This window comes from Brevibacillus reuszeri (assembly GCF_001187725.1).
In the GTDB taxonomy this organism is placed as follows: domain Bacteria; phylum Bacillota; class Bacilli; order Brevibacillales; family Brevibacillaceae; genus Brevibacillus; species Brevibacillus reuszeri.
The window spans coordinates 1,008,880-1,066,550 of the sequence record NZ_LGIQ01000011.1 but is presented as its reverse complement, the minus strand read 5'-3'; the positions used below and the strand labels follow the sequence as shown (position 1 = coordinate 1,066,550).

Below are 57,671 nucleotides of genomic sequence, written 5' to 3'. Positions count from 1 at the left end.
GAGGGTGCGAATATGGCAGCCAATATGGTATGCTATTGACAGAATCGTAGGAGGCGAGTTGCGTGACGGAATTGGGAAACGACAAGGCCATTAATCTCCTGATTATTACCGGAATGTCAGGTGCGGGTAAAACAGTTGCTGTACAAAGCTTGGAGGACTTAGGTTATTTTTGTGTGGATAACTTGCCGCCAGTGCTCATACCTAAATTTGCAGAGCTGGTACAACAATCTGGTGGGAGTATTGAACGAGTCGCATTGGTAATAGATTTGCGGGGGCGAGAGTTTTTTGAAAGTCTATCCGTAACAATCGAAAGCCTGAACCAGATGAATGGACTTTCCTTTCACATCTTGTATCTGGATGCGAGTGATCAAACCCTGGTTTCCCGATACAAAGAAACGCGTCGTCGCCATCCGCTCTCACCAAATGGTTCACCGCTTGAAGGGATTCATGCAGAGCGCCGCCTGTTGCAGGAAATGAAGGGTTGGGCGCACCAAATTATCGATACAAGTCAAATGAAGCCAATACAGCTCCGTGAAAAAATCATCAGCCAATACGGACAACATGGATCTCCACTTACGATTAATGTATTGTCCTTTGGTTTCAAGTACGGGGCGCCGATTGATGCTGATCTGATGTTTGATGTCCGCTTCTTACCAAACCCGCACTATATAGAGGAGCTGCGCCCAAGAACAGGGTGTGACCCGGAAGTGGCGGAATACGTGATGGAACATACAGAGACCAAAGAGTTCATAGAAAAGCTGACTGACTTTTTGGCGTATACCTTGCCTCATTATCAACGTGAGGGAAAAAGCCAGCTTGTGATTGGAATTGGCTGTACAGGGGGAAAACACCGTTCAGTTGCAATCGCAGAACACCTGGGACAAACGTTTGGAAAAGATTTTTCGGTACGTGTCAGTCATAGAGACATGGAAAAGACCAAGTAAGCATAGGATGGCAGGAAGAAAACGTACGTACTCACATCAGATCGGGCCACCTATTATGTGTATGAGGGGATAATGAGGTGACATATGCCGACTAAGGGAATGGGGAGGCTGCAGCCAAGGCAATTACGTATTGTCGTAATTGGGGGAGGAACAGGTCTGTCTGTCCTGCTCCGTGGACTCAAGCATGAGCCGGTGCACATAACCGCCATTGTGACTGTCGCGGATGACGGGGGAAGCTCCGGCCGTTTGCGTGAAGAGATGGATATGCTCCCGCCAGGCGACATACGAAATGTGTTGACTGCTTTGGCCGATACGGAGCCGATGATGGAAAAAGTGATGCAGTATCGTTTTTCCACGGGCACGGGATTAGCCGGGCATAATTTGGGAAATCTACTACTTGCAGCAATGAATGAAATTACAGGAGATTTTGTCACCGCAGTCAAAACGTTGAGTGGGGTGTTAGCTGTCCGGGGGGATGTACTGCCCGCATCGACACAATCCATTCGTTTGAAAGCGGAAATGACAGACGGATCTTTCGTTTTCGGAGAATCCCAAATACCGCTCACAGGTAAGGAAATCAAGCGTGTATTCCTCGATCCTGAGGATGCCGTACCACTGAGCGAAGCATTGCTGGCGATTGCAGATGCAGACGCCATACTGATTGGACCGGGCAGCTTGTATACGAGTATCCTGCCTAATCTGTTAGTGCGTGGCTTGTTTGCTGCAATCAAACGCTCAGCAGCACCAAAGATCTACATTTGCAATGTCATGACACAGCCAGGAGAAACGGATGGCTTTACTGCTTCCCGGCATGTGAATGTCATGTATGAACATGTGAATGAACCATTCTTGGATACGATCATTGTCAATTCAGCAGAGCTGCCGAATCACGTACTTGAGAAGTACGCAGAGAAGGGCGCGGCTCCTGTCCCGTGTGACCTGAAAAAGCTGCGCCAATTAGGACTACATGTTGTCGCGAAGCCGCTGGTCACATTTGAGGATGGTTACCTGAGGCACGATGCGCATGCTGTAAGCAAGCAGGTGGTTTCACTTGTCAAGCGCAGGCGGAAGGTGCTGAAGTTGGAGAAGGAGTGAAAGTCGATGTCATTCGCCGCGCATACCAAAAAAGAATTGACCATGCAGGAGGGCGGGGATTGCTGTAGCATGGCGGAGCTGTCATCTTTGATCCGCATGAATGGCAGTCTGCAGTTTGGAGCCGGACGACTGGTGTTGGATGTAACAACGGAGAACGCGGCGATTGCCAGACGCATTTACACATTGATCAAAAGAATGTTCCAAATCCACGCAGAACTGCTTGTTCGTAAAAAAATGCGTCTGAAGAAAAACAATGTATACATTGTGCGAATTCCACATAAGGCAAATGAAATTTTGCAAGAGCTGGGCATCATGGATAACAGCTTGTCCTTTATTCCAGGAATCGCACCTGAAATCGTGAAAAAGTCTTGCTGCAGAGCTGCTTATTTACGTGGTGCCTTTTTGGCGGGGGGCTCGGTCAATCACCCGGAGGCTTCCAGCTATCATCTGGAAATATTCACTTCCTATCAAGATTTTTGCGAAGCATTGACCAAGATCGCTAATCGGTATAAACTAAATGCCAAGTGCATCGAGCGGAAAAAAGGGTATGTTCTCTATATTAAAGAAGGCGAGAAAATTACAGAGTTTTTGAGCCTGATTGGGGCGCACCAGGCACTCCTGTATTTTGAGGATGTACGAATCGTCAAGGATATGCGTAACTCCGTAAACCGTTTACACAATTGTGAGATCGCTAACATTAATAAAACGGTAAACGCTGCCACGCGGCAAATGGAAAATATCCAGCTGATCGACAACGAGGTAGGACTTGAGAATTTACCGAAGCGTCTGCGTGAAGTAGCCGAATTACGACTAGCTCATCCCGATATCAATTTGAAAGAATTGGGAGAAATGGTGCCGAGTGGGGTAGTTAGCAAATCTGGGATTAACCACCGCTTGCGAAAAATAAACGAAATCGCTGACAAATTACGAGAAAAACAAAATATTTCGATCTAGATGCATGATATACTAATGGATAATAGTCTATGGCGTAGGGAGGTCCATTCATGGTTCAACAGCAAGTTGTGGTGGCATTAAAAACCGGTTTGCAAGCGCGTCCGGCAGCATTTTTTGTACAAGAGGCCAACCGTTTTGCATCGGAAGTATTCGTAGAAAAAGAAAACAAAAAGGTAAATGCGAAGAGTATCATGGGGATCATGAGCCTCGCAATCAGTTCGGGAACGGAAATTACCATTGCAGCAGAAGGGCCGGATGCCTCCCAGGCAGTTACGAGCCTCGTAAATTTGGTAAGCAAAGAAGAATAGGGAATAAGGATTCGCAGGACACTTTCTCTTACCGAAAGTGTCTTTTTTTGGTTATACACATTTTTTTCCTGTCGTCAGGGCATTGCTAATGATTGTAGTGCATACGAAAAGGAGGGGAATGAAGTGAGCAATCGTGATACCAGACATGAAGGTCGTGATGCTTATGATATGGACATCGACCGCATGATCAATGAAGGCTTGGGCGGAGGCATTGTCTCTGACCAGAATGGACTGATTGAAGAAACAAGCGTGGATACGATGTCGGGAGCCACTGCTGCCAAGCAAGCTCTGGACGACTAGGAGGGACAGCAAGTGGATGTGGCTAGAGTACAAGAGATTGTCCGTTCAAAAGAAAAGATTCAGGTGACGTACCAAGGGAAGTCTGTATGGATTGATGATGTCGACGAAAACACAGCGACTGCGCGTGTTCATACAGAAAGAAATCCCGCTCAGAGTGAATTTGTCGCCATCAGTCAGTTGGAAGAAGCGTAAAAAGAAACACCCGGCTAAGTATCAGTCGGGTGTTTCCTCCTATTCAAGCATCCTGGTTACTTTTTCGAAGAAGGCTCGGAAGTAATGACTTTGTCAATCAGTCCGTACTCTACGGCGTCAGCTGCGGAGAGGAAGTTGTCGCGGTCTGTATCCTTTTGAATGCGCTCCAATGGCTGCCCAGTGCGTTCTGACAGGATCGTATTCAAGTGATCACGCATCTTCAAAATACGTTTTGCTGCGATTTCAATATCGCTTGCTTGGCCTTGAGCACCGCCGAGTGGCTGGTGGATCATGACTTCGCTGTTAGGCAGTGCGAAACGCTTGCCTTTTGCTCCAGCAGCGAGCAAGAAAGCACCCATGGAAGCAGCCATTCCGATACAAATCGTGGAGACGTCTGGCTTAATGAAATGCATTGTATCGTAAATCGCCATACCGGCAGTAATCGAACCACCTGGGCTATTAATGTACAGATGAATGTCTTTCTCCGGATCTTCCGCCTGAAGGAACAACAACTGTGCCACAACAATATTGGCTACGGTGTCGTTGATTGGGGTTCCCAGAAAGATGATGCGGTCCTTGAGCAGACGGGAATAAATATCGTACGCACGTTCACCACGGTTCGTCTGTTCAATGACGGTTGGAATCAAGTTCATGTGCATCTAGTCTTCCTCCTCTCTTTGTAAGATTAATCATACACAAAAGGTCAATGAAGGTCAAACACTTAAGTGCACGTCCTCCCTACCATGTTTGCCAAATTGCCACTCTATAAACCTATTTCCCAAAGAAATGATTTATTCTTCATCCCAGTCGCTCAATTCAACGGCTAAACGCAAGGATGCCTTCATCTTTTTGCCGTGAATGATCGTATATTCCTCGATTTCCTTCGCTTGCAGCTGGTTGATGGCTTCGGCGAGGGCTTGTTCATCCTTGTACGGCTGGATGGTCAAAAGGCATTCCTCGTCACTTGCTTCCTGATAAATCAAGTAAAAGGCTGGTTCCGCCATGTATATACCTTCCCTCGTAGAGTTATCCACAGTTTTATCCACAGCTTGTGCACAAAAACATTTGTTCGCAGGATATTTTTATCGCCAGCGAATCTTTTTTACATAGTTTGGCATGATTGGCTCATCTCTTACATAGGAAAAGAATGGGATAAGGAAAGCAGGATATAGGGAATTCCTGTCGAAAATGACAAAATTGGAATTCATTACATTTTATTGAGGGGTGTTAGTTATGCTTCGCAAGGTTTCTGCAATGGTGCTGACGACAGCACTATTAACAGGGAGTGTAGCAGCTACTGCTGCTTTTGCTCAAACAGCACCAGTGCAACAACAAAAGCAAGTCAAGGTACAACTGAATGGCAAGGAGTTTCAATTCCCACAAGAGATCGTGGTAGATGAGGGCGTAGCCTACGTCAATGCGAGCACCTTGGCCATCGCTTTAGGTGGATCTGCTGCGTGGGATTCCATGACGAAATCGTTGCTCGTTTCCAAAGGTACGGACTACAGAATGCGTATGTATGAAAATACGACGTTCGCCTATAAAAACGGCAAAGAGGTCCAAGTGCCAAATGCTCCACGCCCCATTACCGGTGCCGTTCTCGTTCCACTCGTGTTTATCGCTCAAGAGCTGGGAGCAAAAGTGAGCTACGATGAAAAAACTCTCACCTACAGCCTTACCATTCCAATCAATTCATAAAAGTTTGGGAGGCTTCATCCATTGTGGCTGTTTCTGATTATTTCGTATAATAGGGAGCAGCAGCGATGGAGAGGGGAAACCAAAAGATGCAAGGAAGTACATTTGCCAATGTAGTCATGCTGGTTGGCTTTGTAGTGGTAGCGATATACGTTATATGCAAAGTGTATTCCCAAAAATACAGAAAATAGAGAAAAATTTCCAAAAGCAGTTACCCGATTCGATAAGGTAGCTGCTTTTTCACCCATTCCGCATCCGGATTCAGCAAGAATAGTTTTCCCTTAAAACATGGTTGATCTCTTCTGGAACAAGCAGCGCTAGAGTTTTTCTAATCATTCATATGGCATAAAATAATATTAATATTGAATACCGTTATTTCTATTGCAAATTTTCAAAAATATTTTACAATAAGATAGTAAATCATAGTTTGCTCGTAAATAAAGAGGGGGTTATATCACTATGAAAAAACAGAAAACACTGTCTATTCTGGCTGCTACGGTAGCACTGGGAACCGTGCTTGCAGGTTGTGGCGGAGGCCAGAGCTCTGCTCCACAGCAAAATAACGGCGGCGGAAGTGCAGCCCCAGCTCCTCAACAAAACAGCGGTGGAGCCGGCGGAGCAACTGAAAAGCTGGTAATTGCGGTAGTAGGACCGATGTCTGGTCAATACTCCGATTATGGTAGTACGGCAAAAGCGGGTGCAGAGTACGCCCTGAAAGAAAAACAGGAAGCATTCAAGCAGCTCGGCTTCGATATACAGCTCTTGGCCCAGGATGACCAGGCTGACCCGAAACAAGGGGTTGCTGTCGCACAAATGTTGATCTCCAACGCTGATGTAGTAGGGGTTGTTGGCCACGCTACGACTGGAGCCTCCATTACGGCAGCAGCGCAATACGATCAGGAAAAGCTCGTGATGGTCTCGCCTTCCGCAACGGGTTCTGATCTGACAGAGCAAGGTAAAAAAATTGTTCACCGTATTTGTGCGCGTGACGACCAACAAGGCTCCAAGGCCGCTGTTTACGCGAAAAACCAATTAGGCATCAAAACAGCATTCATCATGCATGACAAGGCTGCATATGGCCAAGGCTTGGCGGATGAGGTGAAAAAGCAATTTGAAAAAGACGGCGTACAAATTCTCGGCTATGAAGGGGTAACAGCTGGGGAAAAAGATTATAGCGCGATCATTAACCAAATTCTCGCTACGAAGCCGGAGATGATTTATTTCGGTGGATACTATTCCGACGCGGGGATCATTGTAAAGCAAGCGCGTGAAAAAGGCTTCAAGGGCGTATTCATGGGTGGAGACGGTTATGACTCCGCTGACCTCGTGAAAATTGCAGGTGCTGACAATGCCAATAACGTCGTATTTACTTCCACTGTTGGTGATGTAGGCGCTACAGAAGAAGGCAAGAAGTGGATCACTGACTTTGAATCGTCCACGGGCAATAAAGTAGGGATATTCACATCCTTCGGTTATGACTCCATGGGCGTTATGCTGAACGGTCTGGAAGAAGCCATCAAAGCAAACGGCGGCAAAAAGCCATCCCGCGAGCAAGTTCTGGACGCTGTTCATAAAACAAAAGATTTCAAGGGTAAATTCGTGAATGTAACGTTCAACGACAAAGGTGATAACGAGTTCGCATCCGTGTATGTGTACAAGTATGAAAATGGTCAAAAAGTATACATCGGGGAAGCGAAGTAATCAGGTTTCCTGATGGCCGTTTGGGACATACTACGTTTGGCGTGAAGACCAGCAAACAAAGGAAGGGATTCGCATGTCAAACAATCAAAATACAAAAAACGGCGGAAACAAGGGTCACAGTAGCAAGACACAAGGGAGCCAAAAGCAAAAATCAGAGCGCGACCGCAATTTGAACAAGCAAGATCCACAATAACGACGTAAAGCCCTGGGGAATGATTCTCCAGGGCATTCCTTTTAAGCAGCCAGTAAAAAAGCCCACCAGAGAGAGAGGCTCGCGGATGGGCTTACATGCATTAGCGAATGCCGTGCTTGGTAGGCAAGTTTTTCTCAGGATGTCCTAAGCCTTGATGCTGCTTGTTTTTGAGGTCCTTGGCTTGGGCTTCGTGGATCTTGGCGACGAACTCGCTCGTACTCATTTTCGTAAAATCCATCTGATACCTCCATTAGCATTTTGTCATCTCGCCCTTTTAGGATGGCCCATTTTACCGCCTGACAATCGGCAAGGTAATTTCAATGACAGTGCCTTCTTCTTTATGGCTGGAAATATGAAGGCTTCCATGGTGGTCTTTAATGATTTTGGAGCTGATCATGAGTCCTAACCCTGTTCCATTCTCCTTGGTTGTAAAGAATGGCTCGCCTAGCCTTGGCATAATGTCTTCGGAGATACCACAGCCGTTGTCGGCTAGTCGGACGATCACCTGATTGGAGGCCAGCAAGCGTGTGGAAACGTGAATCTCACCCTGCCCAGCAATTGCTTCGATGGAGTTTTTGATGATGTTCAGAAAAACCTGCTTGAGCTGAATCTCTTCCCCGGCGATTATCGGTGCCTCGGGGAAAGAGGTATGAAAATGTATATTTTTCAAATTTGCCTCGGAAGCCAAGAGTGCGAGGACATTTTCCAGCAAGCCTACCAAAGAAAGATGCCTGATTTGCACGTTCTGTGGCTTAGCCAGTACGAGAAGCTCGCTTACGATAAAATTGATGCGCTCCAGCTCGGATAGCATGATATCGGCATACATCTTTTTATCATTCAAAGTCGGGTATAGCAGCTGGACAAAGCCTTTTAAAGCAGTGAGCGGGTTGCGGATTTCATGGGCGATACCGGCAGCAAGCTCACCAATCATGGACAGCTTTTCCGTTTTGCGCAGCAAATCCTCGTTATTGCGTCTTTCCGTAATATCGCGAGAAACAATAATAAATCCATCACATTCGCCAGTTGGGGAGAAAATCGGGACACCTTTTGATTCAAGAACAATCATGCTTCCATCGACACAGTGGTAGCGGAACTCACATGTCTGAGGCTCTTTGGTAGCGAGAAGCTTTTTGAAATGCTCAACAACAAGAGGACGATCATCAGTATGAACATCGATAAGAGTAACGATGCCAGATTGCTTTCGATTCCCGTGAATCCGCTCATGGGAAGGAGAGAGATACACGACATCCCCATTGATATCGGTAATCATGATGAAGTCATCGGTATGCTCCGCGATGATACGGTGCTTTTCTTCACTTTTCAATAAGGCTGCTTCCGAATGCTTCCGTTCCATGACATTTCGTGAGACGAGCATAATATTCTGTACGGTACCGGAGTCGTTCACAAAAGGAATGCCACGGATTTCAAATGAAATCCACCTGCCGTCCTTGTCCTGGACTCTTGCTTCAAACTGAAGGGGCTGCTTGGTATCAAGAATTTCTTGTTGTTTGGCGAGAAGTAGGGGCTGGTCTTCTGGGTGCAAAATATCCAATCCTGTCAGCGAAGTGTACTCTTCAGGCAAATAGCCGAGTTGCTGCTCAATAGAAGGGGAGACATATATCAGCTTTAAGGTTTCATCGTAAATGGAAACGATGTCTTGGGTATGGTCAATCAAAAGCCGATATTTGGCTTCTGTTGCTTTGAGTGCTTCTTCTGTTTTCTTGCGGTCCGTAATATCGCGGGTGATGCAGGATGCTCCTATAATCGTACCTTCTTCGTTCACGATCGGCGTTGCTGATAATGTCACATCGATCAGAGTACCGTCTTTTCGCTTACGAATGGTTTCATAATTGGTGATGTGAACCCCCATACTCCTGACTGCCTCGAAAAGCTGCCTGGTCTCGATGATGAGATCATCGGGAATAAAGCAGGAGGGTGATTGGTGCACCTCTTCCATAGACCAGCCATAATAATTTTCGAATGCCTGATTGACGAGAATGATATCGCCATCCATATCACTAATGGAGATGGTATCTGTCGTGTAATGGAAAAAAGCTTTCAGGATTTGATCTGTGATGATGCGATTCATGCTTTTCTTTTTTGAACGCTTCTTTTTCCATGAGTAAGGGGTTTTGGGTTTGGCCATCGTGTGTCCCCTGCCTTGATAGTTTTGTGTAAACAAAGTAGTGTGACGCAATTCGTACTTATTCGCCAAAAGAAGGCAAATTCCTATCAGTTAGCCTAAAAAAGTAAATTATTGGGTATTGTTCGGAAGAATGGAAGTGGAAACAAGGTTTAAAATGATTGGGAGAATACGCTATAATGGGGAGAGTAAAGGAAGACGGAGGTACAAATCATGACAACAGGCTTTATTATCGCGGTGGTTATCATGTTCGTCTTAATTATCGGGATTACGATTGTAGTGACGAACAAAGCATATGGCCGAAAACCAGATGTTATTGATCCGATAAAGCCACTACCTGATCCAAACAAAAAAGAAACCGATCAATAAGCTTTGAAACGATAGCGCGATAACCGCCTGCGAAGAAGAAATGGCTTCGCAGGCTTTGTACTTTTCGAGTGAAAAGCTCATCCACGAAGAAATTCTCTCATGGAGCTTGTCAATTCGTAAGAAATCGTGCCCATTTCTTCTGGTGATTCTTGAAAAAAACGGATTGTCCATTCGATCAGTAGAACGTGCAGAGTGGACGCCAATGATCTCAGAGCATAATAGCGAAGTCTTGCCTGCTCTGCTCTCTCTTCCTCGTCAGATCCCCCATGGTAAAGCTTTTGAATGTAGTGCTCTACGCTTCTAAAAATGATTTGTCTGATTTTACGATCGCCATTCCATATATTTTCAAGCAAAGACGGGGGAGCTTGTTCCTTCCACATGTGAAAAAGCGAAATCAGCATCTCTTTGCCTAAAGCACTTTGCTCAGGAGATACATACCAGTACGTTTCATACTGATTACATAAATACTCAAACAAAACATCGTCTTTATCTTGGTAGTTGCGATAAAAGGTTTGGCGGGCGAGTCCGGCTTTTCGTGTAATTTCGGTGATAGAAATTAGCGAGTACGCTTTCTTTTCCATGAGCTGGATCAAGGCAAGAATGATCCATTCCCGTGACTGTAGCGAACGAGGGGCTAGAGTATGTTGCAAACGTGACACATCCTCGCATTTGTCTATTTTGGGCGTAGTTTTCCTGAATTCATTTGAAAAACAAAGAAATCTATATTAGTGTTACAATTGTAACATTTGATCTGCCAGATGCGCATCGGGAGAATAAGTGTAAGGAGAGGCAGATGTATAGACGAGTGTCTTTTCATCCCTCATTCATTGATAATGATATTCGTTATCGATAAAAAGTTCCGAAAAGGGGAGAAAATCGTTTGTTGAAAAAAGGAAAAATGTCTTTGTCTTTGCTTTTGTTGATGGTGGTATCACTTCTGGTGTCAGCATGCGGCAATGATGGAGCTGCCTCAAAGCCAGAGGCGAATCAACCGCAAGCAGAGCAGACAATGACGGTTACCCACGCAATGGGAGAGACGATCATAAAAGGTACGCCGCAAAGAATCGTTGTGTTGACCAATCAAGGAACAGAGAGCTTGCTAGCTCTGGGAATAAAGCCAGTAGGTGCAGTGAAGTCATGGATTGGCGAGCCGTGGTTTGATCATATCAAGGATCAAATGAGTGGTGTCGAGGTCGTCGGTGATGAAGTGCAGCCAAACATCGAGCTGATTGCCAGTCTGAAGCCCGATTTAATTCTTGGCACCAAAGTACGTCAAGAGAAGATTTATGCGCAGCTCTCATCCATCGCACCGACCGTTTTCACGGAAAATCTGGGTGACAGCATGATTGAGAACTTCGAATTGTATGCACGCGCAGTGAACAAGGAGGAAGAGGGAGCCAAGGTTATCGCCGATTTTAACAAGCTGATTGAGGATACAAAAGCGAAATTGGGCGATAAGACAAAAATGGAGATTTCCCTGGCACGCATTCAGCCAAATAAGGTTCGTGTATACTACAAGCAAAATTTCGCAGGTGTGATTTTGGACAAGCTCGGATTTGCTCGCCCGAAAGCACAGGATCAGGAAAAATTCTCTGAGGACATCGCGAAAGAACAAATGAACGTGTTGGATGGAGATGTATTTTTCTACTTCGCTTCAGATCGTGATGGTGATACCGGAGCAACGAAGACAGCCACGGAATGGTTGAGTGACCCGCTTGCTAAAAATCTGAAGGTGACGCAAAAAGGACATACCTATCAAGTAGATGAAGCCATTTGGAACACGGCGGGCGGTATTGAAGCGGCTAAATTGATGGTGAAGGATATCGAGAAGCGATTCGCGGACATTTCTTTGTAAACAGGGCAACAAAAAAGAACTGGCATCAACCAGTTCTCACGTGTCTGTTATATGGTACGCCTGAAGGGAATCGAACCCCCGCACATGGTTCCGGAGACCATTGCTCTATCCACTGAGCTACAGGCGTATGATGGGATACCAATTTATTATATGACAGGACAGAAGCATATGCAAATGAAAAAAGTGTAGAGTTTATAAGTTTTTTATGTTGTATGTGAAATCCTTCTCTAAAAAAGGAGGCGGTTGCAAGCTGCTGACCGTCTCCTTTTACCTGTGTCTGGGTCATGGGCAAGACGAACTAGACGATGTCTGCGAGAAGACCAATGCGATCACGGAAAGTAGGGAATTGGCGTGGAAGCTTTCTTGCTCAGCCGGAATCAAAAACTGGTGGTGCTGGTCGTTGGAGTCTGTATACTCGGACTCGCCATGATTGCGAGTGTTTTGTACGGCCTTCAAAATTTCAATCTAAAGACTGCTATTGAGGCGTATGTCAGCTTTAATGGCAGCACTGAGCATCTCATCATTCAAAATACACGCGTACCTCGGGCTATCACAGCTGCCATCGTGGGTGCAAGCCTAGCCGTTGCCGGGGTGCTTCTTCAAGCGCTTACACGCAATCCACTAGCTTCTCCCTCTGTTTTCGGGATCAATGCAGGGGCAGCGCTGTTTATTATTCTTGCTCTTTTTTTCTTTGGAGCGAATTTTACGTTTGCTGACCTGATGTGGGTGGGCTTTGTTGGTGCTGGCGTTACCGCGATGCTGGTATACGCTTTGGGCTCTGCTGGTCGAGGCGGGATGTCTCCGATAAAAGTAACACTGTCAGGGGCAGCAGTTGCGGCTTTTGCTTCATCTTTAACATCTCTTTTGATGCTGGTAGACAATAAGACTCTGGAGGAAGCTCTTTATTGGCTGATCGGCTCAGTATCGGGCAGGGATTTAAAGTATGCTGTCATGATCGTTCCATATTTGCTGTGTGGATGGATTTGCGCAGGCTTTATGGCAGGAACGCTCAATTTGATGGCATTGGGTGAAGATGTCGCCAAAAGCCTGGGCCAGAGAATTGTCTGGGTAAAGGCAGCGATAGTGGCAGTAGTGGTGCTTCTTGCTGGTGGTTCAGTCGCTTTGGCAGGACCGATCAGTTTTGTTGGCATCATTATTCCTCATATCGTCAGGTATTTTGTGGGCTTCGATCACCGCTGGATTATTCCTTACAGCATTGTGTTTGGGGCAATCTTTTTAGTAGTTGCTGATTTGATTTCACGCTTTTTGCTGATGCCCAAGGAAGTACCCGTAGGGGTGGCTACGGCTGTGATCGGGGTGCCGTTCGTCATTGCGATTGTGAGGAGGAAGACGAATGGATAGATATACCGTAATTCGCAGTCAAAAACCACGCTTTTCGTTTCGGGTAGATAAACGTTCTGTAACGGTGATCTGTATTTTGGCGCTCCTTTTGATAGTGGCGATTGTCGTGAGCATCGGTATGGGAAGCATTCGGATTCCCGTGTCGCAAGTATTAAAATCACTCGTTGGTTTAGGAGAAGGCTCGGATCAGCTAGTCATCCTGCAACTGCGCTTGCCGCGAATTGTTGTCGCTGTTTTGGTCGGAGCTTCCTTGGCTGTATCAGGTTCGATCCTTCAGGCACTTGTTCGCAATCCGCTGGCTTCGCCTGACTTGATAGGTACAACAAGCGGGGCAACGGCTGCGGCGGTCGCTTTTATTGCTTTTTCAAATGGGACATACAGTATTCACTGGCTTCCGCTTGTAGCATTGGTAGGTGGTTTCTTTGCTGCTTCCTTAACCTATGTCACGGCTTGGAAGCATGGGCTGTCACCATTTCGTTTTGCACTGATCGGTGTATCCATCTCGACGGCTATGGGAGCGTTAACGATCTATTTCATGATTTCAGGGCCGATGTATCTCGCATCGCAGGCTTTGGGCTGGATGTCCGGGACCGTTTACGGGAGCTCCTGGAATCATGTGCTTAGTTTACTTCCGTGGACCCTCATCTTTTTGGTGATGACCATGGTTCAAGCGAGGACCTTGAATGCTCAGGAGCTTGGAGATGATGTGGCAAAAGGAGTAGGGGTCCCGGTAGAAAGAAAGCGGCTCATGCTGATCGCGATCAGCGTAGCATTGGCAGCAGCGGCCGTAGGTATTGCAGGTGGAATCGGTTTTGTCGGGTTGATGGCCCCTCATATGGCCCGCAAGCTGGTCGGTTCCAGTTATGGCAGCTTGTTACCTGCGTCAGCGATCCTGGGGGCATTTTTTGTCCTGCTGGCTGATTTGGCAGCGCGCACGCTATTTGTTCCTTTGGATATTCCGGCAGGGGTTTTTACTGCAGCAGTGGGAGCTCCATTCTTTATGTTGCTCTTGTACAGAAGTCGTAGCGCTTAGGGGTTCACCTATCGAAGTGATCTTGCATGAGACGAGATCACTTTTTTTGTACCTGATTCAATAATTGGCAGGAAAATTGCAAGCAAGAACGAATATAATGAGAATATAGAAAGTAGAGCGAATTCAACCAGAGGTATTTAGGGAGAAGAGGGGGCGAGCTTCATGAACATGGGACTGGGATTATATCAAGAACAGACGCTGAAGTTAGTGATGACGCCAGAGTTACGTCAAGCAATTACCATATTGCAGTACTCTGCAGTAGACCTGATCTCTTACTTGCAGGAGCAGGCAAATGAAAATCCTGTTTTTGATCTGGAAGCTGCGGGAGAGGTAGCATCGACCAAAACAGAAAAGCCGGCACCAGAAATTGATTGGAAAGAAATCGTCGGAAATCGTGCTTCAGGTGAATATTCTGTGGCAAAAAATGAAAGCACTTACAATCCACTGGATTATGTGCAGCAAGGTTCTGATTCCTTGTATGAACACCTGGAGCGCCAGCTAGGGTACGTCAAAGGCTTTACACCCTTGCAAAAGCAAATCGCCCTCTTTCTGATCGGGAATCTGGATGAAAAGGGATATCTGGAAATTACGCTGGAGGAAGCGAGTACAACGCTGGGAGCTGAATTTCTTGAGATTGAGGATGTGCTCTCCGTTTTGCAGCATTTTGATCCAGTAGGTGTGGCTGCGCGCAGTCTGGAGGAATGTCTGCTTTTGCAATTGGAGCATCTTGCCCTCGATGATGAAAAGATTACCCAGGTCGTTCGATACCATTTGCAGGACCTCGCTGACAAACGCTACCAGCGGATTGCCGATAAGGTCGGTTGCACGCCACAGGATGTGCAAACGATGGCTGATTTGGTTCGCACGCTTAATCCACGTCCCGGCGCAGCGTTTTCCCAGTCTGAGACTCGATATGTCATCCCTGATGTGACGGTTGAAAAAGTGGGAACTGAATATGTAGTTCTCGTTAATGATGTTGCAACTCCTCGACTGAAAATTAACCATTTTTACGAAAAAATGTTGAACCAGCAAAAAAGCCAGGAAGAGGCAAAGCAGTTTATCCACGAAAAGCTGAATGCGGCGATGTGGCTAGCCAAAAGCCTGGAGCAACGCCGCATGACCCTGATGCGCGTAACACAGGCAATCGTAGAGATGCAGCAAGATTTCTTTGACCGCGGAGTACATTATTTGAAGCCGATGACGCAAAAGGAAATCGCTGAGCAGGTCAGCTTGCATGAATCAACGATTAGCCGTGCTACGAGCAACAAGTATGTGCAGACGCCACGGGGAATTTTTGAGCTGAAATACTTCTTCACTTCGGCGCTCTCTACATCAAGCGGGGCTGCAACTTCTTCGGAGAGCGTCAAGCGACGGATCAAGGCGCTCATTGAGCAGGAGGATCGGAAAAGTCCCTTGTCCGATCAAAAGCTCGGAGAAATGCTGCTTGAGGAAGGGATCGAAATTTCCCGCCGCACGGTTGCCAAATACCGGGAAGAAATGCTGATTCCTTCCTCTGCAAAAAGAAAGAGGTATTAATCGTTCATGAGTATGGCCAAGAACGGACTCGAGATCGTATTGTACGGACGAAAAAAATGTCACCTGTGTGATCAGGTTGAATTTGCGATACAAGCACTGGCTGAAGAAATCCCTCTCCGCCTGCAGGTGGTGGATATAGAGAGCGACCAGCAATTACATGAGGAAATGATGCTGGTCATCCCGGTAGTAGCGATTGATGGTGAGGTTGTGTTTCGCTCGATTACCCATGTCGTAACGATGGCAGAGCTGAGAGAAGAATTTTTGAAGCGCATGGCTGAGTAGAGAGATCCCCCGGGCAAGTTTAGGCTCGGGGGATCTTGCAAGTTTTCCACAGTTATGCTACATTCGAGGTGTAAGGTTTGTTCCTTTTTTTTGCATCAATTGGGACAAAAAATGTATGTATAGGGACAAAAAAAGTCCCAATAAAAACAGATACAACTAAGGAAGTTGTCACATGCGACATTTACTGGAGCTTCAACAAAAGCTTGTGCCAGACCTGATTCCGCTTTTGCGGGATCGATACATGCTGCTGCGCTCCATATATCATCTGCAACCAATCGGGCGTAGAGCTCTTGCTCAGACGATGAACACGACCGAGCGTATCCTGCGAGCAGAGGTAGATTTGCTCAAGGATACAGGGCTGCTTCACGTGAATGCCGCGGGCATGACTCTCAGTGAAGACGGGCAGCAAGTATTGGACGAAATGGAATCGTTGGTTGGCGAGCTATTCGGGTTGACGGACCTGGCTGAACAGCTGCAGCGAAGACTGGGGATTCCAGAAGTCATTGTCGTTCAAGGCGATGCGGATGAATCACCATGGGTCAAGGAAGAGCTGGGACGCGTAGGTGCGAGGGTACTGAAGCAGGTTGTACAGGAGGGAGATATCGTCGCTGTCACAGGAGGTTCCTCCATCGCCAGCATTGCGAGTCACCTGACGCCGTCAGCAACCTTTAAAACGGTCCAGTTTGTCCCTGCCAGAGGTGGACTCGGCGAGCGTGTGGAGCTGCAAGCCAATACACTGGCATCCACGATGGCGGCGCGCACAGGCGCAACGTACAGACTGCTTCATGTACCTGATCGCTTGCACCCGGAAGCCTTGCAGACATTACTGAAAGAGCCGCAGGTGCAGGATGTTCTCTCGCTCCTCGGCCAATCGCGAATCGTTCTGCATGGAATTGGCGACGCCATTACGATGGCTAAAAGAAGGAATTACTCAGACGAAGAGCTCAGCGAACTAGTAAACAGTGGGGCTGTTTCGGAAGCATTTGGGTATTACTTTAATGAAGCAGGCGAAACCGTACAGCGAATGCCTACGATCGGTTTACAGCTGGAAGAGGTACACAAAGCTGAGGCCGTGCTCTCTATTGCCGGGGGCAAAAGTAAGGCAAAAGCGATTCTTTCCTTTGCTAAGCAATCGTGTCAAAATGTACTCATTACAGACGAAGGGGCCGCAAAGTCCCTGCTGTCAACACGATTGTAACGGAAGGAAGCTGGTTTTATGTCTATGGCAGCGGTGCTACCCATCCTGTCGCTCATCACCGGGATTGTCCTGAGCCTGGTGATAGGCTTTCCACTCTATTTGGGAATTGTTTTTGCAATCCTGGTCACAATGGTTAGTGTGAAAAGAGTAGGCTTTGCCTGGAAAGAACAATTCGCATTTGGTTGGGAAGGCGTCAAGCAGGCAAAGCCTGTGCTGCTCATCCTGTTTTTTGTAGGACTTCTGATTCCGCTGTTAATGATGGCAGGAACGATTCCGGCAATTATCTACTATGGCTTGTCGATTGTGAATGTCAGTTACTTGCTGGTCCTTTCCTTTCTTCTGACGGCAGTGGTCAGCTATTTGCTCGGCACGTCCATCGGAACCTTGAGTACGATCGGACTTTCGTTGATGGGAATTGCTCATGCTGCAGGAATATCACCTGCAATGGTGGCAGGAGCACTTATCTCTGGTGCGATGGTAGGAGAACGTTTTTCCCCCATCTCCAGTTCTCGATTGCTCGTGTTATCTAATGTAGGAATGACCGAGGCACAGGACATTCAGATGAGACGTCCAGCCATGATAACGGTTGGGATTTGCGCGGTTCTGTTTCTGTTGTTTGACCTGATGCGCGGATCAGCGGGATCAAGCGATACCATTCCGATGTATCAGGACCTTTTGAGCCATTATTTTTCCATTAGCTGGTGGGTCATGCTTCCGCTGATTACGTTGCTTATATCCTTCGCCCTACGAGTAAAAGCGGTTACTGCTTTGCTGTACGGCATCATCGTCAGTGCGATTCTGGTTATCATGAATGGCCAGCAGGATATTCTGACGTTTGCCAAATCGATGCTGTATGGCTACGCGCTTCAATCAGGAACGCCGTTGGATGAGCTTTTACATGGAGGTGGGTTTGCTTCTATGTTCAACGTTCTCTTGTTGATCATCCTGGCTGGATTTTTAAATGGAATTTTGAACAAAGCTAATCTATTGACGCCTATTGTTGACAAAATGATGGGGGATACAAAAAGTCCTACTATCCTAGTCATAAAGCTGGCTATCCTGTCGCTTCTGGTTGTGATCATCAGCTGCAACCAAACGATCCCCATTCTAGTACTTGGCTCTACGCTACTCGGACGTTTTGCGAAAAGAGAAGGCGGACGTGAGCTATTGGGCAAGACTATGATGGACACGACTTTGGTAATGCCGGTGCTCATACCGTGGAACGGCTTGGCTATGATGATGGCAGTCACTCTGGGTGTATCCACAATCGATTCGCTGCCGTTCTTGTTCTTTTCATTACTATTGCCGATTGTCACGATTCTCTCTACCCGATGGAAGGCTCCTGAAGGTAGGGTGATCGCTACTAATAAAAATGCAAGCTAACGAGCAGGAGGGTTTTTCTATGGTAAAAGTAGGGATTAACGGTTTTGGTCGCATTGGTCGTAACGTTTTTCGCGCAGCACTCTCCAATCCAAATGTAGAAATCGTAGCCGTGAATGATTTAACCGACGCACATACACTGGCTCACCTTTTAAAATACGATACTGTTCACGGCGTTCTCGATCTGCCTGTAGAAGCAGGTGAAAATACGCTGATCGTTGGCGGTAAAGAAATCCGCGTTCTCGCTGAGCGTGATCCTGCGCAGCTCAAATGGGCAGAGTACGGTGTAGAAATCGTCGTAGAATCTACTGGACGTTTCACCAAGCGTGAAGATGCTGCGAAGCACCTGGAAGGCGGAGCGAAAAAAGTCATCATCTCTGCACCAGCTACAAACGAGGATATTACGATTGTACTTGGCGTGAACGAAGACAAATATGATCCAGCTCAGCATACCGTCATTTCCAATGCATCCTGCACAACGAACTGCCTGGCTCCATACGCCAAGGTCTTGAATGAAAAATTCGGTATCGTTCGCGGCTTGATGACGACTGTTCACTCTTACACAAACGATCAGCAAATCCTGGATTTGCCGCATAAAGACTTGCGCCGTGCCCGTGCAGCAGCGGAAAATATTATCCCGACCTCTACTGGTGCAGCTAAAGCGGTAGCGCTGGTACTACCTGAGCTGAAAGGCAAGCTGAACGGATTCGCGATGCGCGTCCCTACCCCGAACGTATCGGTGGTTGATTTGGTTGTTGAATTAAAAACAGATGCGACTGTGGAAGAAATCAACAACGCATTGAAAGAAGCAGCAGAAGGTCCGCTCAAAGGAATTCTCGGCTATTCGGAAGAGCCGTTGGTATCCTCCGACTATAACGGTAACCCAGCATCCTCGACGATTGATGCTTTGTCTACGATGGTACTCGAAGGCAACATGGCGAAGGTCGTTTCCTGGTACGATAATGAGTGGGGTTATTCAAATCGAGTGGTAGACTTGTGTCATTATGTTGCACAGCGCGGCTTGTAACACGTAAAATAGAACTGTTGTGGATAAAAAGGGAGAGCAATCTCCCTTTTCCCATATGTTTTTTTCGGAATACTAAGCCTAATGACTTGGAGGATCGTTCATGAACAAGAAATCTATCCGCGATGTTGAGCTGGCAGGCAAACGTGTTTTCTGCCGTGTCGACTTTAACGTACCGATGCAGGACGGGGTAATCACCGATGATACGCGCATTCGTGCTGCTGTTCCGACCATCCGTTTTCTGATGGATGCAGGAGCTAAGGTTATCCTGGCGAGCCACTTTGGCCGTCCAAAAGGACAAGTGGTGGAAGAGATGCGGCTGACACCTGTCGCTAGTCATCTATCGACGCTATTGGATAAACAAGTGCGCAAGCTAGATGATTCCATGGGGGCAGAAGTGGAAGCGGTAGTGGAACGGATGGAAAATGGTGACGTAATCCTGTTGGAAAACGTGCGCTTCCATGCCGGAGAAGAAAAGAACGATCCAGAATTGGCAAAAAGCTTTGCGTCCTTGGCTGATCTGTTTGTAAACGATGCTTTCGGTGCTGCTCATCGCGCGCATGCGTCTACAGCGGGGATTGCCCAGTACATACCTGCTGTTGCAGGACTTTTGATGGAAAAGGAAATTCGCTTCATGGGTGGAGCGCTCACAAGTCCAGAGCGTCCGTTTACGGCGATTGTCGGCGGAGCAAAGGTAAAAGATAAAATTGCAGTCATTGAAAATTTGTTGACCAAGGTCGATCATTTGATCATTGGCGGCGGAATGGCGAATACGTTCCTCAAGGCACAAGGCTTCGGTATTGGTGCCTCTTTGTGTGAGGATGACAAGCTCGACCTCGCACGCAGCTTGATGGAGCAAGCCAAAGAGCGCGGTGTTCAATTGCTGATGCCAGTCGACGTTGTCGTAGCAGACCGATTTGTGGCTGACGCAGAAAACAAAACGGTTGCCATCGATGCGATTCCGGATGGTTGGATGGCACTTGATATTGGACCAAAATCGGTGGAAGAATTCCAGCGTGTCATCGTAGCATCCAAAACGGTTGTCTGGAACGGACCGATGGGTGTTTTTGAAATGGACGCTTTTGCCCAAGGAACGATTGGTGTAGCCAAGGCAATGGCAGAATGTGCTGGTACGACCATCATTGGTGGCGGCGACTCTGTAGCGGCAGTTGAAAAAGCTGGCGTAGCGGAGCAAATGACGCATATCTCCACGGGTGGCGGAGCTTCACTCGAGTTTATGGAAGGCAAAGAGCTGCCAGGTGTGGCAGTGCTATCAGATAGCGAATAGGGGGAGATATCGTGAGAACACCAATTATCGCGGGAAATTGGAAGATGTTCAAGACGATTGTGGAGGCAAAGGAATTTGCGCAAAATGCCAAGGCAGGCAATACATCTACTGGAGTACAAAAAGTGATTTGTGCACCGTTTACTGCCCTGCCTGCACTTAGTGCTGAGCTGGCTGGCACGGATATCGCGCTCGGAGCACAAAACATGCACTTCGAGGAGCAAGGTGCGTTTACTGGTGAAATCAGTCCGTCCATGCTGAAAGAAATCGGTGTTTCGTATGTCATTATCGGACACTCCGAGCGCCGTCAGTATTTCAATGAAACAGATGAAACCGTCAATAAAAAAGTCGTAGCTGCGCTGAAAGCTGACTTGGTTCCGATTGTTTGTGTAGGGGAGAGCCTGGAGCAAAGAGAAGCAGGGGAGACGTCTGATATCGTTCGCACTCAGACAGAGGCTGCTTTTTCCGGACTTACGCCTGCACAGGTGGCTGGTTCCATCATCGCCTACGAACCGATTTGGGCGATTGGCACAGGCAGATCCTCTACAGCCGAGGATGCAAACGAGACGATTGCCATTATTCGCAGCGTGATTGCTGAGAAATTCGGTCAGGAAACAGCACAGCAGGTACGTATTCAGTACGGCGGCAGTGTGAAGCCGGAAAATATCGCAAGTTATATGGCTCAGCCAGATATCGATGGAGCTTTGGTTGGTGGAGCCAGCCTTGTCGCGGATAGTTATCTGCAGCTTGTAAACGGAGCATCGCAGCGATAGGAGGAGAAGAGAGATGGCACAAAGACCAAAACCGGTTGCCCTGCTCATTTTGGACGGCTTTGGCCTGCGTAGTGAAACGTACGGGAATGCTGTTGCGCAGGCGAGCAAGCCGAATTATGATCGCTACTGGAACCAATATCCACATGCCACACTGGAGGCGAGTGGACTTGCCGTAGGTTTGCCAGAGGGACAGATGGGCAACTCTGAGGTAGGGCATCTCAATATTGGCGCAGGGCGCGTTGTGTATCAGGATTTGACTCGAATCACCAAATCGATCAGGGAAGGCGCGTTTTTTGAAAACGAGACCTTGATCGAAGCGTTCCAGCATGCCAAGAAAAACGGCAAGCAGCTGCATCTTTTCGGGCTTTTGTCCGATGGAGGAGTACACAGCCATATCGATCACTTGTTTGCGATGCTGGAGCTTGCGAAGCAGCAGGATTTTGAGCAGGTCTTCATTCACGGCTTTTTGGACGGTCGTGACGTCTCGCCAGACAGCGCAGTGGGGTACGTGGAGCAGCTCCAAACAAAGATCGCTGAAATCGGTATAGGGCGTATTGCCACCGTACAGGGACGCTATTATGCGATGGACCGTGACAAGCGTTGGGAGCGTATCGAAAAGGCGTACCGGGCAATGGTGTACGGCGATGCCCCTCGCTATCAGGATCCGATCCAGGCGATCAAAGAATCGTATGAGAAGTCAGTCATGGACGAATTCGTTATGCCAACAGTGATCGTCGATGAAGCGGGAGAGCCAGTCTCCACAATTCATAGCGGGGACTCCATCATTTTCTACAACTTCCGTCCTGACCGTGCGATCCAAATCTCACAGGCGTTTACGAACGAGGATTTCCGTGGCTTCGACCGTGGAGAGAATCATCCGCGTGATTTGCATTTCGTTTGCTTGACGCATTTTTCGGAGACGGTCAATGGCTATGTAGCCTACAAGCCTTCCAACCTGGATAATACGCTGGGAGAGGTTTTGTCCCAACAAGGCTTGAAGCAGCTTCGAATAGCTGAAACAGAGAAATATCCGCATGTTACCTTCTTCTTCAGTGGAGGGCGTGAACAGGAGTTTCCGGGCGAAACCCGTATCCTGATTCCATCTCCCAAAGTAGCGACGTATGATTTGCAGCCGGAAATGAGTGCTCCAGAGCTCACAGATGCAGTGGTCAAAGAAATCGAAGCGGAAAACTTTGACGCAATCATTCTCAATTTCGCCAACTGCGACATGGTCGGTCACTCCGGAATGATGGAGCCTACGATCAAAGCAGTAGAAACAGTAGATGCCTGCCTGGGACGCGTGGTCGAAGCGATTCTCGCTAAAGGCGGAGTAGCGGTCATTACGGCAGACCATGGCAATGCCGATCTCATGCTGGATGAAGCGGGCCGTCCGATTACTTCACACAGCACGTATCCGGTGCCAGTGATTGTGACCAAAGCAGGTGTTCAGCTCCGGGAAGACGGTGTTTTGGCGGACCTTTCGCCGACGCTGCTTGATCTTTTGGGCGCAGAACAGCCAGTTGAAATGACAGGTAAATCGTTACTTGCAAAATAGTCCTCTCTAGCACACACTAAATAGAGGCTGTCTAATTGCGAGGACAAACAATAAAAATACGTGTGGGGTTGCCTACATAGATTAAAAGGAGATGGAAGAGAATGGCAATGATTACTGACATTTACGCACGTGAAATTATGGACTCTCGCGGTAATCCGACTGTGGAAGTTGAAGTGTACCTGGAAGATGGCTCTATGGGTCGCGCAGACGTTCCATCTGGTGCATCTACAGGGGCGTATGAAGCGGTTGAATTGCGTGATGGCGATAAATCCCGTTACCTTGGAAAAGGTGTGCTCAAAGCGGTAGAAAACGTAAATGAAATCATCGCTCCTGAGCTCATTGGCATGGATGCCTTGGATCAAGTAGGCATTGACATGGCGATGATTCAGCTCGATGGCACAGATAACAAAGGCAAGCTCGGTGCAAACGCGATTCTGGGTGTATCCATGGCAGTAGCGCGTGCAGCAGCAGATTCCTTGGGAGTACCACTGTATAACTACCTCGGTGGCTTCAATGCGAGAACATTGCCTGTACCGATGATGAACATCCTGAACGGCGGAAAGCATGCAGACAACACAGTAGACATTCAGGAATTCATGGTTATGCCAGTAGGCGCTGAGTCCTTCAAGGAAGCGCTGCGCACAGGTGCTGAAATCTTCCACTCCTTGAAAAAAGTGTTGGGCGAAAAAGGTTTGAGCACAGCCGTAGGTGATGAAGGCGGATTCGCACCAAACCTGAAATCCAACGAAGAGGCAATCACTACCATCCTGGATGCGATCAAGGCAGCTGGCTATGAGCCAGGCAAAGACGTATTCCTCGCTCTGGACGTAGCAGCAACCGAAATGTTCAAAGACGGCAAATACCACTTCGAAGGCGAAGGCGTTGTGAAAACAACAGAAGAAATGATCGCTTTCTACGAAGACTTGGTAAGCAAATATCCGATCATCTCCATTGAAGACGGCTTGTCCGAGGACGATTGGGATGGCTGGAAAGCACTGACTGACAAACTGGGCAGCAAAGTTCAGCTCGTTGGCGATGACTTGTTTGTAACCAACACAGAGCGTCTGTCACGTGGTATCGAAAGCTCTACAGCTAACTCCATTCTGGTGAAAGTAAACCAAATTGGTACCCTGACAGAGACTTTCGAAGCAATCGAAATGGCGAAGCTCGCTGGATATACAGCAGTTATCTCCCACCGTTCCGGTGAGACTGAGGATTCCACGATCTCTGATATCGCTGTGGCAACGAATGCTGGCCAAATCAAAACAGGTGCTCCATCCCGTACAGACCGCGTAGCGAAGTACAACCAATTGCTGCGTATTGAGGATGAACTGGGTGATACCGCTCGTTTTGGCGGACGTGCTGCTTTTTACAACCTCAAAAAGTAAGCGAATGCGAGCTGATTAACAAATAACCGGGTGGTGCCTATGTGCGAATGCTGTACATAGAGCACCGCCTTTTTTGTGCGAAAACGTATGGCGTTATGTTAGGAACTGCAGTCGAGGACAGTTTCATGGTGGCGAAGTGGGCATGCAATGGAGAGGCAACAATCGCGGAGGAGCGGGGAGAAAGTTAGGACGAGGCTTGCATGCTTGCGCCATGATTTCAATCACAGCCACAGCCTCAACCCGGATTTCATGACAGACGAATACATGCAATACGACTTTATCATCATATAAAAGGCCTGTTTGGGCAGTGCACTCAAAGTCTACGATTCGGCAAACGAGATTGTCCTGGTCTAGCGGCTCTGGTATGCATAGAACGATTTCATCCTCTAGCTCAAGCGGCAGCTCAAATTCGAATAATAGCTCACAATCTGCAAAAAAGAGAAGTGTAAGAGTGGTCTGGAACAATCGCTGGACAATACCCATGGGCACTGGATTTCCTGCATGATAAATGGTGGTGCGACGGATTGGACGACAAGTCCGGCATGTGATCTCCTTTGGAGAATACGGCTCATAACCCTGAATACATTGGACAGAAATACGCAGCCCTGCTTCTCTAGCCTCGTGGACCATGGCGCGGTAATGCAGCGGTACAGCGACAGGAATGCGAGCATAGCTGGTCGTGAGTACCCAATCGTACAGCTTGGGCACGCGTATATACGTTTCGCGAAGCTGGCTATTCAAGTGGGATTCACGTCCTTTCAGAGAAAAATACCTGTCGCTTTATCCTATGAGCAAAACAATAGATGGGCATCTGTCTAGGGAAATTTTCTAATGTGGCGGTGCACAGCTTCGAATTGCCAGCATACAAAAAGGACTGCAGCCGAATTTCGGGCAGTCCTCTTTCTGTTCGCTTATGACATAACGACTGTTTTTTGTTCTATGGGTTGGGGGGCAATACGGCTTTTGCTGTACGGGATACACATCGGTGTACCATATAGCGGATCTTGTGTGATTTGACAGTCCATATGAAAAACAGTGCGTACCAGATCGGTGGTCAGGACCTCGTCTGGAGTACCTTCCGCAACAACACTTTGACCGTGAACAGCCACAATATGATGGGCGTAGCGGCAAGCCAGATTCAGGTCATGGAGGACCATGACGATTGTGCGTTGCTCAGTTTCATTTAGCTCGAACAACAAATCCAGAATCTCAATCTGATGCGACATATCGAGGTAGGTTGTTGGTTCATCCAGCAGAATTGTTTCGGTTCCCTGAGCCAGTGTCATGGCGATCCAGGCGCGCTGTCGCTGTCCACCAGAGAGGGAATCAACGGGCCGGTCTGCAAGCGGCATGAGCTGGGTAGCTTCCAGAGCTTTTTTCACCATTTCCTCGTCTTCCTCGGACCATTGCTGGAGCCAGTTTTGGTACGGGTAACGTCCTTGCTTGGCTAGCTGCAGGACAGTGAGTCCTTCTGGTGCCGTAGGACCTTGCGGCAGGATAGCCAGCCGTTTTGCCACTTCCTTTGTGGAATGCTTGGCGATTGATTGACCATCGAGCAGGATGGAGCCATCCTTTGGCTTGAGCAGGCGAGCAAGAGAACGTAGCAAGGTGGACTTGCCGCTTCCATTACTTCCGATGAAGACCGTAATTTTTCCACGAGGAATGTGCAAGTCCAGGGCCTCGATGATATTGCGATCTCCATAGGACAACGTTAACTGACGTGTTTCCAGAGCTGACATGGTGGGCAGGTCTCCTTTCACTACCGATTTCGGTTTTTATACAACAGAAAGATGAAAAACGGAGCGCCGACAGCAGATGTGAAGACGCCAACGGGAACCTCGATCGGAGAAAAGGTCATTCGCGCGACCAGGTCAGCAAGCAGAACGATCAAGGCACCAATGAAAGCCGAGACGGGCAGAGCACCACCAAACGACGGACCGATCAATTGCTTTGCGATGTGTGGTGCCAGCAAAGCGACAAAGCTGATATCGCCTCCTACAGAAACAGCGGTACCGGTCAAGGCTGCACAAATCATGAGCAGGAAAAAGCGATCCCATTGAAGGATGCTGCCGAGGCTGGTTGCAACATCATCTCCGAGCTGCTGGATGTTCACTCGTCTGGTCAAAACAGCCGCTGCCAGGATCAAAATGATGACCCACGGCATAATCATCCAGACATCGTTCCATTCCACACCGTAGATGCTTCCAGACAGCCAAAGCAGTGCTTTGTTTTGCAGAAGAAACGGGCTGAAAATAATCAGGATCGTCACGACTGCACCAGCGGCAATTTTAATGCCGACCCCAATCATGACGAGTCGCAGCGGTGTTACGCCTTTTTTCCAGGCAAGAGCATACAACAAAAGGGTAGTCAAGGTTGCGCCGAGAAATGCGACAGGTGGTAGCCATTTGATGCTAACCGATGTGAACAGGAGCAAAAAGCTTACAGCTGCCACGGAAGCACCTCCCGCGACGCCAAGAATATCGGGAGAAGCGAGCGGATTGCGGACAATGCCTTGCATGATGGCACCTGCTACAGCCAGAGCCGCTCCCACTAAAATCGCGATAATGATGCGCGGCATGCGAAATTGCTCAACGATCAGTGCATGATCCTCGGCTCCGATTCCGAGTACGACCTTGAGTACGTCGAGCGGAGCAATTTTCATTTCCCCCATCCCGAGGCTGACAATAGCCACAAGGATCGTTAAAAGAAGACCGAGCGCAGAAAACAACAGTGTTTTCTTATGTAACTGAAAAGATGCAAAGCGGCCAAGTCGAACAGATACAAAATCCTTCATTATTTATCCAGCCCCTTTCGCGCGACATAGATGAAGAATGGAATGCCGATCAGGGCGGTCATGACACCAATAGGTACTTCAGCAGGCATGGCAATATAACGTGCGCCGATATCTGCGATGAGCAGGATAATCGATCCAAGCAACCCGCTGTACAGCATCACCCAGCGTGTATCGATGCCGACTAAAAAGCGAGCGAGATGCGGTGTAACCAAGCCGACGAAGCCGATAGGTCCTGCGACAGCTACAGAACACCCGGACAAAAGTACAATGACGATTCCGGTAGCCAGCTTTACGAGAAGTGTACGCTGCCCCAAGCCTTTTGCGACATCGTCACCCATGAGCAGGGTTTGAATGGGACGGGCCAGAACGAATGCTGCAAGCCATGCGATTACCATATAAGGAAAGACAGAGGCTAAATATTCGAGTTTTCTGCCTCCGACCGAGCCAGCGAGCCAAAAGAGGACTTCGTCTGCTGCCTTTTCATTTAAGACCATCATTCCGTGTCTGATCGATGCGGCAAGAGCCGTAATTGCTGCACCTGCAAGGACGAGTTTGACGGGAGTTAACCCGTCTCGGCCCAGAGAACCGAGCAGGTAGACGATAAATCCGGCGACAGCCGCGCCGAGAAAGGAAATCCAGGTAAACTGGGTTAAACTGCTGATGCCTACGAAAGTGACGGCAAACACGACAAAGAGAGAAGCACCTGCATTCAGTCCAAATAGCTCGACATCAGCAACCGGGTTTCTCGTCAACGATTGAAGCAGTGTGCCAGCAAGTCCGAGGCAAAAGCCAACGGTAAGTGCGTTTAAAACGCGGGGTACCCGCACTTCCTTAATGACGATGTGCTCATTGGTACCGTTAAAATTCGTATAGGCATCAATGGCGGTTTGCCAGCTGGTATCGATTACACCGAAAATCAGGCTGGCGTAGCTGAGATAAGTAAGAAGCAAAATAGCAATGATGACTCCCAGAATTTTACGAAAGTTGCTCGACAACAAAGCGCTCATGAGGCCTACATCCTTATCTATCTTTTAGCTTTGAGTGGATTTTATGTTATTTCATTTATTAAGTTTAGAGGTAGGAGCGAGATGTGTCAATGATCTTGAGAGTCATTATCATTTAATTGTTGACTTCTGACAGGCTTGAATGTAGGATATTCTTTGTCATTGATTTAGATTCTCACTATCAGAAAGATATTGAAAGGGGTCCTTTCACCATGTTTTCTCGTATATATCGGACCGCAGGCGGTAAAGCGTTTTTTGCTGTCTTGATGGCGCTTTTGCTGGTTGTCACTGGTTGTGGCGGCAATCAACAAGCAAGCGAACAAAAGCCCGCAGAACAAAAGCCTGCTGACCAAGCTACTGGCAATACAGGTGGTTCTGATCAATCTTACACTGTTAAACACGCGATGGGTGAAACAACTATTAAAGGTACGCCACAGCGTATCGTTATGCTGACCAACCAAGGTACTGAAACATTGATGGCTCTGGGTGTGAAGCCGGTAGGTGCTGTAGGCGCTGCCAATGATCCGACACAATTTTACGATTTCACAAAATCGTTTTTGGAAGGTACCAAGTCTGTTGGTACAGAAGGTCAACCAAACCTCGAAGCAATCGCTGCTTTGAAGCCAGACCTGATTCTCGGTATGAAATTCCGTCATGAAAAAATCTATCAACAGCTGACTGCAATCGCACCAACTGTTTTCGTAGAAGAGCCACGCGGTGACTGGAAAGCGAACTTCCAATTGTACGCGGAAGCGATCAATAAGAAGGCGGAAGGCGACAAGGTCGTTGCTGATTGGACCAAACGTATTGAAGACTTCAAAGCAAAAGCTGGTGACAAGCTGAAAACGCAAGTATCGGTAGTACGCTTCATGCCTGGTAAAGTTCGTATCTACTATAAAAACACGTTCACTGGCGCAATCTTCCAGGAACTCGGACTGGCACGTCCAGCTGCTCAGGATAAAGATGATTTCGCAGCAGAAGTAACGAAAGAGCGCATTCCAGAAATGGATGGCGACATCATGTTCTACTTTACTTACGAGACAGGAAAAGGAGAAGCGTCCAAGCTGGAGCAAGAATGGACCAATGATTCTCTCTGGAAAAACCTGAATGTAGTGAAAAACAACAAAGCATTCAAAGTGGATGACACCATCTGGAACACATCCGGTGGCGTAGTCGCAGCAAACAAAGTATTGGATGAGCTGGAAGGCTACATCATCGGTAAATAATATACATGAAAAAGAAGACGGAGCCGCAAATCCCGTCTTCTTTTTATTCGTCCCGAACCAGACAAAAGCCCGAGTCATTACACTCGGGCTTTTGTTCTTCGTATTTTTAGCCAGCCATATTGTTGATCGTACCGCGTGGGTAGTAAATATTGACGTGGTCGATGTAGAGTGTACTTTTCTTTTTGTCGATCACACCTGTGAAGATGATCTTCAGCTCGTATTTGTCATTTACTTTATAAGTGTAGATCGTTTCGCCGTTCAACGTTGTTTTGCTTTGTGGTTCACCAAGTGCTTGGTTGACTTCTGCGAGTGAGATGGCTTGCAGTCTTGGATCGTAGGAGCGAATATCGACAACCTGCATGCCTTTGTTAAAGGCGAAGACGAGACCGAGATCGCGATAAGTGTTGTAGGTGATTCCTTTGATGGTGGAGATGTTGTTCGGCTTACCCAATACCTTCTCCATTTCATCGAAAACATCTTTTTCTACACGATAGGAGCTGCCGAATGTTTGCCCGTTTTTAGCGAGCTCACGCAGGTCCTTCAACATATCTGTATTGCTGCCATAGAGCATCAGATTTTTGTTGCCTTCCGGGTAATAGAGGTTATAACGAACGAGAGTCAGCGCGTTATTGCTCGTGTTCTCGGTACCTTGAAAGATCATTTTCACTTGATATTTAGAGGTTACATCATACGTATAGATGGTCTGGTTCGCATACTCACTTACGCGATTTGGTTGTCCCCATCTTTTTACGACCTCAGACAGCGTAATTTTTTGCAGCTGTGGATCAGTGGAGCGGATGTCTACGATTTGCATCCCTTTGTTGTAGCCAAATGCAACTTGCTTTCCTTTATAAGTGGCGTAGGAGAGGCCATTCGCATTATCCTTCGTATCAGGATTCCCCAAATCCTTTTCCACTTGGTCAAACACGGTTTTTTCAATTGGATAAGGTGAGTTGATGATCAAGCCTTTTTCCGCTTGCTTGCGGATGTTTGCGAGGAGCTCCTCCGATTGTGTCACGATCGGTGCTGGATTACTTGTGCCCCCGTTGCTTGCTCCTGTTTCCAATGTTCCAGAGGCCCCTGGTGCTGTTGTTTGTGGGGGAGTTGGCGGCATGGCACTCGGTTGATTATTGCTGACGAGCGTAGCCCCCATCCAAAAAGCAGCAACAAGAACGGAGCAGATCGCGACGCCTTTTCCAAACGCAGAAAATCGGGAGCTGGCATTTACCCTTCTGCGACTATCATCTTGGCGAATCGCATTTACGATCTTTTGTTTGTTATCCGACTTCATTTTCATGTCAGGCAATCCTTTCAGTTCATTTAGAAGCTGATCGTCATTTTTAAATGGCATTCCCAATCATCTCCTTCTTATCCTGCTCCAGCTTTTCTCTGACGGCCTTCATAGCACGATGGAGAGTAACATTCACCTTGTTCTCTGACCAGTCCAAGATTTCAGCTGTTTCTTTGGAAGACAAGCCCTTGATTCCGCGTAAAATCAAGACTTCTCTATAAGCAGGCTTGACGTGCTGAATCGCTTGGTAAAGTGCTTGCTGCTCTTCCCGAAGATTCATGACTTCCTCAGGTGTGCGCTCATCCGATTTCAGGTGGGTGAGCCATTTGTCGGGTAGCCAATTTCGCAAGCGTTGTTTTCGCGCATAATCAATCGCGGTATGACGGGCAATCGTTAACAGCCATGTTTTCGGCTGGGATCTACCTTCGAACGAATCCAATGAGCGTAGCGCCTTGAGAAAGACATCCTGTACGAGATCATCTACATCTTTGTTTCCGGTGTAGTAGACGAGAAACTTGTAAATGTCGTCGCTATAGCGCATAAACCATTGTTCAATCATTTCGTTTTTGTCCATAGCTGAACCACCTTTGCTCTTTCTACTTGTAATTTGACGACTCACATATCGTTTCATTACAAAAATGCAAAAAAAACTGCCAGAGAACGAACGACAGTTTTTGGAAAAGGATTATAGGCGAAGTATGGAGTCTTTGGTAAACCAGAGCCGATAGCTAAGCAGACTGATCAGAACAGCAGAGATCGCCGCAGATGAAGAAAAGCTGAGCATGATGAGAATCTGATATCGGACTGCCTCGATTGGGCTGGCACCGGCGACAATCATGCCTGTCATCATGCCAGGAAGCTGTACGAGTCCGATGGTTTTCATTGTGTCAAAGGTAGGAATCATGCTAGCCTTTACCGCGCGCTTCAGAACACCCTGGACGGCCTGTCGCGTGGATGCTCCTAGGCTGAGGAGTGTTTCAATCTCGCCTTTTGCCGTGTCTACTTCACGATTCATATGCGTCAGAAAAAGGCTGGAGACGATCATTGAGCTGCCGATAATCATCCCGCTCATGGGAATGAGGTACTGTGGGGTAGGGGTAACCAGTCCCAGTATAACCATGAGTCCCATTGTAACTAGCTCAGTGATGGCTAGGGAGAACGCGATCCGCCAAAAAATCCCCGGTAGGTTCTTGCCTCTGCTGGCGGCATTCCAGGAAGCTACCGAAATCATCATGATAATCAGAATAACAATGAAAAAGACATTGTCTGAATGAAACACAAAATTCAAGACATATCCGATCAAAAGCAGTTGGATGGTCGAGCGAATGGTGCCGATGGCAATTTCCTTTTCTAAACCGAGCTTTTGCCAGAGGGAGAGCAGAAGTGCGATCAGTACGAAACCAAATGCAAACCACATCGATGTATAGGTCATCAGTGTCCCTCCTCAGCAGCCACCACCATCGTCTTCTGATTGTGCAGGAAGTCTTTGGCTGCTACCGTTTGCGGCGCATGGAAAAAAGCTTCACTCGGTGCATCTTCATGAAGCTCGTGGTTGGCCATGAACCAGATGCGTTTGCAGGCGATACGTGCTTCTTCGAGATCATGTGTGATCCAGATCAAAGTCGTGCCCGTTTGTGTATGCAAATCGATCAGAAGCCGCTCTGCCGCTTGCTTGCTCAGAGCATCGAGAGAAGCAGTTACTTCATCTAATAGTAAAATCTCGGGCTGGAGCAAAAGGGTTCGAGCGAGAGCGAGTCGCTGCTTCTCACCACCGGAGAGCTGCTGAGCAGGCTTGCTCCAATCCAGGTTTTCGAGGTAAAGCTGTTCGAGCAGGTCACGCGCATGCTTTTGGTCAAAAGGGCGCTGGTGCAGGGTACTGACCGTGCGTAAATTATCTTCGACACTACCTGGGAGCATGACGGCATGCTGCGCGACGTAGCTCATTTTCATCCGCCATTCTGCTGGGTCCCATTGTGAGATATCTTTCTGGTTCAGGCGAACGATACCACTGTCAGGTGGGATGAGGCGACCTAAAATCCGCAGCAGGGTGCTTTTTCCTTGTCCTGACTTGCCGAGTACCCCGATGGTGGTGGGCTCAGTGATTTGGGCGTCTACATTGCGAAATAGCCATTGGCCCGAGGGAGAATCAAATTGTTTGCCGAGTGATTCAATCTCAATTGTCGTGTGCATAAAATCACCCCTTATAACGTGGAAAACACCGAAGAGGACGAGTCTTCGGTGTTTCACTATAGCTATCTATGTACTTATTTGTGTTCAGACAGCCATTGTGCAACCGCTTGAATTTCTGGTTGCTTCTTCAGCATTCCTGGTGGCATGCCGCCTCTACCATCTTTAATGATCTTGGCGATATCTTCGGCGCTGAGACTCGCCCCAACTTTTGTCAAGTTAGGACCTGCGATTCCTTCCAGGTTTTGACCGTGACAGGATGCACAGTTTTGTTTGAAAATAGCAGCAGCGTCAATGTTTGCAGTAGGTGCTCCACCTTCGCCTTGTGCTTCACCGCCGTGTTGTGGTGGAAAAATAATCGATCCTACAAGTGCAATGAGAAAAACTAGAAACAAGATACCAAACGAAGTGAAAAAGGCCTTCGCGGAATCAATTACGTCGTTTTGATTCATGTCTTTTTTGTTGGACCCAGCCATCTGACAAAGACCTCCCAAAGCAGATAATTATAAAGGTTCAACTGCAATTTTACGGCAAAATCTTGACAGTTGCAAGGAGACTGCCAAACCGACAAAGAAAGTACACAATTTTCCTTTTTATACAGTCCTAACTTTCCTATATTCTCCCTAATCTAGGCGAATATTATTTAACAGATATTCTCTTATATTATGGAAGGGATAGCAGGTTGCTGTCGTCCACCAAGTATGATAAAGTGTTTATATTGGTTTTTACCGTGTATGCCTTGGAAATATGTTTTGAGGTGAATGAAGATGGCATTAGCTGCAAAAATTTTACTTGTGATCGCAAGTATTGGCTTAATTATCGTCGTATTGCTGCAATCTGGAAAAAGTGCCGGCCTCTCGGGTGCGATTGGTGGCGGTGCTGAGCAACTGATGGGCAAACAAAAAGCCCGCGGGATCGATGCGCTTTTAGGAAAACTGACAGTAGGATTCGCAATTGGATTCATGGTATTTGCGATTTTGCTCGGTTATTTCTTGAAAACCGGAGCGTAATAGACGTATGGCCGAAAGACAGCGAGTGCGACTTGCTGTCTTTTTCTCTATTCCGATTGCGACGGGTGCAAGCGGTGAATACTACATAGTAAAGGATAAATGGAATAGCGTGGCATGGCCGCGCACAAAGGAGGTTTGTGAATGAAAGATCAAGATATTCTTGCTTTTATGAGAGAGCAAGCATACCACCCAATGACGGTGAAAGAATTGGAAGCAGCTTTTGAGATTGCCGATTCGGCAGCATTTAAAGAATTGGTGAAGACGCTCAATGCACTGGAAGCAAGCGGAGAGGTTATTCGTACGAGAGCGAATCGCTACGGTGTACCTGAAAAAATGAATCTGGTACGCGGAAGATTGCAAAGCCATCCAAAAGGCTTTGGCTTCATCATACAAGAAACGCCTGGCCTGGAAGACATTTATGTCCATGCCAATGACATGAACGGGGCTATTCACGGTGATACGGTATATGTACGGGTAGAGAAGGAAGCAGGCGGAGATCGCCTGGAGGGACGTATTGTTCGCATTGTGGAACGCGGCATCAAGCAAGTGGTCGGAACATTCCAGGACGAAAAGCATTATGCCTTTGTCATTCCGGATGAAAAACGAATCGGCAAGGACATTTTTATCCCGAAGGAAGCTTATAATGGCGCGGTAGATGGTCACAAGGTAGTCGTCAACATCGTTCGTTATCCTGAAGGTCGAGTGAATCCTGAGGGAGAGGTCGTCGAGATTCTGGGGCACAAAAACGATCCGGGAGTCGACATTTTATCGATTATCCGCAAGTTTAACCTGCCAGAAGCGTTTCCCGAGGATGTATTGGCTGAAGCAGATGCAGCACCAGATGAGATTTCTGAGGATGAATTGAGCGGTCGTCGCGATTTGCGCGAGCGTATGATGGTTACGATTGACGGAGCAGATGCCAAGGACCTGGATGATGCGGTTTCTTTAGAAAAGCTGCCTAACGGAAATGTGCGTCTCGGCGTGCATATTGCGGACGTAAGCTACTATGTTCGCGAGAAATCTCAGCTGGATAATGAAGCATATCGTCGCGGTACGAGCGTTTACTTGGTTGACCGCGTGATCCCAATGCTGCCACATCGTTTGTCCAACGGGATTTGCAGTCTCAATCCGCAGGTAGACCGTCTGACGATCTCGTGCGATATGGAGATGGACCAAAGCGCGAACGTTGTGAAATACGATCTGTTCCTCAGTGTGATTCGGACAAATGAGCGAATGACGTATGCAGACGTACGCAGCATTTTGGTAGACAAGGACGAAGCGCTGATCGAAAAGTACAGCGAGCTGGTCCCGATGTTCCAGGAGATGGAGCAGCTGGCACTAAAACGACGGGCAAACCGGATGCAGCGCGGGGCAATCGACTTCGACTTCCGCGAAGCGAAAATTTTTGTGGACGAAGAGGGAACTCCGACAGATATTGGTTTCCGTACGCGCTCTATTGCTGAGCAAATGATCGAGGAATTCATGCTGGCGGCAAATGAAACAGTGGCTGAGCATTTCCACTGGATGAAGCAGCCGTTTATGTATCGAATTCACGAAGATCCAAACAGCGAAAAGCTCATGGCGTTTATGGAGTTTATTACGAACTTCGGCTACTCGATTCGTGGAAAAGGCAATTCGGTTCACCCACGTGCCTTGCAGCAATTGCTGGAAGAGGTAAAAGGAACGCCAGAGGAGATCATTATCAGCACAGTGATGCTGCGTTCGATGAAGCAAGCGCGTTATGACGCGGAAAGTCTCGGTCACTACGGCTTGTCTACAGAGTTTTACACGCATTTTACTTCTCCCATCCGCCGTTATCCGGACCTCATCGTTCACCGTCGTATTCGCGACTGGATCGAGCAAGGTGAGCAATTGTCGGAAAAACGTCTGGGCTATTGGGCAGAACAAATGCCTGTCATTGCCGAGCATGCTTCCCAGCGTGAAAGGCTCGCTGTAGATGCAGAGCGTGAGACCGATGATCTGAAAAAGGCCGAGTTCATGAAGGAGAGAGTCGGAGAAGAATTCGAAGGCGTCATCTCCAGCGTAACTTCGTTCGGGATTTTCGTCGAGCTGCCAAACACGATCGAGGGCTTGGTACACGTCAGCTATTTGACAGATGACTACTACCATTATCACGAGAAGATGTTTGCACTCGTTGGTGAGCGGACAGGCAAGCAGTATCGGATTGGGGACGTCGTGCAGGTTCGTGTCGCGAATGTCAACGTGGATGAGCGGACCATCGACTTCGAAATCGTTGGCATGACGAAAGCAGCAGGCTTCCGTGGCAGCCGCGAACGTACACCTCGTGTCATCGATGGACGCAGCGGAGATCGTAAGCCTACACGAGGCAAGCAGGATCGCTCTCGTACCGGACGTCCAGAACGTCCAGATCGACAAAAAGACAAGAAGCATCCGGCAGAAATCCGGCAAAAATATAAGGATCGTCGCAAGAGTGAAGGCAACAAGCCGCCTCGTCGGGCCGGTGCCAAGGCTGCTCCTGGCAGTGAGGCCGTTGTACCGCTTGGGAATGGGGAAGCAGCAGAAACGGCGACAAAACGTGAAAAAGGGTTCTGGGAGGATCTTGTAAAGTCCAAGAAAAAGAATCGTAAAAACGTCACCAGCCAAGCGAAGCGGAAGCGTCGTTAAACATTTGTGTAAGAGCAATTTTGGCGACTTTACCCGGTAAATGGCTTGCCACAGAGGGCAAAATTTGCTAGACTAACTGTTACCAAATGTAAGAAAAACGCAAGTGAGGTGATCTCCATGTCAAAAGATAAAGCCGGAACCAAGACAGTCGCCCAAAATCGAAAAGCACGCCATGATTACCATATCGAGCAAGTATTCGAAGCAGGGATTGCTCTGACCGGTACGGAGATCAAATCCGTGCGTGCCGCACGTGTGCAGCTCAAGGACAGCTTTGCCAGTGTTCAGGACGGCGAGCTGCTGTTGCACAAAGTACACATCAGCCCGTACGAGCAGGGGAATCGCTTTAATCATGAACCGGAGCGGACTCGCAAGCTTTTGATGGGACGTCTCGAAATCCTCAAGCTCAATGGCTTGATTCGCGAACGAGGATACTCGCTGGTTCCGCTCAGCATTTATTTGAAGGGCGGATGGGCCAAGGTCGAGCTGGCACTCGTCAAAGGGAAAAAGAACTACGACAAGCGCGAAGACCTCAAGAAAAAGGACGCAGCGCGAGAAGTGGAACGTGCCCTGCGCGAGCGGCAGAAGGTATAGGAGCGTTAGCCGCGATTTATCAGTGGCTTTGCGCTACTGGTGCACGCTGGCAGGCTTGGCAGCAATCAACGTTGAGTTTTGCATGACAAATGTGCTATATTAAATAGGCAGCAAGCAGTACACACTGTTAACAACTACTACAGTCTAGGTGTTGAACGGTTAGTCCTTTTCTTCACCTAGACTTTTTGTCACCTTTCCTTATAGAGCCAGTTTGAAAAGGCCAAACCGGACTTTTTAAACACTCCTCTTATACCATGGGGGCGTTCTGGATTCGACGGGGATGGTAGAGCATGAGAAGCGAGCCGGGGGGCTGCGGACCTCGTCAACAACGCGGAACGCCATTAACTGGCAACAAACAACTTTCTCTCGCTGCTTAATAACCAGTGAGGCGCTACCATTCCATCGCCCATGTGGCATGACTAGCGCTCAACTTTAGTGGGATACGCCGGAGGCTTCCGCCTGGAGCCGAAGGAAGAAGATCAATCAGGCTAGGTAACGGGTCAGCGCGTCACTCCGCGAATCCGGTGCCGAAATCTAAATGAGTGACTGCGCTCGGAGATGCTCATGTATCGCTGTTTTCGGACGGGGGTTCGAATCCCCCCGCCTCCACCAAATACATAAAACCAAAACCACCTGATGAAGGTGGTTTTTTTGTTGCTGTTTGCTATTTATTCTGGAAGCGCTCTCATTGTCATCCCGCAGGTTGAACACATATTCAAAGAAAAATGGGATCTGAATTATCAATCAATTCCAAAGTGTAAAAATAATAATAAAAAATGTACAATATTTTTACACAACTAGGAGGGATGTCGCTTGTATTATGAACAACTAAACCAGATGAAAGAGAATTTTAAACAAACAGATTTAATTTGTATTGTTGATAAAAAGGGAAATATATTATATTACAACAACTATAACGACGTTTGTAATAAATTGGGGAGCAATGATGTTATTGGCATGCCATTATTGGAGGTTTATCCGTGGCTTTCAAATGAAACAAGTACAGTGTTAAAAGTTATTGAAAAGGGAGAACCAATTGTGAATGAACTGCAATGCTATGAGGTTAATAAAAGCTTTACTGTTAACGCTATTAACTCCGCATTCCCGTTAAAAAATAAAAGTGATTTATTGGGAGCTGTTATAGTCTCGACAAACCTAGATGAAAAACCTCATAAAATGAAGAAAAATAGCAGGATACATAAAGAGGCTCTTGCAACGTTGCATGCAAAGTATACATTTAACGATATTGTAACAGTTAGCGAGGGGCTGAATTTAACGAAAATTCAACTAAAAAAAGCAGCTCTTAAGGATTCTAATATACTTATTTATGGTGAAACAGGAACGGGAAAAGAGTTGTTTGCGCATTCGATCCACAATGATAGTAGTAGGAGAAATTTCCCATTGGTTGCACAAAATTGTGCTGCCATTCCTAGTACTTTAATTGAAAGTATTTTGTTTGGAACAACAAAAGGAAGTTTTACAGGTGCTGAAGACAAGCAGGGAATATTTGAAATTGCTGATGGTGGGACCCTTTTTCTAGATGAGATTAACTCTATGCCTATAGAAATGCAGGTTAAGCTATTAAGGGTTATTGAGGAAAGAACAGTTAGAAGAATAGGAGATCATAGAGATATCCCAATAAACGTAAGAGTTATTGCTTCAACAAACGAAAATCCAATGAATTTGTTAAAGGAAAAAAGGTTTAGAGAAGATTTATTTTATCGTTTAAATGTTGTTAGTGTAGAAATTCCTCCATTGAGGAAGCGAAAAGAAGATATTGATTATTTATGCTCCTATTTTATTAATTATTATAATCAAGCTTTTGGTGAAAACATAACTGGTTTAGACTCAGAGGCAAGGAAAATACTAAATAATTATGGATGGCCAGGTAATGTTAGAGAGTTACGGAATTGTATTGAAGGTGCTTTTAATTTAGTGGATGGAAGTATAATAACCCCAAAAGAATTGCCCACATATATTTTAGCATCAGAGGAAGATGCACCAATAAAAAAGTTATCTGACGGAAATTCATTAATGGATTTAGTAGAGCAGTATGAAAAGGAAATTTTGAAGGATGCTTTAGTTAAAACTCATTTTAATATTGCAAAGGCTGCCAGACTATTAGCAATACCCCGGCAATCCTTTTATAACAAAATGAAAAAGTACAAGCTTCAGACGTAGAACATATGTCAAAGAATTTTACACTTCTAAACATGGAGTTAAAAATGATTAGCCCATTAATAATAAATTTATATGTGAATGGCTTAATATACTACCTTAAAATCCAGTGAAAACTACGTTGGCATAATTGTTGCTTTGATAGTTTGCGATCTCTGAATTTTTTATCAATTGGCTAGAAAATGAAGAGATGAAACGAAAGGAGGAAAATACTTGAACAGTAACAGCAAGGGAATGTCTACAAAAGATTACTTTGGTCTGGCATTCGGAAGTATGATTGGGATTGGCTGGGTTATTTCCGTTCCTGCTTGGATGGGAACTGCAGGCAGTGTTGGTGCTATCATCGCTGTCGCACTAACAATGCTCATGATCATCCCAATTGGCTTTGTTTATGGTGAACTTACATCAAGTTTAAAAGTCAGAGGAGGAGAGTTTGCTTATACATTCGTAGCTATAGGGAAAGTGCCAGCATTTATATGTGGATGGTTTCTTATTCTAGGTTATTTAATCATTTTACCATGGGTTGCTATATCTGTTTCATTACTGGCAAGTTATGTTTTCCCATGGTTAAACTCAATACCAATTTATTCAGTGTTTAACTATCAAGTGTATCTGCCACAATTGCTAGTAAGTTTATTAGTGGTCGGGATAATTGTTTATATGAACTGGAAAGGTACGAAGCAATCAACGATTTTTCAAAATACAGCCACCTTTATGATGATAGTTACTTTTATTCTCTTTATTATCGGGGGGATGTTCGTAGGAGATTCGGAAAATTTTAAACCATTATTCTCTTCCGAGGGAAAAGTAAATAGTATTGTTTTAGCGATGGCAGCTATTCTGTTTTTTATGAACGGGTTTGACACCATTCCAAAGACGGTCGAAGAGGCAGATAGCAAAATAAATTATTCTAATCTAGGAAAAGTTATAGTTGGAACTATCACTTTAGGTGGTCTACTCTATATTCTAATTATCATTTCATCCTCTTTTATAATGCCTGCAGATAAAATCGGAAATATGGGATCGTTGCCGTTAATCAATGCACTTGAAACAACTACGGGTTCAAAATTTCTTCCGTATATCGTTGCTTTTGGTGCACTTATGGGAGTTATTACAACATTTAATGGGTTTTTATTAGCAGGAAGCCGTTTAATTGTTTCATTTTCTAAAGCTGGTTTTTTACCTGAAGCATTTTCTAAAACCCATCCTAAATATAAATCCCCAACTGTTACCTTGATAGTTATGACAATTATTTCGGTCATCGGTATTTTATTAGGAAGTGGTGTCCTTCTTCCGTTTATTATCATGGGGGGAATTTCCTTCCTTATTGCATGGTTTTGTATGGCAATAAGCAGTGTGAAAATTCGTAAGGATCGTCCGAATCTGCACAGACCATATAAAATTCCAGGTGGACTTTCAATGGCATATATAGCGACCTTTTTCTCAGGACTCTTTCTTGTCTTGATGATAATTCCTGGTACTCCTATTTCAATGGGAAAAGTTGAATATATTTTATTTACCTGCTGGCTAGTTATTGGGTTTGTCGTATACGCATTCTTCTCAAAAGGTGACATAGCAATCGAAGATCATACATTAAAAAATGAGGGTGAGTATGTTGAGTAATCAAAAATTTGGTGTTGTCGGATTTCCATGGGACGGAGGAGCTTCTTTAGGACGACCAGGTTCTCGTTATGCTCCTAGTAAAATACGTGAGGCGTTTGTATGGTTTGTTAATCGCATTGAAAATAATCAAGTTTACAATGTTGAAAAGCGACAAACTTATCAGCTAGCTGATAATGGTATTAAAGATTTTGGGGATATAGATATTGCAGCGTATAGCACTGATGTTACTTTTAGAAATGCTGAAGAGAAAATACGTGGACTATTAGATGATAATGTATTTCCATTTGTATTAGGGGGAGACCATTCTATTTCATACCCTGTAATTAAAGCTCTTCATGATAAAACAGAGGGGAAAATTGGTATCATTCAATTTGATGCTCATTTAGATTTAGTTGATGAATCTCCAATTCAGGGGAAATTTTCCCAAAGTAGTCAAATGCGTAGAGCACTTGAACTTCCAAGAATTAATCCAGAGAATATTGTTCAAATTGGGGTGCGCAGTATTAATTATCCTTGGTATGAAAATTATTTAAAGGAAAGTGGAATTGTTCAAATTACAGCTAGAGAGGTACACAAGTCTACACCAGAGGAAGTCGTTGCTAAAACAATGGCGGCAATGAAAGATGTTGAGAAGATATATTTAACATTTGATATTGATGTATTAGATCCAGCTTATGCACCAGGCTCCGGGGCAAATGAACCAGGTGGATTAACTCCTGTACAATGTATGGAGATGCTAGATATGCTTTATTCTAAAGTAGACGCTTTTGATATTGCTGAAGTTAATCCACTTTACGATCATCAAGATATTACTACTACCTTTGCAGCCCGTATAATGTTTGACTGTGCGGTTGCAAGATTAAGTAAATAGTTACATGAAAACAAGAAAAGGAGGGCTTATATTACTGGCTCTCCTTTTCTTTGATTTTGGAGTTATTTTTTATTTACGATGAATAGTCAACCAACGCCGAACGTTTCCACTTGGAGCCGAAGGAAGAAGATCAATCACGCTAGGTAACGGGTCAGCGTGTCATTCCGTGAATCCGGTGCCGAATCTAAATGAGTGACTGCGCTCGGAAATGCTCATGTATCGCAGTTTCACCCTGCGCGTACAGGTCGGACGTGGGTTCGAATCCCCCGCTTTCACCATACATAAAAAAAATGCACCCTTTATGGGTGCTTTTACATTTATCAGCAGCTTGGCCTACTTCTCTTTATTCACTTTTAAGCGAATCTTCACCTCTTTATAGGATGGGTAGGGGAGTACACTAGGGACTTGAATAAGGATAAGCCGAGAATCTCCAAGGACACCTGCTCCAACTCTTAATAAACCAATTTCATCTCCCTCGCAAACCACAAACTCTTGTGGCTCCACCAATCTTGTTTCGTTATGAATTTGCCAATTGGATTGGCCCTCGATCCCGAGCCCAGCGATGGAATATCCATCGGGTACCATCATTTCGAAGGATTCTCCGGCAGATATTGTAACATCCCACATCTTTGCGTCTGCTACCAATTGCACGGGAGATGTGCCACCCACTATCGATTTGATGGTGCAGCCATCTTTTGTTTCAACAGGAAAGTCCTGTACCTGATAGTCAGAGTAGGTTGGAGTAGCGTAGTTGGCCTCACCCAGAAAGGGCTCAAACCAAATTTGAAAGCCGGAAGTACCTTTTTCATATTTTTCGGAGTGCTGAACCCCGCTGCCGGTTTGCATGACCTGTAAACTACCGGTACTGAGGGAGCGTTCATTACCGAGGGTATCCTGATGGTTTATGTGCCCGTTCAAGAGATAAGAAATGATCTCAAAACCACGATGAGGATGCGGAGGGAGAAAGGCATCTTCTTTCGCTTGGAACCACGCCCAATAAAATAAGGTTCCCACTCTTTCTACTGCAGACCCCTCACCCGGAAATCCGATAGGCTTTTGCTCTACAAGCCTGCCTTCGTCAAATTGGCCATATATTTGTTGATCAATGGAATAAATACGAATCGACATGCTATCATCCTTTCTTTCAAGGAAATAATCCTAAGTTTACCATTCCTTTTCGTGAATGACCTGATGCAAAATAGTGAAAAAATACTCACTCTTCTACTTGTGAGGGGATGTTATTATGGAAAAACAAAGGAACGAGGAGGTAGCTGAATGACCAAAACCATTGGCATCATTTGTGGCAGTTTACGAAAGAATTCTTATAATCGCATCATTGCTCAAGCATTGACTGAGATGGATGATTCGGTTGAGTTTCGTTGGATCGAGATTAACGATCTTCCTTTATTTAACGAAGACCTCGAAATTAGCGGTGACCCAGAAACGGTATCCTCGTTTAAATCGGCGATTCGCGATGTCGACGGTATTATGATCGTAAGCCCCGAATACAATTCCGGAATTCCGGGAGTTCTAAAGAACGCATTGGATTGGGCTTCAAGACCAGCGAAATCTTCGGTTCTCAGCAAAAAGCCAGTTGGCATAATCGGAGCAACCCCGGGGGGAATGGGCACCGCCTTTGCTCAAATACAAACCAGACAAATACTCGAAGCTATGCAAGCCCATGTGCTTCCGTTTCAAAAAGTACTCATTTCACAAGTACATGAAAAGATTGATTCCGAACAGCAGGTGCTTACGGATGAAAAAACCAAAAGGTATCTTCAGCGTTATTTGCAGCAATTTATGAACTGGATTGACCACATTCCTACGTTAGAGTAGGAAAAGAAACGAAATCTAAACTACGCCCGGGGATGCTTATGTATCGCTGTTTTACCCTGGGGTAGGCGTCGAACGGGGGGCGAATCACCTCCACCAACAAAACCCTGACCGCATTAGGTCAGGGTTTTGTTATGTTCAGTTTTGTAGACATCTTGATTGTTTGTATAAAAGATGGCAGGATTGATTCATATTCGAACTTAACAGGTGGGATAACATGGCTTCATTATACTTATCTGACATACTGAGACGGAATGGTCTGGAACCTAAGAGAGTTAAGCTGATAAGGCATTCATTAAGGGACAAAGTTATTTTGAAATGCTTTCAGAAGGGCTATATAAATGAATACCAAAAAATTCAAAAACATAATTTCTTTCAGGGATGCGATTACATCTTATCGTTTATAAGCGAGTCGGGAACGAGTGCGAAGTTCATGGGGTGTTATAAAGTTGGTTCAGGGGAAGCAGTCAAACCAAGTATGATGCCACTGAACTTCCCGGCCGTTGAAATGTTTAACGGTCCTTTATACTACTATGATTTGCAAAAAGTCGATATGATGAGCGACCTAGATGGCAGACTTATTATTGATTGGGGAAGAGCAGCGATTTCTTGGCAACAATGGGCTACGAATGATAAAGCAATCGTCTCCATTCAAGCAAGTCCAAGGTTGGCCTTCAACGGCTTTGAGAATGTCGTTATAAATTATGACGAGTTAAAAGATATCGTTACTGACCCAACGTTATATGAAAACTGGCATACGGCATTGTCTTCCATTTATGCCATCTACCTGATTACTGATCAAACTAATGGCAAATTGTATGTCGGTTCTGCTTATGGGACTGGTGGTTTATTAAGCAGATGGAAATATTATGTCCGTACACAACATGGTGACAACAAAGGTATAAAAGCAGTATTAGAGATTTCCCCAGATCGATATGAGAACTTTCAGTTTAGCATACTGCAGATTTTACCAAAAAACATTACGGCTGAAGAAGTAATAGAAATCGAGAACCTGTATAAGAAGAAGTTGATGAGTAATAGATATGGAATGAATGAAAATTGAGTACTTCGCTTATGTTGATTCGGTCATATTGATCGTTCAAAAATGAACTAGGCAAGGAAGCGGGTTCAGTGGCTTAGAAGCGAAAATAACCTTGTTCCATATTCTAGGACGAAGCCCCATCCTCCTATGCTAAAATATAGAAACACTTCCAAAGCAAAGGAGCACCACCACCATGTCTTTCTCTCTTCGTAACTTACTAATCATAATCCTTCTCGGAGTTGTAGGTGGCTTGACAATCTCCCTCCTAGACATAAAGCCTACCCCTATCGTATGGGTCACCTTTTTCATAATCGTTTTTGCCATTCTCGTCGGAAAAAACGTATACATCTTAAAATTAAGCACCAACATGAACACAGTTGAACGCTATGTAAAAAATTCAAAACATCCTTACTATCGCTTTTTGTATGCGTATCTGCATGACAACGATGCCGACGCTGAAAAAGAACTAGCAAAAATTACGTCAGATAAACTCCGCGCATACATCACCATATTGGTAGAACTGGGTCGCGGTAACTACGATTTGGTAGAAAAAAATCTCGATAAGATTCATTCAAAAGAGCATCGAGACTATTACTCCGCACATTTAGCACTGCTAAAAAATAACCAAGATGTATACAACGAACACCGATCCGGGGTCAAAAATCGTATCTACCAGTTGTCACTTGATGCTGAAATGGCATATCAACAAGGAAATACGGTAGAGGCAGAACGATTCGGTCAACAAGCCATCGCCGAATCCAAGGGTGTACAAAGATATTTGATGATCAAGACCCTTGAAAAAAACAAGCGCAACCCGAATCGGAACTCATATTTTTAGTTCTATTTCGTGGCGTCTTTTACTCCAAGAGGGACTGTCCCGATTTAACGATCGAGACAGTCCCTCTCCATGATTTTCATTCTTGGCTTTTGAGTTGATCGCGTTATGAACGGCCCATTTTTCAACTTGGTTAAGGGTGTCTCAAGATATTTTGTAAGACAGTGATGGAGAGTAAGTCCAGTCTGACAGGATATCTAAAAACACATCCATAATCTCATCAGTTCCACCATAAACGGGCCATAAAAAAAAGTTTGTTTTTGCGTGAATTTTCTTACATCCAATTACCCATTTTATGGTATTCTATTTTTTGCAACGGAAGTCATATACATGGGGTGCATTACATGAAAATGCATACGACAGAAAAGGAACAGACCATTTTTGATCACGCTGGAAATCGGATCAAGACAGACAATCGAGAAATTCGAATTCTTGCCAGGTATGAGGAACCGCTGGTTGTAGTATTAGGAAATGTGCTAAGCGATGACGAATGTGATGAGCTAATCGAACATTCTAGGGAACGATTACAACGCTCAAAAATAGGCGAAGATCGATCGCTCAATTCCATTCGAACGAGCAGCGGGGTGTTCTGCGAGCAGACAGAGACGATAACAAGGATCGAGAAGCGAATCTCACAAATCATGAATATTCCTATCGAGCACGGTGATGGCTTGCAAGTTTTGCGTTATACCCCGGGGCAAGAATATAAACCTCATTATGACTTCTTTGCAGAAACGAGTCGAGCAAGTATGAACAATCGAATTAGTACGCTCGTCATGTATTTGAATGATGTGGAGCAAGGCGGAGAAACGGTGTTTCCTTTGCTTAATTTATCTGTTTTTCCTGCCAAGGGCATGGCTGTCTACTTTGAATATTTTTACCAAAATCATGAGTTGAATAAGTCCACTTTGCATGCAGGGACACAAGTGATCCACGGAGAAAAGTGGGTTGCAACGATGTGGATGAGAAGACAAAACTTTCGGGTTTCCTAGGTCGTTTTAAAAGAAAGTAAGCCACCTGATGAGGGTGGTTTTTTATTAGTATGTAGAACTTTCAAGAAGTGCTGAAACACCCCATTCCCCATATTCCTCCTCAACATATCAATAACCAAACTAAACTAAAAATATCGAATATTAAATTGACAGACTATAAAAATATGAGTATAGTAAATTTACAAGTTATATAACGACGACTAAACGACAAATTAATAGTACAAGAGGGGGGCAAACAAAGAGCCTCATATTTTATCACCATTTAACGACTACTAAACGTCAATTTTTGTTTTCAACAATGCAAGCGTTTTCTTGAGCGAGGAGGATCAGCATGACACGAATGAACGCAACCGTAAAAGGGAAAGCAGATGAAAGCTACATCAAGGAGCTTCGCCGAGAATTTCATCGCAATCCTGAGTTAAGCGGGCAAGAACAGCGCACTTCCCAGCGTGTAATAGAAGAACTGAAGAAGCTCTCGATTCATGAGATCCGCCCCAATATGGCAGGCTATGGGGTGCTGGCTGTCATCGGTCAAAAGAAAGACGGGCCAACCGTAGCGCTTCGTGCCGACATGGATGCACTGCCCATTTTCGAACAATCGGGTGTACCCTTTGCTTCCCAGAATGAAGGTGTCATGCATGCATGTGGACACGATGCACATACCGCCATGCTGCTCGGCGCAGCCAAAATTCTCAAGAGTACGGAGCAGGAGCTGCCAGGCCGAGTTCTCCTGGTATTTCAGCCGGCGGAGGAGAACAGTCCGGTTGGGGGCGCAAAACCGCTCATCGAAGCAGGGGCCTTTCTCGATCCGAAGCCAGATGCGATCTTCGGACTGCATGTATGGCCGTCGTTGCCTGCGGGACAGGTTGGGGTACGAGAAGGAAACTTCATGGGCGCTTCCGACCGATTCCGGGTACGGATCATTGGAAAAGGCGGACATGCAAGCATGCCGCATGAAACGATTGATGCCGCTATCGTGGCTGTACAGGTGGCACAGGTTCTACAAACGATTGTCAGCCGCAATGTCAATCCACTCGATGCGGGAGTGATCACCCTGGGGAAAATCCAGGCGGGTACTGGCCACAATGTGATTGCGAGCGAAGCTTTGCTGGAGGGAACCGTCCGAACCTTCGCGCCCAAGACACGGGAAATGATAAAAGAACGTTTTTATTCGATTGTGCAAAGTGTGGTTGAGAGTATGGGCGCTACCGTAGAAATCGATTATCAGCTCGGTTATCCGGTTCTCTCCAATACACCGGAGATGGTCGATATCGTGCGTGAGGCAAGCACTGCAATGCTAGGAGAACGAGCGCTTCCTCAGGTAGAGCCTGCTATGGTGGCCGAAGACTTTGCTGTTTATTTGCAGCATTTCCCCGGAGCATTCTTCTGGTTGGGGTGCGGCTTTGAGGATACTTCGCTCAATGCACCACTGCATCATCCGAGGTTCATGCTTGATGAGGGCATGCTGACCACTGGTTCCGAGATGCTGGCAGAAACAGCACTGCGCTTTTTACGCTCACGTTAATCCATAAAAACAAGTCATCTAAGGAGGTATTGCCATGGTAACTGCTCCATCGCTTTGGGGACTCATTCCGTTGTTTCTGTTCATTGTTCTGATCTTTCTGAAGTGGAATCCGATCGCTGCGATTGGCGGCGCCATTATTGTCGGGGCTGTGATGAGCGGGGCGAGCTTGATGGATGTCGCTACGGTCATCGCGAAAAATGGGATGACGGACTTTGTCGCCTATATCGGGCTGGTCATTCTCGCAGGCGGCGGTTTAGGGAAAATCGCTGAGAAGACCGGGGTAGCCCGAAATATTGTGAGCTTTATTTTAAAGCGGGTAGGGATTAACTCCCCGAATAAAGCAATGATCAGTACCATGATTGCATCTTGTGTATTGTCTGCTTTGCTGGGGACACTCGCAGGCGCTAATGCGATTATCGCGCCTGTGCTGATCCCGGTCGTTGCCGCAGCAGGTCTTTCCTCCAGTGTCGTTGCCATTTTGTTTCACGGTGCGGCAGCCGCAGGATTGCTGCTAGGACCTTTCACTCCTCCGATGGTGACGTTGATGGAGCTAACGGGCCTGAGCTATCCACAAGTGCTGTTGAACGCAGGACTGCCTTATGCGATTGTGCTACTCATCGTTACTTTTGTCTACAGCAAGGTCATTTTGAAAAAAACCATCAAGGATTATGCGTATCCGAGTGAAGATGCCAACGTGCATGTAGAGGAACCAAACCACGACCCTCGACAAGCGATGATTTCCAAGCAAGCCACAGCAGCATTTCTGATTACGCTGATCGGTGCGATTATTTACGGAATCACGGTGAAGGGCGGAGCGAACTTTACTATCGTGGTGATCTTGCTTACAGCGATCGTTACAGGTCTTGCTGGTCGCATGAATCCCAACCAGATTTCCGAAACCTTCGTAGAAGGCGCGAAGCCGCTTTTGTGGATTTTCCTGCAATTTGTACTCTTTACGCCATTTATCTACTTCATCGAAAAAATGGGCGGATTCGAAGCGCTGAAGAACCTGCTGCTTCCTTTGGTAGAAAGCAGCGGTCAAACAGGAATGATCATCATCAGTACGCTGGTCAACGTCGCCGGTATTCCGGGCGCTGCGGTAGCGCACTCGATCCTGATGCACAAGATGTTCCTGCCGACCGTAACCAATCTGCATGTACCGATGTCGATTTGGGCGCTGGCGCTCTTGGTAGGCTCGCAAATGCCATCCTTCCTGTACCCAACGGGAGACGCAATCGGGGCCATGGGTCTTGCCAGATCCAATGACTTGAAAAACGTCATCATCTTCGGTGTCGTGGCGACAGTGGCAGTGATGCTTCTGGTGATTGTGTACGCGTTTCTTCTATAAATAAGGCAGGTGTAAAGACATGAAGAAGAGCAAGCTGGAAAAGACGATTCAGGAGCTGGCAGCTTCTGTTGACGGACGAGTGGCCGTATACATCGAGTGGGATGAGGGACGTATCGGCCTGAATGAGCAGGAAGCTTTTCCTTCTGCAAGTCTCATTAAAATACCGATCATGCTTGAGGCACTGAGACAGGAACAGGTGGGGCAAACAGATTTAAACACTAGCCTGGCAATTCCTGCTGAAGAACGAGTTGGGGGGATGGGCGTACTCGCCAACCTCTCGTCGGATATTCAGCTTCCCCTGCGGGATCTGGTCTCGCTGATGATTGCGATTTCCGATAATACGGCTACCAATCTGGTCATTCAAAAAGTAACGATGGAAGCGGTCAATCAATTGGCAGCGCGTCTCGGATGTCAGCAAACCGTACTGGCGAGAAAAATGATGGACACCGAGGCCGTGCGGCAGGGAAGGGACAATTACACCTCTGCGCAGGATATCGGTTTGTTCCTGAAAGAGATCATAGTAGGAAATGCGCTGGATTCATCCAGAAAAGAGGCAGCCTTTCAAATGATGCGACAACAGCAATTCCATACAAAGCTGCCCGCATATTTCCTTGGTGAGCTGCCTCTAGACGCATGCTTTGCCCATAAAACAGGGGAGCTGGCAGGAATTGAGCATGATGCTGGCATCCTGAAAATCGGAAAACAATACATTACGATGGCGGTTCTCACAAGAGATCTGGCAGATGAAGCAGCCGGGCGAGAGTTTATCGCCAAAGTGGGAAAAGCCGTGTTTGATACGTTTTGCCAGAGAGATTAACAGGGTGTAGGAGGAAACCAAGATGAAACACAATGAAGAAGGATTGAAAATTGTACTGACAGGAGACAGCATTATCGCACGACGCATCGGTGTCTATGAAGACGAACCGACGAAAGAGCTGGTGAAGCTAATCAAGGATGCAGATGTCTCCTTTACCAATCTGGAAGTACTGCCAAACGATTTTCAGGGTCATCCGGCAGCAAGAAGCGACGGAGCGCACTTCGCAGCTCACTCTTGGGTACTGGATGAACTGGTTGATATGGGATTTAACCTGTTCTCCGTCGCCAATAACCACGCGCTAGATTACGGTGTGGAAGGTTTGCTCGCTACTTTTAAAGAGCTGGAAGACAGAAAAATGTCCTATGCAGGGGCAGGGCGAAATCTCGCGGATTCCCGGATGCCGGTCTACTACGATACCGATGCTGGCAGCGTAGCGATGATTTCTTGCACGTCCACCTTCTTTGAGGAACAGTCAGCCGGAGACCAAAGCCCGGAGGCAAATGGACGACCAGGTGTAAATCCACTCCATTTTGATGTGGTCTATGAAGTAACGGAAGAGCAGCTGTCTGTTCTGCGTCAGGTCTCTGATGACCTGGGCCTGGAAACACAGCGCAAGGAGTGGGTCAGACTTGGCTTTGCTGCCGATCCTAAGGATGCCAGCTTGCTTCCATTGGTAGATTCCAATTTGCGTGTAGCGGGGACATTGAATGCCAACTTCCGTGCTGCTGAAAAAGCGGCGGTGCGCACAGTGCCAAATGCACAGGATTTAGAAGAAATTGTAAAATGGGTAAAAGAAGCGAAATCCCGCTCAGACATCGTTATTGTCAGTCTGCATGCTCATGAGCAAGGGGATACAAGAGAGCAGCCAGCCGAGTTCATTCAGATGTTTGCTCGAAGTGTCATCGATGCAGGAGCCGATATTGTCGTTGGACATGGACCGCATCTCTTGAGAGGGATGGAGTTGTACGAGGGGAAACCGATTTTTTACAGCATCGGCAACTTCATCGGACAAAACGAACTGATTTACAAGCTGCCAGCGGATTCGTATAAACGCTTCGGAATCGACAAAAACTTGGCACCAAGTGAAGTATTCCGCATTCGCAGTCAGGACGGGAAAAAAGGCTTCCCTGGTGATCCGCTGTACTGGCAGACAGTTGTTCCGGTGTGCCGCTTTCAAGACGGAAAGCTCGTCCAGCTTGAAATCGCACCTGTGGAAATAACCTACTCCCAAAAGCCACACAAGCGGGGCAGACCGTGCATGGCAAAAGGGCAGCGGGCTGAAGAGATTTTGCACAAGTTCCGTGAGCTCTCCAAAGAGTTCGGTACCAGCATCAATGAAAATGGACAGGTATTGCTGTAACTACGAATAGCTATAGGTGAGCCAGTGGTACGCTATGCACATGTATCACTGGCTTTTTCTGTCTTTCCACTGGATGGATCTGAATATTTCTTGCAAAAGTTGTTTTTCATTGGTAAATATGAAAGTACCATTATCATTGTGTTGGGTTCAGGAGGACAGAAATGGAAATACGCGTTGCAGTGATAGGGACCAAAAATATGGTTCAAAAAGTAATCAGTTCAAATACGCATGAGCAGGTACAAATTCGTCCCTACGTGTATGATCGTCCGGAATACAGTGAACAATTGATCGATGAAGCCATCAACAACGATGTTTTCTTGTTCACAGGACCCATCCCCTTCTTTTTGGGGAAGCAAAAAATAGAAGAACGCGGCTTGCTGGCTATGTATATTCCCACAGACGAGCTTGCTTTTAGCGTGTCGCTTAATTACGTGACGCACCATCGAAAAATTCCCCCGACCCGCTTGTCCATCGATATTCCCCGACGCGAAATCGTGACGAACATTCTAAGTGAACTGTCGATTGAGCCGGAGAACATTTTTATAAAAGAGTTCATCTACACGGACCATCACTTTATTACAAAGGAAATGGTCGCGTTTCATCAGCATAATTGGGAGTCAGGAAACGTGGATTTCGTGCTGACCAGCGTGCAGTCTGTTTTCGATGAGCTGCAAAAGAAAAATATTCCGAGCTTTCGGGTGATCATCCCACACAAAAATATTCTCGATACGCTGCAAAGAGCAGTGACAGAAGGGGAGCTATTGCTAAGTAAAAAATCGCAGATCGCGACCGGAATCATCGAGATTAATGCGGATCAACAAGGAAAAGAAGTTTTGGATGAGCAGGTATGGAATCAAATGCAGGGCCTCCTGATGGACTTTTCCCAAAAAATGAATGCCTCGCTCAAGATGATTGATCGACATACCTTCATTATGTATGGAACCAAGGGTGGAATTCAGCAAATTACTGAGGATTATCGAGTTTTTCCTTTGATCGATCAATTAGTGAGATTGCATCATACGCCGATTCATTTTGGATTTGGATTTGGGCTGACAGCAGTAGAGGCGGAGGAGCATGCCCATATCGGACTCTACCATGCGAAGAAAATGGGGGAGCATGCGGCGTTTATCGTGACAGAGGACAAGCAAGTGATCGGTCCGTTGAACAAGTCCGTAACGAAAACCTTTCAATTGCAGAGTCAAGATGATCAAACGCTGATGATCGCGAAAAAAACAGGTGTGAGTGTATCAGCCATTACGAAAATGATGAATTTTATTGATCTGAGGCAAAATCAAATCTTCTCTGCAAACGACCTGGCAAACTATCTTCAAGTAAGCAAACGAACTTCAGAGCGACTTCTGAAAAAGCTGGTGGACAGTCAATTTGCCGAAATTTCCGGTGAGGAGCAGCCTTACCACAAAGGCAGACCACGAGCGCTGTACAAGCTATTAATTTAATGGAGGAGCAACGTTAAAGACTCATTTCGCACCGCCAGAGAGCGGTGTTTTTTACGTTTAAAATGTCTATCTCCGTTTTTGAATTTCAGGATTTTTTCAGGATAGGCTCATTATAATGAGGGGGAAGAAACGGAGAAAGGACGGTAGCAAAAGCATGGGGAAGAAGTCGAAATGGCTTAAATGGAAAATTGGAGGCAGCCTCATTGTTTCATTGGCAGCTGTATTTCAGATAGCAAAAACAGACCCAGCATTCGGGCAGGCGGTACAAGCTGCACAGAAAACGGATGATTCGTTTGATAACGACGGGGATTCGCAGGGATATCTGCCTCAGCTGACAGACGAGGCAGAGGCTGCGAAGGAGCATAAAGACGAGGAACCTGAAAACGAGGAACCTGAAAATGAGATGTCACAAGCACCGGTCGAAACAGTCCTCGCCCCAGTCGTTACGCCTACACAGAAGACAGCCCAAACTCACGCCGAGGCATCTCGATCAGTCGAGACTACTCCGGCGAAGAAGTCAGTCACCGCGCAAAAGCAGCCGAGCAAAAATTCTGTACCCAAAGCTGCAAGCAACTCGAAGCCAGCGAAAAAGGAAGGCAAGCAGTCAGTTTCAGCGAAAACGGAGACAACTCCAAGCCCGATACAAAAGCCGCCAGCATCCGTAGACTTGCCGGCAGTACAGCAGCCACCAGCGGATATTCCGGTTGCACGACCTGTTGAAAGCGCAGCCGTAACACCCGTTGAAAACAACAGCCAAAAGGAGGTTCAAACAGAAGAGAGTAATACCACAACAGAGGAAGTAAAACCGAGTGAAAAGAAAAAATCACAAACCAGAAGCCGCCACTCCTAACTGAATCGTAGGACGGTACAGTAGGAAAGGAGATGCAACAAGAAGTGCAAATGCATTACTATCGCTGCCGCGCCATGAATACCGAGATGGAAACCATTTTGCTTAGTTCATCCGAGCAAATGAGTCAAGAGCTATCGAAAATCGTGGACAGATGGTTCTACCAAGTCGAGCATCGTTTTAGCCGGTTTTTGCCGGACAGCGAGTTGTCCTATCTCAATAACCATAGTGGTCGACTCACACTGGTATCGGAGTTAATGGCAGAGGTGCTTGAGCTAGCAGAGGCTTTTCGCATACAGACAGGAGGCATCTTTACACCTTTTGTCTACGATGCGCTCCATGCTGCTGGATACAGCCAATCCTTTGAAAAACTGGATAAGGAGAAGCCGACTTCCACCGAGGAGTTTTCTTTCCGCACAGCAGCCATGATGCTTCATCCTCAAATGAAAGCTGTACAGCTGCGAGCAGGCTCACATCTCGATCTGGGAGGAATCGCAAAAGGGTGGTCGGCTGAGAAGCTTGCTGGACGCCTGCGTCGTAAGTATAGGATCAAGAGAGGTTTAGTCAATGCTGGGGGAGACGTGCAGCTATGGGGAGGCAGCAGCGTGAATGAGCCATGGCATATTGGCATCGCAAGCCCGTGGAATCAGGATGAGGAGTTGACGATCGTCTCCAGGAGAGAAGGTGCAGTAGCGACTTCCAGCGTGTTGGGCCGAAGATGGAAGAACGGGCTGCACGAAGAACAGCATCATCTCATTGATCCCCGGACCATGAAGCCTGGGAATAGTGATGTCATCCAGTGCAGCGTTGCAGGGGACAGTGTGATCTCATGCGAAATCTGGGCAAAGGTAGTCTGCATAGTGGGATTGGAGTGCGGGATAGTCCTACTGCGAAAACATTGCCCGCGCATGGAAGCACTGATCGTGTCTGAGACAGGGGACCTCCATCTAGTCAGCCATTCACATCTTCGAAATGAGAGATGGGAGATCGAGCAAATCGATTTTTTTCATGATAGAGCGATATAGAAGAAAGGAAAGCGAAGGTTATGACCGAATGGATTTTACAAATGCCTACTTGGGAGCTGATCCGGTTTTTCGGACTGCTGTCCTATTTCATGCTTTTTACCGGAGTAAGTCTGGGAATCTGCTATAGTATGCCGGGATGGACTCCGAAAACAAAGGGAAAACTTTACAAGCTGCATTCAACAGCCTCTGTTTCGGGGATGTTTCTGGGAATTTTTCATGCGATGCTGCTTGTCATTGATACGTTTATGCCTTTTTACTGGACGGAGCTGCTGTTGCCGTTTTCGGCGGAGCATTCATCGCTCATGAATGGGCTTGGTACAATCACTGCGTATGGCATGATTGCTATTATTTTGACTACTGATCTGCGGCATAAACTGAACAAGAAAGCATGGAGAGCGATCCATCTGTGTTCCTATCCCACTTTTGTGATGGCTCTCATTCATGGGATGGGCGTTGGTTCCGATACGAATGTAGGATGGGTCTTTCTTTCTTATGTTCTCACATTTGCAATAGTGACGATGCTCTTGATCATCAGAGCCTTTTTAGGAGGGAAACGCGGCCTTGCACATTCTGCTGGTAGAAGATGACCCCAAGCTGGGACCATTGATTCAATACAAATTAAGTCAGGAATATCATACGGTCGAATGGGTTTCGGACCCGGAGCTTGCGATGGAGTATGTACAGCAGACCCACTATGATCTGTACATTCTGGACTGGATGATGCCGAAAAAAAGCGGGTTGCAGCTGTGTGAGGAAATACGTACAAGCAACGATCAGACCCCTATCCTGATGCTGACGGCACGAGATGCAATCGATGATCGAGTGACTGGATTAAACAGAGGGGCAGATGATTACTTAGTCAAGCCGTTTGCCTTTGAAGAGCTGTTCGCTAGAATTCATGCATTAACTAGGCGGATTCCGGTTTTTATGAACCAGGAACAGACCTGCGAATATGCGGGGATTACGCTGAATCGGCTGACTCACGAGGTTTATCGGGAGGGTCAATTACTCCCTTTGACCAAAAAGGAGTTCCAGCTGTTGGATTTTTTCCTCAGACATGCTGAAAAGGTGCTCAATCGCGATCAAATTGTTAACTACGTCTGGGGGGTGGATGCGACGATTACCCCCAATGCTGTGGATGCTGCGATCAAGCTACTACGCAAGAAAGTGGACGACGGGTTTCCTCACAAGCTGATTCACAACGTCAGGGGTGTCGGTTATCGCCTGTATGTAGCGGGGGAGAATGAATGTGTTTGAGCATACGAGGAAGAAACTGACGCTCATGTACAGCGGCATGCTTGCGCTGATTCTGTTGGTAGTGTTCGTCGGATCGTATTGGATAGTCTCTGCTATCATTCATCGCAATGAGCAGGCACAGCTGGAATCAATCGCGGAAAAAACCATTCACGAATGGAAGGAGTCGCAGATGAGAATGCTGCTGCCTAGACCATCTGAAGAGGGAGGCAGCCCTGCCAGAGGAAGAATGGACTTTGACTTTCTGCAACCAAATCAGCTATGCCTGATCGTCTCGAAAGGGCAACAGATGCTAAAGCAAAATCCTGCCCATCACAGTTCCCTTTCGTCTGTATTTCAACAGGCGATCATGCAACAGGCACCAGAAGCAGGGGAAACATTGCGCATTCCTCTGGATGTAGATGGGGAGAAGAAAATTTTTGTGGTTTATCGTCCTGTTTTCCCAAATGAGGATGTGCATGTATACCTCGCGGAGGATGTATCCCGGATGGAGCAGCTGCTGTACCAAATGAGATGGGCGTTCTTCGTGATTGGCATCCTTTTGCTTGCGTTGACTGCTCTAATCGGATACTGGTTTTCAGGGCGGGCGATGATACCTATCAATCAGTCCTATAAAAGACAAAAAGACTTTACTACAGACGCTTCACACGAATTGCGTACACCGCTCAGTGTCATTTTGTCTTCAGCAGAAATTCTGCAGGATAAGAAAGAATCTCTGCCTGCTTTTCACCAGTCTGTACTGCAGAGCATGGTAGATGAAATACACCGGATGCGCAGGCTGATTGATGATCTGCTCACATTGGCCCGAAGCGATGTCGAGACAAATCAAAAGCTTTCTTTTCAGCCTATCGCTCTTCAAAGTCTGATTGGGGAAGTAGCCGATCGGATGCAGATCAAAGCAGGAGCAAAAGAAGTAACGGTAATAAACCGTACAGAGCTCGATTCAATCATACTGATGGGACACAGCGATTCTATCCGACAGCTGTTCTACATTTTGCTCGACAACGCAGTGAAGTACAGTGAACAGGGGGGCAAGGTCGAAATAGAAGCGCTATTGGAAGGGACGAACAAAGTGGTTTGCTCTGTCCAAAATTACGGAAACGGAATCCCTGAAGAAGATTTGCCCTACGTGTTCGAGCGGTTCTATCGTGCTGACAAGGCACGATCTCGTGATGTCGAAGGGACAGGTCTGGGACTTGCGATTGCCAAGCAAATTGTGAAAATGCACAAAGGGCAGATCAGTGTCAAAAGCTCTAAGGAACAAGGAACTCGATTCATTGTTCTACTTCCCGTGATTCAACCAAGAGGTGATACTCGACTATGACACATAATAAGAAGCGACAATGGATA

General features: G+C 46.6%; 57 protein-coding genes, 1 tRNA gene and 1 other RNA gene. 43 read left to right on the top strand and 16 right to left on the bottom strand.

All coding sequences use genetic code 11. From position 1 onward, the window contains the following. Positions 1-62: 62 nt before the first annotated feature. The 6 genes from rapZ (at position 63) to ADS79_RS30060 (ending at position 3,793) form a co-directional block, all read left to right on the top strand. Complete coding sequence (gene rapZ, locus ADS79_RS30080) at positions 63-944, top strand: RNase adapter RapZ (RefSeq protein WP_049742118.1); 882 nt, start codon at positions 63-65, stop codon at positions 942-944. Between the two features lie 84 nt (positions 945-1,028). Continuing rightward, positions 1,029-2,039: a gluconeogenesis factor YvcK family protein gene (locus ADS79_RS30075; protein ID WP_049742117.1), complete on the top strand. Its 1,011-nt coding sequence runs from the start codon at positions 1,029-1,031 to the stop codon at positions 2,037-2,039. A gap of 6 nt (positions 2,040-2,045) precedes the next feature. Further along, positions 2,046-2,993 carry a DNA-binding protein WhiA gene (gene whiA / locus ADS79_RS30070; RefSeq protein WP_049742116.1) on the top strand — a complete coding sequence of 316 codons (948 nt, stop codon included), beginning with the start codon at positions 2,046-2,048 and terminating at the stop codon, positions 2,991-2,993. 50 nt (positions 2,994-3,043) lie between these two features. Next, positions 3,044-3,301: an HPr family phosphocarrier protein gene (locus tag ADS79_RS30065; protein WP_049742115.1), complete on the top strand. Its 258-nt coding sequence runs from the start codon at positions 3,044-3,046 to the stop codon at positions 3,299-3,301. Positions 3,302-3,424: 123 nt separating this feature from the next. Beyond that, positions 3,425-3,601 carry a hypothetical protein gene (locus ADS79_RS35775; RefSeq protein WP_162839557.1) on the top strand — a complete coding sequence of 59 codons (177 nt, stop codon included), beginning with the start codon at positions 3,425-3,427 and terminating at the stop codon, positions 3,599-3,601. Between the two features lie 12 nt (positions 3,602-3,613). Beyond that, entirely contained in the window at positions 3,614-3,793 is a 180-nt protein-coding gene (locus ADS79_RS30060; protein WP_049742114.1) for an H-type small acid-soluble spore protein, read from the top strand. A gap of 56 nt (positions 3,794-3,849) precedes the next feature. On the opposite strand, the gene clpP is transcribed toward ADS79_RS30060, so the two are convergent. Next, a complete protein-coding gene (gene clpP, locus ADS79_RS30055; RefSeq protein WP_049742113.1) occupies positions 3,850-4,452 on the bottom strand; it encodes an ATP-dependent Clp endopeptidase proteolytic subunit ClpP in 603 nt (200 codons plus the stop codon). Positions 4,453-4,584: 132 nt separating this feature from the next. Next, the gene (locus ADS79_RS30050; RefSeq protein ID WP_049742112.1) at positions 4,585-4,797 is read right to left on the bottom strand and encodes a hypothetical protein; all 213 of its coding nucleotides are present in this window, start codon (positions 4,795-4,797) and stop codon (positions 4,585-4,587) included. Between the two features lie 229 nt (positions 4,798-5,026). Here ADS79_RS30050 and ADS79_RS30045 point away from each other — a divergent pair, with 229 nt between their 5' ends. Next, the gene (locus tag ADS79_RS30045) at positions 5,027-5,491 is read left to right on the top strand and encodes a copper amine oxidase N-terminal domain-containing protein (protein WP_049742111.1); all 465 of its coding nucleotides are present in this window, start codon (positions 5,027-5,029) and stop codon (positions 5,489-5,491) included. Positions 5,492-5,947: 456 nt separating this feature from the next. After that, positions 5,948-7,189 carry a branched-chain amino acid ABC transporter substrate-binding protein gene (locus tag ADS79_RS30040; protein ID WP_049742110.1) on the top strand — a complete coding sequence of 414 codons (1,242 nt, stop codon included), beginning with the start codon at positions 5,948-5,950 and terminating at the stop codon, positions 7,187-7,189. Positions 7,190-7,482: 293 nt separating this feature from the next. Here ADS79_RS30040 and ADS79_RS34730 read toward each other — a convergent pair whose 3' ends face one another. Beyond that, positions 7,483-7,620 (bottom strand): DUF4023 domain-containing protein, encoded by a 138-nt coding sequence (locus tag ADS79_RS34730; RefSeq protein WP_084766116.1) that lies wholly within the window; start codon positions 7,618-7,620, stop codon positions 7,483-7,485. A 51-nt stretch (positions 7,621-7,671) separates the two neighbouring features. After that, positions 7,672-9,528, bottom strand: coding sequence for a PAS domain-containing sensor histidine kinase (locus ADS79_RS30035; protein ID WP_049742109.1), 1,857 nt, complete (start codon positions 9,526-9,528; stop codon positions 7,672-7,674). A gap of 210 nt (positions 9,529-9,738) precedes the next feature. Between ADS79_RS30035 and ADS79_RS35770 the strand changes: the two genes are divergently transcribed. Next, on the top strand, positions 9,739-9,894 hold the full coding sequence (locus tag ADS79_RS35770; protein ID WP_162839556.1) for a hypothetical protein: 156 nt from the start codon (positions 9,739-9,741) through the stop codon (positions 9,892-9,894). 77 nt (positions 9,895-9,971) lie between these two features. Here ADS79_RS35770 and ADS79_RS30030 read toward each other — a convergent pair whose 3' ends face one another. Beyond that, positions 9,972-10,544 carry a TetR/AcrR family transcriptional regulator gene (locus tag ADS79_RS30030; protein WP_049742108.1) on the bottom strand — a complete coding sequence of 191 codons (573 nt, stop codon included), beginning with the start codon at positions 10,542-10,544 and terminating at the stop codon, positions 9,972-9,974. A gap of 233 nt (positions 10,545-10,777) precedes the next feature. Here ADS79_RS30030 and ADS79_RS30025 point away from each other — a divergent pair, with 233 nt between their 5' ends. Further along, positions 10,778-11,749, top strand: coding sequence for an ABC transporter substrate-binding protein (locus ADS79_RS30025; RefSeq protein ID WP_084766143.1), 972 nt, complete (start codon positions 10,778-10,780; stop codon positions 11,747-11,749). Between the two features lie 52 nt (positions 11,750-11,801). Here ADS79_RS30025 and ADS79_RS30020 read toward each other — a convergent pair. Continuing rightward, positions 11,802-11,876: transfer RNA gene (locus tag ADS79_RS30020), tRNA-Arg, on the bottom strand. Between the two features lie 224 nt (positions 11,877-12,100). Between ADS79_RS30020 and ADS79_RS30015 the strand changes: the two genes are divergently transcribed. The 11 genes from ADS79_RS30015 to eno all read left to right on the top strand — a co-directional run bounded on the left by ADS79_RS30015 (position 12,101) and on the right by eno (position 24,565). After that, entirely contained in the window at positions 12,101-13,111 is a 1,011-nt protein-coding gene (locus ADS79_RS30015; protein WP_141261163.1) for a FecCD family ABC transporter permease, read from the top strand. Next, a complete protein-coding gene (locus tag ADS79_RS30010) occupies positions 13,104-14,144 on the top strand; it encodes a FecCD family ABC transporter permease (protein WP_049742107.1) in 1,041 nt (346 codons plus the stop codon). The genes ADS79_RS30015 and ADS79_RS30010 overlap by 8 nt, the downstream gene beginning before the upstream one ends. Positions 14,145-14,306: 162 nt before the next feature. After that, on the top strand, positions 14,307-15,680 hold the full coding sequence (rpoN, locus tag ADS79_RS30005) for an RNA polymerase factor sigma-54 (protein WP_049742106.1): 1,374 nt from the start codon (positions 14,307-14,309) through the stop codon (positions 15,678-15,680). Positions 15,681-15,692: 12 nt separating this feature from the next. Beyond that, on the top strand, positions 15,693-15,962 hold the full coding sequence (locus tag ADS79_RS30000) for a glutaredoxin family protein (RefSeq protein WP_049742188.1): 270 nt from the start codon (positions 15,693-15,695) through the stop codon (positions 15,960-15,962). A gap of 172 nt (positions 15,963-16,134) precedes the next feature. Further along, complete coding sequence (locus ADS79_RS29995) at positions 16,135-17,160, top strand: sugar-binding transcriptional regulator (protein WP_049742105.1); 1,026 nt, start codon at positions 16,135-16,137, stop codon at positions 17,158-17,160. An 18-nt stretch (positions 17,161-17,178) separates the two neighbouring features. Next, on the top strand, positions 17,179-18,543 hold the full coding sequence (locus tag ADS79_RS29990; RefSeq protein ID WP_049742104.1) for a Na+/H+ antiporter NhaC family protein: 1,365 nt from the start codon (positions 17,179-17,181) through the stop codon (positions 18,541-18,543). A gap of 19 nt (positions 18,544-18,562) precedes the next feature. Beyond that, positions 18,563-19,567 (top strand): type I glyceraldehyde-3-phosphate dehydrogenase, encoded by a 1,005-nt coding sequence (gene gap, locus ADS79_RS29985; RefSeq protein ID WP_049742103.1) that lies wholly within the window; start codon positions 18,563-18,565, stop codon positions 19,565-19,567. Between the two features lie 100 nt (positions 19,568-19,667). Next, complete coding sequence (locus ADS79_RS29980) at positions 19,668-20,852, top strand: phosphoglycerate kinase (RefSeq protein WP_049742102.1); 1,185 nt, start codon at positions 19,668-19,670, stop codon at positions 20,850-20,852. 11 nt (positions 20,853-20,863) lie between these two features. Then, a complete protein-coding gene (gene tpiA, locus ADS79_RS29975; RefSeq protein WP_049742101.1) occupies positions 20,864-21,622 on the top strand; it encodes a triose-phosphate isomerase in 759 nt (252 codons plus the stop codon). Positions 21,623-21,635: 13 nt separating this feature from the next. Continuing rightward, positions 21,636-23,177 carry a 2,3-bisphosphoglycerate-independent phosphoglycerate mutase gene (gene gpmI, locus ADS79_RS29970; protein ID WP_049742100.1) on the top strand — a complete coding sequence of 514 codons (1,542 nt, stop codon included), beginning with the start codon at positions 21,636-21,638 and terminating at the stop codon, positions 23,175-23,177. Positions 23,178-23,278: 101 nt separating this feature from the next. Beyond that, entirely contained in the window at positions 23,279-24,565 is a 1,287-nt protein-coding gene (gene eno / locus ADS79_RS29965) for a phosphopyruvate hydratase (RefSeq protein ID WP_049742099.1), read from the top strand. 123 nt (positions 24,566-24,688) lie between these two features. Here the strand turns inward: eno and ADS79_RS29960 are convergent, their stop codons facing one another. The 4 genes from ADS79_RS29960 to ADS79_RS29945 form a co-directional block, all read right to left on the bottom strand. Then, positions 24,689-25,306: a hypothetical protein gene (locus tag ADS79_RS29960; protein ID WP_049742098.1), complete on the bottom strand. Its 618-nt coding sequence runs from the start codon at positions 25,304-25,306 to the stop codon at positions 24,689-24,691. 170 nt (positions 25,307-25,476) lie between these two features. Beyond that, on the bottom strand, positions 25,477-26,304 hold the full coding sequence (locus ADS79_RS29955) for an ABC transporter ATP-binding protein (protein ID WP_049742097.1): 828 nt from the start codon (positions 26,302-26,304) through the stop codon (positions 25,477-25,479). Positions 26,305-26,324: 20 nt separating this feature from the next. Next, positions 26,325-27,359 (bottom strand): FecCD family ABC transporter permease, encoded by a 1,035-nt coding sequence (locus tag ADS79_RS29950; RefSeq protein ID WP_049742096.1) that lies wholly within the window; start codon positions 27,357-27,359, stop codon positions 26,325-26,327. Next, on the bottom strand, positions 27,359-28,366 hold the full coding sequence (locus tag ADS79_RS29945; protein ID WP_049742095.1) for a FecCD family ABC transporter permease: 1,008 nt from the start codon (positions 28,364-28,366) through the stop codon (positions 27,359-27,361). The genes ADS79_RS29950 and ADS79_RS29945 overlap by 1 nt, the downstream gene beginning before the upstream one ends. A gap of 209 nt (positions 28,367-28,575) precedes the next feature. Here ADS79_RS29945 and ADS79_RS29940 point away from each other — a divergent pair, with 209 nt between their 5' ends. Beyond that, on the top strand, positions 28,576-29,589 hold the full coding sequence (locus ADS79_RS29940) for an ABC transporter substrate-binding protein (RefSeq protein WP_049742094.1): 1,014 nt from the start codon (positions 28,576-28,578) through the stop codon (positions 29,587-29,589). A gap of 106 nt (positions 29,590-29,695) precedes the next feature. Here ADS79_RS29940 and ADS79_RS29935 read toward each other — a convergent pair whose 3' ends face one another. The 5 genes from ADS79_RS29935 to ADS79_RS29915 all read right to left on the bottom strand — a co-directional run bounded on the left by ADS79_RS29935 (position 29,696) and on the right by ADS79_RS29915 (position 33,543). Next, positions 29,696-30,940: a YjgB family protein gene (locus ADS79_RS29935; protein WP_049742093.1), complete on the bottom strand. Its 1,245-nt coding sequence runs from the start codon at positions 30,938-30,940 to the stop codon at positions 29,696-29,698. Continuing rightward, positions 30,930-31,454, bottom strand: a complete 525-nt coding sequence (locus tag ADS79_RS29930) for an RNA polymerase sigma factor (RefSeq protein WP_049742092.1) — start codon at positions 31,452-31,454, stop codon at positions 30,930-30,932. The genes ADS79_RS29935 and ADS79_RS29930 overlap by 11 nt, the downstream gene beginning before the upstream one ends. A gap of 111 nt (positions 31,455-31,565) precedes the next feature. Continuing rightward, positions 31,566-32,312, bottom strand: coding sequence for an ABC transporter permease (locus ADS79_RS29925; protein WP_049742091.1), 747 nt, complete (start codon positions 32,310-32,312; stop codon positions 31,566-31,568). Next, positions 32,312-33,070: an ABC transporter ATP-binding protein gene (locus tag ADS79_RS29920; protein ID WP_049742090.1), complete on the bottom strand. Its 759-nt coding sequence runs from the start codon at positions 33,068-33,070 to the stop codon at positions 32,312-32,314. Before ADS79_RS29920 ends, ADS79_RS29925 begins: the two co-directional genes overlap by 1 nt. A gap of 74 nt (positions 33,071-33,144) precedes the next feature. Then, complete coding sequence (locus ADS79_RS29915; RefSeq protein ID WP_049742089.1) at positions 33,145-33,543, bottom strand: YqzM family protein; 399 nt, start codon at positions 33,541-33,543, stop codon at positions 33,145-33,147. A 291-nt stretch (positions 33,544-33,834) separates the two neighbouring features. Here ADS79_RS29915 and secG point away from each other — a divergent pair, with 291 nt between their 5' ends. The 7 genes from secG (at position 33,835) to ADS79_RS29885 (ending at position 41,986) form a co-directional block, all read left to right on the top strand. Next, on the top strand, positions 33,835-34,077 hold the full coding sequence (secG, locus tag ADS79_RS29910) for a preprotein translocase subunit SecG (RefSeq protein ID WP_049742088.1): 243 nt from the start codon (positions 33,835-33,837) through the stop codon (positions 34,075-34,077). A gap of 141 nt (positions 34,078-34,218) precedes the next feature. After that, positions 34,219-36,723: a ribonuclease R gene (rnr, locus tag ADS79_RS29905; protein WP_049742087.1), complete on the top strand. Its 2,505-nt coding sequence runs from the start codon at positions 34,219-34,221 to the stop codon at positions 36,721-36,723. A 117-nt stretch (positions 36,724-36,840) separates the two neighbouring features. Further along, entirely contained in the window at positions 36,841-37,314 is a 474-nt protein-coding gene (gene smpB, locus ADS79_RS29900) for an SsrA-binding protein SmpB (protein ID WP_049742086.1), read from the top strand. A gap of 256 nt (positions 37,315-37,570) precedes the next feature. After that, positions 37,571-37,926: a transfer-messenger RNA gene (gene ssrA / locus ADS79_RS34725) on the top strand. A gap of 201 nt (positions 37,927-38,127) precedes the next feature. Further along, positions 38,128-39,495 (top strand): sigma-54 interaction domain-containing protein, encoded by a 1,368-nt coding sequence (locus ADS79_RS29895; protein WP_201783432.1) that lies wholly within the window; start codon positions 38,128-38,130, stop codon positions 39,493-39,495. A gap of 210 nt (positions 39,496-39,705) precedes the next feature. Continuing rightward, positions 39,706-41,115, top strand: coding sequence for an APC family permease (locus ADS79_RS29890; protein ID WP_049742085.1), 1,410 nt, complete (start codon positions 39,706-39,708; stop codon positions 41,113-41,115). Beyond that, entirely contained in the window at positions 41,105-41,986 is an 882-nt protein-coding gene (locus ADS79_RS29885) for an agmatinase family protein (RefSeq protein ID WP_049742084.1), read from the top strand. The genes ADS79_RS29890 and ADS79_RS29885 overlap by 11 nt, the downstream gene beginning before the upstream one ends. Before the next feature lie 333 nt (positions 41,987-42,319). Here the strand turns inward: ADS79_RS29885 and ADS79_RS29880 are convergent, their stop codons facing one another. Then, positions 42,320-43,114, bottom strand: a complete 795-nt coding sequence (locus tag ADS79_RS29880; RefSeq protein WP_049742083.1) for a pirin family protein — start codon at positions 43,112-43,114, stop codon at positions 42,320-42,322. A gap of 147 nt (positions 43,115-43,261) precedes the next feature. Between ADS79_RS29880 and ADS79_RS29875 the strand changes: the two genes are divergently transcribed. The 14 genes from ADS79_RS29875 (at position 43,262) to ADS79_RS29810 (ending at position 57,645) form a co-directional block, all read left to right on the top strand. After that, positions 43,262-43,822 (top strand): NADPH-dependent FMN reductase, encoded by a 561-nt coding sequence (locus tag ADS79_RS29875; protein ID WP_049742082.1) that lies wholly within the window; start codon positions 43,262-43,264, stop codon positions 43,820-43,822. A 214-nt stretch (positions 43,823-44,036) separates the two neighbouring features. Beyond that, positions 44,037-44,882 carry a GIY-YIG nuclease family protein gene (locus ADS79_RS29870; protein ID WP_049742081.1) on the top strand — a complete coding sequence of 282 codons (846 nt, stop codon included), beginning with the start codon at positions 44,037-44,039 and terminating at the stop codon, positions 44,880-44,882. A 172-nt stretch (positions 44,883-45,054) separates the two neighbouring features. Then, positions 45,055-45,699 (top strand): hypothetical protein, encoded by a 645-nt coding sequence (locus ADS79_RS29865; RefSeq protein ID WP_049742080.1) that lies wholly within the window; start codon positions 45,055-45,057, stop codon positions 45,697-45,699. Between the two features lie 341 nt (positions 45,700-46,040). Then, the gene (locus ADS79_RS29860; RefSeq protein ID WP_049742079.1) at positions 46,041-46,688 is read left to right on the top strand and encodes a 2OG-Fe(II) oxygenase; all 648 of its coding nucleotides are present in this window, start codon (positions 46,041-46,043) and stop codon (positions 46,686-46,688) included. 331 nt (positions 46,689-47,019) lie between these two features. Further along, complete coding sequence (locus tag ADS79_RS29855) at positions 47,020-48,213, top strand: M20 metallopeptidase family protein (RefSeq protein ID WP_236700141.1); 1,194 nt, start codon at positions 47,020-47,022, stop codon at positions 48,211-48,213. Between the two features lie 34 nt (positions 48,214-48,247). Beyond that, the gene (locus ADS79_RS29850; RefSeq protein ID WP_049742078.1) at positions 48,248-49,561 is read left to right on the top strand and encodes an SLC13 family permease; all 1,314 of its coding nucleotides are present in this window, start codon (positions 48,248-48,250) and stop codon (positions 49,559-49,561) included. 19 nt (positions 49,562-49,580) lie between these two features. Further along, positions 49,581-50,378: a serine hydrolase gene (locus ADS79_RS29845; protein WP_049742077.1), complete on the top strand. Its 798-nt coding sequence runs from the start codon at positions 49,581-49,583 to the stop codon at positions 50,376-50,378. Positions 50,379-50,400: 22 nt separating this feature from the next. After that, positions 50,401-51,738: a CapA family protein gene (locus tag ADS79_RS29840; protein WP_049742076.1), complete on the top strand. Its 1,338-nt coding sequence runs from the start codon at positions 50,401-50,403 to the stop codon at positions 51,736-51,738. Positions 51,739-51,899: 161 nt separating this feature from the next. Then, the gene (locus ADS79_RS29835) at positions 51,900-53,195 is read left to right on the top strand and encodes a hypothetical protein (protein ID WP_049742075.1); all 1,296 of its coding nucleotides are present in this window, start codon (positions 51,900-51,902) and stop codon (positions 53,193-53,195) included. A gap of 154 nt (positions 53,196-53,349) precedes the next feature. Further along, positions 53,350-54,045, top strand: a complete 696-nt coding sequence (locus tag ADS79_RS29830) for a hypothetical protein (RefSeq protein ID WP_049742074.1) — start codon at positions 53,350-53,352, stop codon at positions 54,043-54,045. 32 nt (positions 54,046-54,077) lie between these two features. Beyond that, positions 54,078-55,067 (top strand): FAD:protein FMN transferase, encoded by a 990-nt coding sequence (locus tag ADS79_RS29825; protein WP_084766115.1) that lies wholly within the window; start codon positions 54,078-54,080, stop codon positions 55,065-55,067. 20 nt (positions 55,068-55,087) lie between these two features. After that, the gene (locus ADS79_RS29820) at positions 55,088-55,654 is read left to right on the top strand and encodes a ferric reductase (RefSeq protein ID WP_236700140.1); all 567 of its coding nucleotides are present in this window, start codon (positions 55,088-55,090) and stop codon (positions 55,652-55,654) included. Continuing rightward, the gene (locus ADS79_RS29815) at positions 55,629-56,324 is read left to right on the top strand and encodes a response regulator transcription factor (protein WP_049742072.1); all 696 of its coding nucleotides are present in this window, start codon (positions 55,629-55,631) and stop codon (positions 56,322-56,324) included. Before ADS79_RS29820 ends, ADS79_RS29815 begins: the two co-directional genes overlap by 26 nt. After that, positions 56,317-57,645 carry a sensor histidine kinase gene (locus ADS79_RS29810; protein ID WP_049742071.1) on the top strand — a complete coding sequence of 443 codons (1,329 nt, stop codon included), beginning with the start codon at positions 56,317-56,319 and terminating at the stop codon, positions 57,643-57,645. Before ADS79_RS29815 ends, ADS79_RS29810 begins: the two co-directional genes overlap by 8 nt. Positions 57,646-57,671 lie beyond the last annotated feature (26 nt).

Excerpts from the sequence above, each read along its gene's own strand:
- rnr (WP_049742087.1), top strand. The coding sequence starts at position 34,219 with ATGAAAGATCAAGATATTCTTGCTTTTATGAGAGAGCAAGCATACCAC.
- whiA (WP_049742116.1), top strand. The coding sequence starts at position 2,046 with ATGTCATTCGCCGCGCATACCAAAAAAGAATTGACCATGCAGGAGGGC.
- ADS79_RS30010 (WP_049742107.1), top strand. The coding sequence starts at position 13,104 with ATGGATAGATATACCGTAATTCGCAGTCAAAAACCACGCTTTTCGTTT.
- ADS79_RS29995 (WP_049742105.1), top strand. The coding sequence starts at position 16,135 with ATGCGACATTTACTGGAGCTTCAACAAAAGCTTGTGCCAGACCTGATT.
- clpP (WP_049742113.1), bottom strand. The coding sequence starts at position 4,452 with ATGCACATGAACTTGATTCCAACCGTCATTGAACAGACGAACCGTGGT.
- ADS79_RS30000 (WP_049742188.1), top strand. The coding sequence starts at position 15,693 with ATGGCCAAGAACGGACTCGAGATCGTATTGTACGGACGAAAAAAATGT.
- ADS79_RS29835 (WP_049742075.1), top strand. The coding sequence starts at position 51,900 with ATGGAAATACGCGTTGCAGTGATAGGGACCAAAAATATGGTTCAAAAA.
- ADS79_RS30035 (WP_049742109.1), bottom strand. The coding sequence starts at position 9,528 with ATGGCCAAACCCAAAACCCCTTACTCATGGAAAAAGAAGCGTTCAAAA.
- gap (WP_049742103.1), top strand. The coding sequence starts at position 18,563 with ATGGTAAAAGTAGGGATTAACGGTTTTGGTCGCATTGGTCGTAACGTT.
- ADS79_RS29920 (WP_049742090.1), bottom strand. The coding sequence starts at position 33,070 with ATGCACACGACAATTGAGATTGAATCACTCGGCAAACAATTTGATTCT.
- secG (WP_049742088.1), top strand. The coding sequence starts at position 33,835 with ATGGCATTAGCTGCAAAAATTTTACTTGTGATCGCAAGTATTGGCTTA.
- ADS79_RS30065 (WP_049742115.1), top strand. The coding sequence starts at position 3,044 with ATGGTTCAACAGCAAGTTGTGGTGGCATTAAAAACCGGTTTGCAAGCG.
- ADS79_RS30075 (WP_049742117.1), top strand. The coding sequence starts at position 1,029 with ATGCCGACTAAGGGAATGGGGAGGCTGCAGCCAAGGCAATTACGTATT.
- ADS79_RS29850 (WP_049742078.1), top strand. The coding sequence starts at position 48,248 with ATGGTAACTGCTCCATCGCTTTGGGGACTCATTCCGTTGTTTCTGTTC.
- ADS79_RS29830 (WP_049742074.1), top strand. The coding sequence starts at position 53,350 with ATGGGGAAGAAGTCGAAATGGCTTAAATGGAAAATTGGAGGCAGCCTC.
- ADS79_RS29980 (WP_049742102.1), top strand. The coding sequence starts at position 19,668 with ATGAACAAGAAATCTATCCGCGATGTTGAGCTGGCAGGCAAACGTGTT.
- ADS79_RS29885 (WP_049742084.1), top strand. The coding sequence starts at position 41,105 with ATGTTGAGTAATCAAAAATTTGGTGTTGTCGGATTTCCATGGGACGGA.
- ADS79_RS30050 (WP_049742112.1), bottom strand. The coding sequence starts at position 4,797 with ATGGCGGAACCAGCCTTTTACTTGATTTATCAGGAAGCAAGTGACGAG.
- ADS79_RS29990 (WP_049742104.1), top strand. The coding sequence starts at position 17,179 with ATGTCTATGGCAGCGGTGCTACCCATCCTGTCGCTCATCACCGGGATT.
- ADS79_RS29845 (WP_049742077.1), top strand. The coding sequence starts at position 49,581 with ATGAAGAAGAGCAAGCTGGAAAAGACGATTCAGGAGCTGGCAGCTTCT.
- ADS79_RS29820 (WP_236700140.1), top strand. The coding sequence starts at position 55,088 with ATGACCGAATGGATTTTACAAATGCCTACTTGGGAGCTGATCCGGTTT.
- ADS79_RS29840 (WP_049742076.1), top strand. The coding sequence starts at position 50,401 with ATGAAACACAATGAAGAAGGATTGAAAATTGTACTGACAGGAGACAGC.
- eno (WP_049742099.1), top strand. The coding sequence starts at position 23,279 with ATGGCAATGATTACTGACATTTACGCACGTGAAATTATGGACTCTCGC.
- ADS79_RS29945 (WP_049742095.1), bottom strand. The coding sequence starts at position 28,366 with ATGAGCGCTTTGTTGTCGAGCAACTTTCGTAAAATTCTGGGAGTCATC.
- ADS79_RS29870 (WP_049742081.1), top strand. The coding sequence starts at position 44,037 with ATGGCTTCATTATACTTATCTGACATACTGAGACGGAATGGTCTGGAA.
- ADS79_RS29935 (WP_049742093.1), bottom strand. The coding sequence starts at position 30,940 with ATGCCATTTAAAAATGACGATCAGCTTCTAAATGAACTGAAAGGATTG.
- ADS79_RS29925 (WP_049742091.1), bottom strand. The coding sequence starts at position 32,312 with ATGACCTATACATCGATGTGGTTTGCATTTGGTTTCGTACTGATCGCA.
- ADS79_RS30040 (WP_049742110.1), top strand. The coding sequence starts at position 5,948 with ATGAAAAAACAGAAAACACTGTCTATTCTGGCTGCTACGGTAGCACTG.
- ADS79_RS29875 (WP_049742082.1), top strand. The coding sequence starts at position 43,262 with ATGACCAAAACCATTGGCATCATTTGTGGCAGTTTACGAAAGAATTCT.
- ADS79_RS29860 (WP_049742079.1), top strand. The coding sequence starts at position 46,041 with ATGAAAATGCATACGACAGAAAAGGAACAGACCATTTTTGATCACGCT.
- ADS79_RS29865 (WP_049742080.1), top strand. The coding sequence starts at position 45,055 with ATGTCTTTCTCTCTTCGTAACTTACTAATCATAATCCTTCTCGGAGTT.
- ADS79_RS29955 (WP_049742097.1), bottom strand. The coding sequence starts at position 26,304 with ATGTCAGCTCTGGAAACACGTCAGTTAACGTTGTCCTATGGAGATCGC.
- ADS79_RS29825 (WP_084766115.1), top strand. The coding sequence starts at position 54,078 with ATGCAACAAGAAGTGCAAATGCATTACTATCGCTGCCGCGCCATGAAT.
- ADS79_RS29930 (WP_049742092.1), bottom strand. The coding sequence starts at position 31,454 with ATGGACAAAAACGAAATGATTGAACAATGGTTTATGCGCTATAGCGAC.
- ADS79_RS29940 (WP_049742094.1), top strand. The coding sequence starts at position 28,576 with ATGTTTTCTCGTATATATCGGACCGCAGGCGGTAAAGCGTTTTTTGCT.
- ADS79_RS34730 (WP_084766116.1), bottom strand. The coding sequence starts at position 7,620 with ATGGATTTTACGAAAATGAGTACGAGCGAGTTCGTCGCCAAGATCCAC.
- ADS79_RS29880 (WP_049742083.1), bottom strand. The coding sequence starts at position 43,114 with ATGTCGATTCGTATTTATTCCATTGATCAACAAATATATGGCCAATTT.
- ADS79_RS29855 (WP_236700141.1), top strand. The coding sequence starts at position 47,020 with ATGACACGAATGAACGCAACCGTAAAAGGGAAAGCAGATGAAAGCTAC.
- ADS79_RS29915 (WP_049742089.1), bottom strand. The coding sequence starts at position 33,543 with ATGGCTGGGTCCAACAAAAAAGACATGAATCAAAACGACGTAATTGAT.
- ADS79_RS35770 (WP_162839556.1), top strand. The coding sequence starts at position 9,739 with ATGACAACAGGCTTTATTATCGCGGTGGTTATCATGTTCGTCTTAATT.
- ADS79_RS29950 (WP_049742096.1), bottom strand. The coding sequence starts at position 27,359 with ATGAAGGATTTTGTATCTGTTCGACTTGGCCGCTTTGCATCTTTTCAG.
- rpoN (WP_049742106.1), top strand. The coding sequence starts at position 14,307 with ATGAACATGGGACTGGGATTATATCAAGAACAGACGCTGAAGTTAGTG.
- gpmI (WP_049742100.1), top strand. The coding sequence starts at position 21,636 with ATGGCACAAAGACCAAAACCGGTTGCCCTGCTCATTTTGGACGGCTTT.
- smpB (WP_049742086.1), top strand. The coding sequence starts at position 36,841 with ATGTCAAAAGATAAAGCCGGAACCAAGACAGTCGCCCAAAATCGAAAA.
- ADS79_RS30045 (WP_049742111.1), top strand. The coding sequence starts at position 5,027 with ATGCTTCGCAAGGTTTCTGCAATGGTGCTGACGACAGCACTATTAACA.